At 69.3% G+C, this 56383-nt stretch carries 52 protein-coding genes and 3 tRNA genes (1 of these 55 cut by a window edge); 27 read left to right on the top strand and 28 right to left on the bottom strand.

The window, feature by feature from the left end; all coding sequences use genetic code 11:
- The 6 genes in view from GA707_RS16075 to GA707_RS16050 are tightly spaced (at most 54 nt apart) and all read left to right on the top strand, a layout consistent with a single transcriptional unit that may run on beyond the window.
- Positions 1 to 18, top strand: partial view of an inositol monophosphatase family protein gene (locus GA707_RS16075; protein WP_152179470.1) — the 3' end only. It extends 858 nt beyond the left edge of the window; 18 of the gene's 876 nt are visible here — the last part of the coding sequence; its start codon lies beyond the left edge, outside the window; its stop codon occupies positions 16 to 18.
- Between the two features lie 54 nt (positions 19 to 72).
- On the top strand, positions 73 to 372 hold the full coding sequence (locus GA707_RS16070; protein ID WP_152179469.1) for a DUF4193 domain-containing protein: 300 nt from the start codon (positions 73 to 75) through the stop codon (positions 370 to 372).
- 13 nt (positions 373 to 385) lie between these two features.
- The gene (gene dut / locus GA707_RS16065) at positions 386 to 916 is read left to right on the top strand and encodes a dUTP diphosphatase (RefSeq protein WP_152179468.1); all 531 of its coding nucleotides are present in this window, start codon (positions 386 to 388) and stop codon (positions 914 to 916) included.
- Positions 917 to 920: 4 nt separating this feature from the next.
- Positions 921 to 1652: a DUF3710 domain-containing protein gene (locus GA707_RS16060; RefSeq protein ID WP_152179467.1), complete on the top strand. Its 732-nt coding sequence runs from the start codon at positions 921 to 923 to the stop codon at positions 1650 to 1652.
- Between the two features lie 17 nt (positions 1653 to 1669).
- Positions 1670 to 2044, top strand: a complete 375-nt coding sequence (locus GA707_RS16055; protein WP_152179466.1) for an OB-fold nucleic acid binding domain-containing protein — start codon at positions 1670 to 1672, stop codon at positions 2042 to 2044.
- The gene (locus GA707_RS16050; protein WP_152179465.1) at positions 2016 to 2762 is read left to right on the top strand and encodes a DUF3159 domain-containing protein; all 747 of its coding nucleotides are present in this window, start codon (positions 2016 to 2018) and stop codon (positions 2760 to 2762) included. The genes GA707_RS16055 and GA707_RS16050 overlap by 29 nt, the downstream gene beginning before the upstream one ends.
- 41 nt (positions 2763 to 2803) lie before the next feature.
- On the opposite strand, the gene GA707_RS16045 is transcribed toward GA707_RS16050, so the two are convergent.
- Together GA707_RS16045 and GA707_RS16040 are read right to left on the bottom strand one after the other, a co-directional pair.
- Positions 2804 to 3496 (bottom strand): TrkA family potassium uptake protein, encoded by a 693-nt coding sequence (locus GA707_RS16045; protein WP_152179464.1) that lies wholly within the window; start codon positions 3494 to 3496, stop codon positions 2804 to 2806.
- Complete coding sequence (locus tag GA707_RS16040; RefSeq protein ID WP_152179463.1) at positions 3493 to 4167, bottom strand: TrkA family potassium uptake protein; 675 nt, start codon at positions 4165 to 4167, stop codon at positions 3493 to 3495. Before GA707_RS16040 ends, GA707_RS16045 begins: the two co-directional genes overlap by 4 nt.
- Before the next feature lie 139 nt (positions 4168 to 4306).
- On the opposite strand from GA707_RS16040, the gene GA707_RS16035 reads away from it, so the two are divergent.
- The 3 genes from GA707_RS16035 (at position 4307) to GA707_RS16025 (ending at position 10464) form a co-directional block, all read left to right on the top strand.
- Complete coding sequence (locus tag GA707_RS16035) at positions 4307 to 6268, top strand: APC family permease (RefSeq protein ID WP_226963882.1); 1962 nt, start codon at positions 4307 to 4309, stop codon at positions 6266 to 6268.
- Positions 6265 to 7554, top strand: a complete 1290-nt coding sequence (locus tag GA707_RS16030; RefSeq protein WP_152179461.1) for a class I SAM-dependent RNA methyltransferase — start codon at positions 6265 to 6267, stop codon at positions 7552 to 7554. Before GA707_RS16035 ends, GA707_RS16030 begins: the two co-directional genes overlap by 4 nt.
- A gap of 102 nt (positions 7555 to 7656) precedes the next feature.
- Positions 7657 to 10464, top strand: coding sequence for an aconitate hydratase (locus tag GA707_RS16025; RefSeq protein WP_152179460.1), 2808 nt, complete (start codon positions 7657 to 7659; stop codon positions 10462 to 10464).
- 125 nt (positions 10465 to 10589) lie between these two features.
- On the opposite strand, the gene GA707_RS16020 is transcribed toward GA707_RS16025, so the two are convergent.
- A complete protein-coding gene (locus tag GA707_RS16020; RefSeq protein WP_152179459.1) occupies positions 10590 to 11432 on the bottom strand; it encodes a DUF4097 family beta strand repeat-containing protein in 843 nt (280 codons plus the stop codon).
- A 40-nt stretch (positions 11433 to 11472) separates the two neighbouring features.
- On the bottom strand, positions 11473 to 11952 hold the full coding sequence (locus tag GA707_RS16015; protein ID WP_152179458.1) for a toxin-antitoxin system HicB family antitoxin: 480 nt from the start codon (positions 11950 to 11952) through the stop codon (positions 11473 to 11475).
- 105 nt (positions 11953 to 12057) lie between these two features.
- On the opposite strand from GA707_RS16015, the gene GA707_RS16010 reads away from it, so the two are divergent.
- Positions 12058 to 13404 carry a NupC/NupG family nucleoside CNT transporter gene (locus tag GA707_RS16010; protein WP_152179457.1) on the top strand — a complete coding sequence of 449 codons (1347 nt, stop codon included), beginning with the start codon at positions 12058 to 12060 and terminating at the stop codon, positions 13402 to 13404.
- A 114-nt stretch (positions 13405 to 13518) separates the two neighbouring features.
- Here GA707_RS16010 and GA707_RS16005 read toward each other — a convergent pair whose 3' ends face one another.
- From GA707_RS16005 to GA707_RS15990, 4 genes are all read right to left on the bottom strand, one after another.
- Complete coding sequence (locus GA707_RS16005; protein ID WP_152179456.1) at positions 13519 to 14430, bottom strand: carbohydrate ABC transporter permease; 912 nt, start codon at positions 14428 to 14430, stop codon at positions 13519 to 13521.
- Positions 14427 to 15575, bottom strand: coding sequence for a carbohydrate ABC transporter permease (locus GA707_RS16000; protein WP_226963866.1), 1149 nt, complete (start codon positions 15573 to 15575; stop codon positions 14427 to 14429). Before GA707_RS16000 ends, GA707_RS16005 begins: the two co-directional genes overlap by 4 nt.
- Before the next feature lie 38 nt (positions 15576 to 15613).
- A complete protein-coding gene (locus GA707_RS15995; RefSeq protein ID WP_152179455.1) occupies positions 15614 to 16870 on the bottom strand; it encodes an extracellular solute-binding protein in 1257 nt (418 codons plus the stop codon).
- A gap of 73 nt (positions 16871 to 16943) precedes the next feature.
- Positions 16944 to 18002 carry a LacI family DNA-binding transcriptional regulator gene (locus GA707_RS15990; protein WP_152179454.1) on the bottom strand — a complete coding sequence of 353 codons (1059 nt, stop codon included), beginning with the start codon at positions 18000 to 18002 and terminating at the stop codon, positions 16944 to 16946.
- Between the two features lie 240 nt (positions 18003 to 18242).
- On the opposite strand from GA707_RS15990, the gene GA707_RS15985 reads away from it, so the two are divergent.
- From GA707_RS15985 to dxs, 3 genes are all read left to right on the top strand, one after another.
- Positions 18243 to 20357 carry a glycogen debranching N-terminal domain-containing protein gene (locus tag GA707_RS15985; protein WP_152179453.1) on the top strand — a complete coding sequence of 705 codons (2115 nt, stop codon included), beginning with the start codon at positions 18243 to 18245 and terminating at the stop codon, positions 20355 to 20357.
- 30 nt (positions 20358 to 20387) lie between these two features.
- Positions 20388 to 20780: a hypothetical protein gene (locus GA707_RS15980; protein WP_152179452.1), complete on the top strand. Its 393-nt coding sequence runs from the start codon at positions 20388 to 20390 to the stop codon at positions 20778 to 20780.
- 82 nt (positions 20781 to 20862) lie between these two features.
- Entirely contained in the window at positions 20863 to 22728 is a 1866-nt protein-coding gene (dxs, locus tag GA707_RS15975; RefSeq protein ID WP_152179451.1) for a 1-deoxy-D-xylulose-5-phosphate synthase, read from the top strand.
- 93 nt (positions 22729 to 22821) lie between these two features.
- On the opposite strand, the gene GA707_RS15970 is transcribed toward dxs, so the two are convergent.
- The 5 genes from GA707_RS15970 to GA707_RS15950 form a co-directional block, all read right to left on the bottom strand.
- Positions 22822 to 24360, bottom strand: coding sequence for a UDP-N-acetylglucosamine 1-carboxyvinyltransferase (locus tag GA707_RS15970; protein WP_152179450.1), 1539 nt, complete (start codon positions 24358 to 24360; stop codon positions 22822 to 22824).
- A 50-nt stretch (positions 24361 to 24410) separates the two neighbouring features.
- A complete protein-coding gene (locus GA707_RS15965) occupies positions 24411 to 26570 on the bottom strand; it encodes a 3-hydroxyacyl-CoA dehydrogenase NAD-binding domain-containing protein (protein WP_152179449.1) in 2160 nt (719 codons plus the stop codon).
- Between the two features lie 3 nt (positions 26571 to 26573).
- On the bottom strand, positions 26574 to 27833 hold the full coding sequence (locus GA707_RS15960) for a thiolase family protein (protein WP_152179448.1): 1260 nt from the start codon (positions 27831 to 27833) through the stop codon (positions 26574 to 26576).
- Between the two features lie 149 nt (positions 27834 to 27982).
- Positions 27983 to 29218 carry an HRDC domain-containing protein gene (locus GA707_RS15955; protein ID WP_226963865.1) on the bottom strand — a complete coding sequence of 412 codons (1236 nt, stop codon included), beginning with the start codon at positions 29216 to 29218 and terminating at the stop codon, positions 27983 to 27985.
- The gene (locus tag GA707_RS15950; RefSeq protein ID WP_152179446.1) at positions 29215 to 29802 is read right to left on the bottom strand and encodes a DUF3000 domain-containing protein; all 588 of its coding nucleotides are present in this window, start codon (positions 29800 to 29802) and stop codon (positions 29215 to 29217) included. Before GA707_RS15950 ends, GA707_RS15955 begins: the two co-directional genes overlap by 4 nt.
- Before the next feature lie 107 nt (positions 29803 to 29909).
- Here GA707_RS15950 and hemE point away from each other — a divergent pair, with 107 nt between their 5' ends.
- Complete coding sequence (gene hemE / locus GA707_RS15945) at positions 29910 to 30971, top strand: uroporphyrinogen decarboxylase (protein ID WP_152179445.1); 1062 nt, start codon at positions 29910 to 29912, stop codon at positions 30969 to 30971.
- A gap of 83 nt (positions 30972 to 31054) precedes the next feature.
- Here the strand turns inward: hemE and GA707_RS15940 are convergent, their stop codons facing one another.
- Positions 31055 to 32053 carry a DUF4349 domain-containing protein gene (locus GA707_RS15940; protein WP_152179444.1) on the bottom strand — a complete coding sequence of 333 codons (999 nt, stop codon included), beginning with the start codon at positions 32051 to 32053 and terminating at the stop codon, positions 31055 to 31057.
- Between the two features lie 138 nt (positions 32054 to 32191).
- Here GA707_RS15940 and hemG point away from each other — a divergent pair, with 138 nt between their 5' ends.
- The 3 genes from hemG to GA707_RS15925 all read left to right on the top strand — a co-directional run bounded on the left by hemG (position 32192) and on the right by GA707_RS15925 (position 35508).
- Complete coding sequence (gene hemG, locus GA707_RS15935; RefSeq protein ID WP_152179443.1) at positions 32192 to 33601, top strand: protoporphyrinogen oxidase; 1410 nt, start codon at positions 32192 to 32194, stop codon at positions 33599 to 33601.
- Entirely contained in the window at positions 33598 to 34317 is a 720-nt protein-coding gene (gene hemQ, locus GA707_RS15930; RefSeq protein ID WP_152179442.1) for a hydrogen peroxide-dependent heme synthase, read from the top strand. Before hemG ends, hemQ begins: the two co-directional genes overlap by 4 nt.
- Before the next feature lie 210 nt (positions 34318 to 34527).
- Positions 34528 to 35508 carry a type IV toxin-antitoxin system AbiEi family antitoxin domain-containing protein gene (locus GA707_RS15925; RefSeq protein WP_193315375.1) on the top strand — a complete coding sequence of 327 codons (981 nt, stop codon included), beginning with the start codon at positions 34528 to 34530 and terminating at the stop codon, positions 35506 to 35508.
- 151 nt (positions 35509 to 35659) lie between these two features.
- Here GA707_RS15925 and msrB read toward each other — a convergent pair whose 3' ends face one another.
- Together msrB and GA707_RS15915 are read right to left on the bottom strand one after the other, a co-directional pair.
- Positions 35660 to 36085: a peptide-methionine (R)-S-oxide reductase MsrB gene (msrB, locus tag GA707_RS15920; protein WP_370460055.1), complete on the bottom strand. Its 426-nt coding sequence runs from the start codon at positions 36083 to 36085 to the stop codon at positions 35660 to 35662.
- A gap of 64 nt (positions 36086 to 36149) precedes the next feature.
- On the bottom strand, positions 36150 to 36680 hold the full coding sequence (locus GA707_RS15915) for a YbhB/YbcL family Raf kinase inhibitor-like protein (RefSeq protein WP_152179439.1): 531 nt from the start codon (positions 36678 to 36680) through the stop codon (positions 36150 to 36152).
- A 34-nt stretch (positions 36681 to 36714) separates the two neighbouring features.
- Here GA707_RS15915 and GA707_RS15910 point away from each other — a divergent pair, with 34 nt between their 5' ends.
- Both GA707_RS15910 and GA707_RS15905 read left to right on the top strand, forming a co-directional pair.
- Complete coding sequence (locus GA707_RS15910; RefSeq protein ID WP_152179438.1) at positions 36715 to 38910, top strand: ATP-dependent DNA ligase; 2196 nt, start codon at positions 36715 to 36717, stop codon at positions 38908 to 38910.
- 7 nt (positions 38911 to 38917) lie between these two features.
- Positions 38918 to 40072, top strand: a complete 1155-nt coding sequence (locus GA707_RS15905) for an alpha/beta hydrolase (RefSeq protein WP_152179437.1) — start codon at positions 38918 to 38920, stop codon at positions 40070 to 40072.
- Here the strand turns inward: GA707_RS15905 and GA707_RS15900 are convergent.
- Complete coding sequence (locus GA707_RS15900; protein ID WP_193315374.1) at positions 40056 to 40760, bottom strand: dihydrofolate reductase family protein; 705 nt, start codon at positions 40758 to 40760, stop codon at positions 40056 to 40058. The two genes, GA707_RS15905 and GA707_RS15900, sit on opposite strands and share 17 nt — an antisense overlap.
- Positions 40761 to 40824: 64 nt before the next feature.
- Here GA707_RS15900 and GA707_RS15895 point away from each other — a divergent pair, with 64 nt between their 5' ends.
- From GA707_RS15895 to GA707_RS15875, 5 genes are all read left to right on the top strand, one after another.
- On the top strand, positions 40825 to 41685 hold the full coding sequence (locus GA707_RS15895) for a polyphosphate kinase 2 family protein (protein ID WP_152179435.1): 861 nt from the start codon (positions 40825 to 40827) through the stop codon (positions 41683 to 41685).
- A 56-nt stretch (positions 41686 to 41741) separates the two neighbouring features.
- Positions 41742 to 42854 carry a YihY/virulence factor BrkB family protein gene (locus tag GA707_RS15890; RefSeq protein ID WP_226963864.1) on the top strand — a complete coding sequence of 371 codons (1113 nt, stop codon included), beginning with the start codon at positions 41742 to 41744 and terminating at the stop codon, positions 42852 to 42854.
- A gap of 69 nt (positions 42855 to 42923) precedes the next feature.
- Positions 42924 to 42996, top strand: a tRNA-Gly gene (locus GA707_RS15885).
- Between the two features lie 23 nt (positions 42997 to 43019).
- Positions 43020 to 43090: transfer RNA gene (locus tag GA707_RS15880), tRNA-Cys, on the top strand.
- 43 nt (positions 43091 to 43133) lie between these two features.
- A tRNA-Val gene (locus GA707_RS15875) sits at positions 43134 to 43208 on the top strand.
- Positions 43209 to 43299: 91 nt separating this feature from the next.
- On the opposite strand, the gene GA707_RS15870 is transcribed toward GA707_RS15875, so the two are convergent.
- Complete coding sequence (locus GA707_RS15870; protein ID WP_152179434.1) at positions 43300 to 43818, bottom strand: hypothetical protein; 519 nt, start codon at positions 43816 to 43818, stop codon at positions 43300 to 43302.
- Positions 43819 to 43931: 113 nt separating this feature from the next.
- Positions 43932 to 44738 (bottom strand): hypothetical protein, encoded by an 807-nt coding sequence (locus GA707_RS15865; RefSeq protein WP_152179433.1) that lies wholly within the window; start codon positions 44736 to 44738, stop codon positions 43932 to 43934.
- Positions 44739 to 44949: 211 nt separating this feature from the next.
- Between GA707_RS15865 and GA707_RS15860 the strand changes: the two genes are divergently transcribed.
- Positions 44950 to 45303, top strand: a complete 354-nt coding sequence (locus GA707_RS15860) for a hypothetical protein (RefSeq protein ID WP_152179432.1) — start codon at positions 44950 to 44952, stop codon at positions 45301 to 45303.
- Complete coding sequence (locus GA707_RS15855) at positions 45296 to 46747, top strand: hypothetical protein (protein ID WP_152179431.1); 1452 nt, start codon at positions 45296 to 45298, stop codon at positions 46745 to 46747. Before GA707_RS15860 ends, GA707_RS15855 begins: the two co-directional genes overlap by 8 nt.
- Before the next feature lie 240 nt (positions 46748 to 46987).
- Here the strand turns inward: GA707_RS15855 and GA707_RS15850 are convergent, their stop codons facing one another.
- The 6 genes from GA707_RS15850 to GA707_RS15830 form a co-directional block, all read right to left on the bottom strand.
- Positions 46988 to 48346, bottom strand: coding sequence for a dipeptidase (locus GA707_RS15850; RefSeq protein ID WP_152179430.1), 1359 nt, complete (start codon positions 48344 to 48346; stop codon positions 46988 to 46990).
- A 2-nt stretch (positions 48347 to 48348) separates the two neighbouring features.
- Entirely contained in the window at positions 48349 to 48798 is a 450-nt protein-coding gene (locus GA707_RS15845; RefSeq protein ID WP_152179429.1) for a hypothetical protein, read from the bottom strand.
- Positions 48795 to 50252 carry an APC family permease gene (locus tag GA707_RS15840; protein WP_152179428.1) on the bottom strand — a complete coding sequence of 486 codons (1458 nt, stop codon included), beginning with the start codon at positions 50250 to 50252 and terminating at the stop codon, positions 48795 to 48797. Before GA707_RS15840 ends, GA707_RS15845 begins: the two co-directional genes overlap by 4 nt.
- Before the next feature lie 194 nt (positions 50253 to 50446).
- Complete coding sequence (locus tag GA707_RS21375) at positions 50447 to 50821, bottom strand: hypothetical protein (RefSeq protein ID WP_226963863.1); 375 nt, start codon at positions 50819 to 50821, stop codon at positions 50447 to 50449.
- 125 nt (positions 50822 to 50946) lie between these two features.
- Positions 50947 to 51759 carry an APC family permease gene (locus GA707_RS21370; protein ID WP_226963862.1) on the bottom strand — a complete coding sequence of 271 codons (813 nt, stop codon included), beginning with the start codon at positions 51757 to 51759 and terminating at the stop codon, positions 50947 to 50949.
- A gap of 10 nt (positions 51760 to 51769) precedes the next feature.
- The gene (locus GA707_RS15830; protein ID WP_152179427.1) at positions 51770 to 52903 is read right to left on the bottom strand and encodes a Xaa-Pro peptidase family protein; all 1134 of its coding nucleotides are present in this window, start codon (positions 52901 to 52903) and stop codon (positions 51770 to 51772) included.
- A 779-nt stretch (positions 52904 to 53682) separates the two neighbouring features.
- Here GA707_RS15830 and GA707_RS15825 point away from each other — a divergent pair.
- Positions 53683 to 54924 (top strand): threonine/serine exporter ThrE family protein, encoded by a 1242-nt coding sequence (locus tag GA707_RS15825; RefSeq protein ID WP_152179426.1) that lies wholly within the window; start codon positions 53683 to 53685, stop codon positions 54922 to 54924.
- A 181-nt stretch (positions 54925 to 55105) separates the two neighbouring features.
- Here the strand turns inward: GA707_RS15825 and GA707_RS21850 are convergent, their stop codons facing one another.
- The 3 genes from GA707_RS21850 to GA707_RS20930 form a co-directional block, all read right to left on the bottom strand.
- Complete coding sequence (locus GA707_RS21850) at positions 55106 to 55537, bottom strand: GNAT family N-acetyltransferase (RefSeq protein WP_226963861.1); 432 nt, start codon at positions 55535 to 55537, stop codon at positions 55106 to 55108.
- Positions 55538 to 55735: 198 nt separating this feature from the next.
- The gene (locus GA707_RS15815) at positions 55736 to 56188 is read right to left on the bottom strand and encodes a transposase (protein ID WP_193315373.1); all 453 of its coding nucleotides are present in this window, start codon (positions 56186 to 56188) and stop codon (positions 55736 to 55738) included.
- A partial coding sequence (locus GA707_RS20930; RefSeq protein WP_193315372.1) for a transposase occupies positions 56133 to 56383 on the bottom strand: 251 nt, incomplete at its 5' end. The genes GA707_RS15815 and GA707_RS20930, both read right to left, overlap by 56 nt.

The following is a 56383-nucleotide window of genomic DNA, read 5'->3' as shown; positions in this document are numbered from 1 at the left end:
GATGTGACATCGGCCTGATAATGCGGCACAATCCGCCTCGCTGCTCAACGTTCCGGGTGAAGGAGACCTACCGTGGCCACTGACTATGACGCCCCACGCAAGACCGACGACGAGATCTCCGAGGACTCCATCGAGGAGCTGAAGTCCCGGCGGGTGGACACCCGGTCCTCGAGCGTGGACGTGGACGAGGCCGAACAGGCCGAAGGGTTCGAGCTTCCGGGGGCGGACCTCTCGGGGGAGGAGCTGTCCGTCCGGGTCCTGCCGAGGCAGGCCGACGAGTTCACGTGCAGCCAGTGCTTCCTCGTCCACCACCGCTCGCAGCTCGCTTCTGAGAAGAACGGCCTCATGGTCTGCCGCGAGTGTGCTGCCTGAACCGAGCCTCCGGATGAGCGGCCCGTCCCCGACCGTCGTCGTCCCCCTTCACCTGCGCGACGGCGGGGTCCGGCCGGAGTACGCCAAGCCGGGCGATGCCGGGGCTGACCTCGCGTCCATCGAGGATCTCGTGCTCCGGCCCGGTGAGAGGGCCCTGGCTCGCACCGGGGTGGCCGTGGCGGTTCCCCCGGGTCATGTCGGCCTGGTCAACCCCCGTTCAGGGCTGGCGGCCCGACACGGGGTCGGGATCGTCAACGCTCCAGGCACCATCGACAGTGGGTATCGCGGAGAGATCCTCGTCAACCTCGTCAACCTCGGGTCCGAGGACGTGGCCATCCGGCGCGGCGACCGGATCGCGCAACTGCTCATCGTGCCGGTCGTGCAGGCGGAGTTCCTCCCGGTGGATTCGCTTCCGGACAGTGATCGGGGGGAGACTGGTCACGGGTCGAGCGGCGGTTTCGCAGCGGCGTCCAACGCCGCCCCATCAGCGGGCTCGACCGGAACCGACCACCTGAGGACTCGAGACCGCAGAGAGGCTGACTGACGCCGTGGGACTTTTCGGCCGCAAGAAGAACGCCCCCGTCGAGGACGAGGTCGACAGCACCCCGGCCATCGCCGAGGACGAGCCGGTGACCCGGGGACCCCGGGACCGCTCGCAGGTCCCCGACCAGGAGGGCCGGGTCGATCTCGGGTCGATCTGGCTGCGCGGTGTCCAAGGCATGGAGCTGCGTCTCGAGGTCGACGATGAGCGTCAGAAGGTCGTCGGCGCCCAGTTGGTCATCGGAGACTCGCAGATGCAGGTGCAGGCGTATGCGGCGCCCAAGTCATCGGGGATCTGGGACGAGATCCGGGACGAGATCGCCCAGAACGTCGCCACCAACGGAGGTACCGCCGAGGAGGTCGAGGGCCCGCTCGGCACCGAGCTGCACGCACGGATGCCCAGTCGGGCGGCGAACGGCCGGACGGTGTTCTCACCCGCGCGTTTCGTCGGTGTCGACGGTCCCCGCTGGTTCTTCCGCGCTGTGCTCTCCGGGCGGGCCGCGATCGACGAGGCTGCGGCAGCGCCTTTCTACGGTCTGCTCGACCATGTCGTCGTCGTTCGAGGAGACGCGCCGATGGCCCCGCGGGAGGTCCTCGCCCTGACGCTTCCGAAGAATGCCGCGCGCACCCCGAGCGACGAGGGCTCCGCGGATGACGAGGGGGGCCCGTCCGAGTCCCACGAGTCCGGTGAGCCTTTGAGTCCCTTCGAGCGCGGTCCCGAGATCACCGAGACCCGCTGAGAAGGCAGGGGCGACGCATGGGCCTGCTCAGCAAGGTCGTGGACCGGATCAAGTCGGTGGCCGCCGACGACGACCTCGTCGTCGAGGACGGACGCGTCGACCACCACGACGACGGCACGATCAGGATCGTCGAAGCCGTCGACCGGCACCGGGCCACCGTGCAAGGGCGGGTCCGCGCCCTGACGCTCCCGACGACGACGGCCGTGACCGCTCTCGTCGTCGAGGTCGCCGACGCGACCGGCGCCATCCAACTCGTGTTCGTCGGTCGCAAGGCCATCCCCGGGATCGAGTGTGGGGTCACCCTCCGCGCCCACGGCCGGGTCAGCATCCGAAGGGGACACCGAATCATGTACAACCCCGCCTATGAGATCGTTCCGCACCGTGAGTCCTGAGCCGCACACCCACCCGCACCCTGATCCACACCGCGGCGACCCGCCGACCGAGGCACCCGAGACCGTGGAGGCGGTGATCCGGCACCGCCTCGCGACGGCCGTGGGTGGCTGGCGGGGCAGTCTCGAGACGGCCGTGCCGATGGTCGTGTTCGTCATCGTCTGGACCATCACGAACGACATCCGGCTCTCCGCCGGCTCGGCACTCGTGACGGCCGCCTTGGCCGCGGCGATGCGCGCGGCCCATGGCGGCTCCATGCAGTACGTGCTGAGCGGCTTCCTCGCCACGGGCATCGCCGCCTTCTTCGCCCTCCGTTCCGGACGAGCCGAGGACGCGTTCCTGCCCGGCATCCTGCTCTCGACCGCGTACGGCTTCGGCGCCGTCCTGTCGATCGTCACACGCTGGCCGCTCGTCGGCTTCATCGTCGGAGCCGGCGATCCCCGCGCCAAGGAGGATCCGTTCGCCTGGCGCCGTGACCCGGGCGTGGTTCGGGTGGCGACCCGGTTGACCTATGTCATCGTCGGCCTGTACGCCGTGCGGCTCGGCGTGATGGTTCCGCTCTACCTCAGCGGCAACGTCGCCGCTCTCGGAGTCGCGCGGGTCGTCCTGGGCTGGCCGGCGTGGGTTGCCGCCCTCGCCCTGATGGGTTGGCTGCTGGCCCGCGGCCGCACACCCGTGGCCCTCAGTGCCTCGGCCGAGCGCCAGGTTCACGACGAGTAGCGGAGACGGGGAGCGGGCGGGGCGTCCGCGCCGCCCGGCGACTACATGTCGTCGACGATCTCGCGCTTGTGACGGTGTCCCGGGCTCAGCATGTTCTCGAGGTCCAGCTCGACGTCGGGGGCCGTGATGAAGAGCAGCTCGTCGTGCGGCTCCAGGGTGTCGTCCGGGCTCGGTGCGATCGGATGCTGCTCCCGGATGATGCCGACGAGGACCGTGTCCCCGGGGAAGGGCACGTCGCCGACGCGGGACCCCGCGTAGGGACTGTCGTCGGGCAGGGTGAGCTCGACCATGGTCGCCAGGCCCTGCTGAAAGGTGAAGATCCGGACCAGGTCGCCGATCGAGACGGCCTCCTCGATGAGCGCGGTCATCAGCCGGGGCGTCGAGACGGCCACGTCGACCCCCCACGTCTCGTCGAAGAGCCACTCGTTGCGGGGGTTGTTCACGCGCGCGACGGTGCGTGGCACGGCGAACTCGGTCTTGGCCAGCAGGGACAGGACGAGGTTGACCTTGTCGTCACCGGTCGCCCCGACGACCACGTCGCAGGTGGCCAGGCCGGCCTCCTCCAGGGCGCTGATCTCGCAGGCGTCGGCCTGCAGCCAGCTCGCGCTCGGGACCCGCGCGACGCGGCTCGGGTCGGTGTCCTTGTCGATGAGGAGCACTTCGTGGTCGTTGCGGATGAGCTCCCGGGCGATCGACCGGCCGACACTGCCGGCTCCCGCGATGACGACTCTCATGGCTGCTCGCCCTCCGTCGGAGGATGCCCGTCGAGCACGCGCTCGACGTGCCCCAGCTCGTCCCGGGGGACTGCGACGTGTAGCAGGTCCCCTGACTGGTACACGGTGTCCCGTTCGGGGAGCATGCCTTCGCCGAGACGGGTGAGATAGGCCACCCGCGCCCGGGTCGCACTCTCGATGCGGGTGAGGCGTTGACCCACCCAGGACACGTCGACCGGGACCTCCGCGATGACGATGCGTCCGGAAGGATCGGTGAACTCGGGCACGTGGCCCTGGGGAAGCAGCCGGCGCAGGATCTGGTCGGACGTCCACTTCACGGTGGCCACCGTGGGAATGCCGAGACGCTGGTAGATCTCAGCGCGTCCGGGGTCGTAGATACGCGCGACCACGTGCTCGATGCCGTAGGTCTCGCGGGCCACCCGAGCAGCGAGGATGTTGGAGTTGTCGCCGCTGGAGACGGCCGCGAAGGCATAGGCGCCGCGGATGTCGGCAGCCTCGAGGGTCTCGCGGTCGAAGCCCACCCCGGTGACCCTGCGGCCCGTGAACTCGGCCCCGAGGCGCCGGAAGGACGTCTCGTCCTGGTCGATCACCGCTACGTCGTGGCCGGCCCGCTGCAGGGCCCGGGCGAGCGAGGCACCCACCCGGCCGCAGCCCATGATGACGAAGTGCACGGTACTGAACGGTACACGGGGAACCTCGGCCGACACGGCGTCGCAGGGGATGCGCGCGCAGACCCTGGACGGACGGCGTACCCTTGCGGTCGTGCCTTCCCGGCGACGAGTTCTCAAACGCATCCTGGTCGGCCGGGCGATGAGCAGCGATCGGCTCGGCGAGACGCTCCTCCCGAAGAAGATCGCCCTCCCGGTCTTCGCCAGCGACCCGCTGTCCTCGGTCGCCTACGCCCCGGACGAGATCCTCCTGACGCTCGGCCTCGCGGGAGGTGCCCTCGCGTTGACGAACAGCTGGAAGGTCGCGCTCGCGGTCGTCGTCGTGATGGTCGTCGTCGTCGCGAGCTACCGTCAGAACGTCTACGCCTACCCGAGCGGGGGCGGCGACTACGAGGTCGCCACGGTCAACCTGGGACCTCGCGCGGGGGTCGGGGTGGCGAGCGCGCTCCTCGTGGACTACGTGCTCACCGTCGCCGTCTCGATCAGCTCCGGTGTGCAGAACGCGGCTGCGGCGTTCGAGTTCGTGCGTGGGCACGAGGTGGAGGTGGCCGTCGGGCTCATCGTCCTCCTCACCGCGGTCAACCTGCGTGGCGTTCGGGAGTCCGGCTCGCTGTTCGCGCTGCCGACCTACCTCTTCATGGCGAGCATCATCACGATGGCGGTCGTGGGAGCGGTCCGGCACGAGCGCGGCACCCTCCCGCTGGCCGAGAGCGCGGGCCTCGAACTCCTGCCCGAGCCGGGCTACGAGGCCCTGGGCACCCTGGCCATGGCGTTCCTGTTCCTTCGGGCCTTCTCTTCGGGCTGTGCGGCCTTGACCGGGGTCGAGGCCATCTCGAACGGCGTCCCGGCCTTCCGGCGGCCCAAGAGCCGCAACGCGGCGACGACGTTGCTCCTCATGGGCATCATCGCGATCACGCTGCTCGTCTCGATGGTGACGCTCGCGCGGTGGACCGGCGTCCAGTTCGCCGAGGATCCCGCGACCCAGCTGGCCATCGACGGCCGACTCGTCGGGGACGACTACGTGCAGGACACGGTCATGGGCCAGGTGTCCAAGGCGGTGTTCGAGGGGTTCCCCATGGGTGTCGTCGTCGTCTCCCTCGTCACCGGTCTCATCCTCGTCCTCGCCGCCAACACCGCGTTCAACGGATTCCCGGTCCTCGGCTCCATCCTCGCCCGCGACGGCTACATGCCCCGCCAGCTGCACACGCGCGGCGACCGACTGGCCTTCTCCAACGGCATCATCATCCTGGCGGGGGCGGCCATCTCCCTGGTGGTCGTCTTCGACGCGGAGGTCACCCGGCTCATCCAGCTCTACATCGTCGGGGTGTTCGTCTCGTTCACGCTGAGCCAGCTCGGCATGGTGCGCCACTGGAACCGACACCTGCGTCTCGAGACACGCCCCGCGGCCAGGCGTGACATGGTGCGGCGCAGGGCCATCAGCACGGTGGGGGCGGTTGTCTGCGGTGTCGTGCTCATCGTCGTGGTCGTCACGAAGTTCGTGCACGGCGCCGGATTCGCCATCGCCGCAATGGCCGTGCTGTTCGTCATCATGACCCGGATCTCCCGGCACTACGCACGGGTCTCGAAGGAGCTGCAGGTCGACCCCGGTGAGACCGACCACACCCGGCTGCCGTCGCGGGTGCACGCGATCGTCCTCGTGTCCCGGATCCACAAACCCGCCCTGCGCGCCTTGGCGTATGCGCGGGCCACCCGCCCCTCGCGCCTCGAGGCGGTCACGGTGTCCGTCGACCCCGCCGAGACGGCAGCTCTTCAGGACGAGTGGGAGCGACTGCGCATCCCGGTCCAGCTCAAGGCCCTCGACAGTCCGTATCGCGAGGTGACCCGGCCCGTCGTCGAGTACGTCAAGTCCCTGCGCTCGGACAACCCGCGAGACCTCGTCGTGGTGTACGTGCCCGAGTACGTCCTGGGTCGCTGGTGGGAGCAGGTCCTGCACAACCAGAGCGCGCTCCGTCTGAAGACCAGGCTGCGTTTCATGCCCGGCGTCATGGTCTCCTCTGTTCCGTGGCAGCTGAGCTCCTCGGCCGGCCAGGAGCCGGCTCTCGACGCGCCCGCGCCCGGTGACGTCCGTCGGGGCGACGAGTGATCGGCGAGGTGGTCGAGCTCGACGTCGGTGCTGTCGCCCACGGCGGACACTGTGTGGCGCGCCTCGACGGTCAGGTCGTCTTCGTGCGTCACGCGCTCCCGGGCGAGCGGGTGCTGGCCCGGGTGACCGAAGGCGAGCCGGGCCGGTCGTTCCTGCGGGCCCACGTCGTCGAGGTGCTGCGCGCATCACCGCAGCGTGTCGAGCCGCCGTGCCGTTATGCGGGTGTATGCGGTGGCTGCGACTTCCAGCACGTCGCCCTCCCCGAGCAGCGCCGGCTCAAGCAGACCGTCGTGCTCGAGCAGCTACGCCGGCTGGGCGGACTCGAACGCGAGGACCTGCCGAACGAGGTCGTCGTCGAGCCGGTCCCCGGCGACCGCGACGGCCTGGGGTGGCGGACCCGGGTGGAGTTCGCGGTCGATGGGGACGGCCGGCCCGGACTGCGGCGCCACCGGTCCCATGAGGTCGTCCCCCTCGACCGCTGTCTCATCGCCTCCCGAGGGGTGACGGAAGCCGACGTCACGGGCCGGAGCTGGCCCGACGCCGACAGCATCGACGTCACCGAGACCTCGCACGGCGAGGTCGTGGTGACCGTGCTCCCGGCGCAGGCCGAGCGGGAGCGGCGGATCGTCGAGCACGTCAGTGCCGAGGAGCTCGAGCTCGACCTGGCCCTGGACGCCCGTGGCTTCTGGCAGGTCCATCCGGGTGCGGCGGCGACGTTCGTCGAGGCGGTTCTGCAGATGCTCGAACCGAGGCCGGGGGAGCGGGCGGTCGACCTGTACTCCGGGGTCGGGCTGTTCGCGTGCGCGCTCGCCGAACGGGTCGGTCCGCTCGGTCAGGTGGTCGCCGTGGAGAGTGACCGAGCAGCGGTCGGTCATGCCCGGTCGAACCTCGCGGAACACCGCCAAGCCCTCGTCGTCGAGGGCCGGGTCGACGACCTGCTGGGTGTCCCGCGGCACGAGCGGGCGCGTCGGCGGCCGCGCCGAGCCCCGGGACGCCGCCGGCGACCGGCCCGGTCGCCCCTGCTGCCGCATACCTGCGACCTCGTCGTCCTCGACCCGCCCCGGATCGGTGCGGGTGCGGAGGTCGTGCGGGAGGTCGCCCGCCTCGGCGCGCGGGCCGTGGCCTACGTGGCGTGCGACCCCGCAGCTCTCGCCAGGGACGTGGCGACCTTCCGTGAGTTCGGGTATGCGCTGGCAGGCCTGCGGTGTTTCGACGCCTTCCCGATGACCCACCATGTCGAGACGGTCGCGCTCCTCGCGCCGGTCAGCCGGCCGACGGCCGACTAGGCTGCTTGGGCAGCCGGTCGTGTGGTTAGATATATCTTGACGTCAAGATAAATCACCCGGATCCGTCACGACATCCAGACCCTGGACGCAAAGGAGCACACAGTGGCCAGCACCAACAGCTTCAACGCCCGCGACACGCTCGAGGTGGGCGACTCCAGCTACGAGATCTACCGAATCGACGCGGTCGAGGGGAGCTCCACGCTCCCGTACAGCCTCAAGGTGCTCCTCGAGAACCTCCTGCGCACCGAGGACGGCGCCAATATCACGGCGGAGCACATCAGGGCGCTCGGCTCGTGGGACGAGACCGCCGACCCGGACACCGAGATCCAGTTCACCCCCGCCCGGGTCGTGATGCAGGACTTCACGGGTGTGCCCTGCATCGTCGACCTCGCGACGATGCGCGAGGCGATGGTCGACCTCGGCGGCGACCCCACGAAGATCAACCCGCTCGCGCCCGCCGAGCTGGTCATCGACCACTCCGTCATCATCGACTTCTTCGGCTCCCACGAGGCCTTCGAGAAGAACGTCGCGATCGAGTACGAACGCAACGAGGAGCGTTACCAGTTCCTGCGGTGGGGACAGACCGCCTTCGACGACTTCAAGGTCGTCCCGCCCGGCACCGGGATCGTCCACCAGGTCAACATCGAGCACCTCGCCCGCGTGACGATGGTGCGTGACGGCGTCGCCTACCCGGATACGTGCGTCGGCACCGACTCGCACACGACCATGGTCAACGGTCTGGGAGTCCTTGGCTGGGGTGTAGGCGGGATCGAGGCCGAGGCCGCCATGCTCGGACAGCCGGTCTCGATGCTCATCCCGCGGGTGGTCGGGTTCAAGCTGAGTGGCTCGATCCCGTCCGGCGCGACGGCGACCGACGTCGTGCTGACCATCACCGAGATGCTCCGCGAGCATGGAGTCGTCGGCAAGTTCGTCGAGTTCTACGGCGAGGGCGTGGGGGAGGTCCCGCTGGCGAACCGCGCCACCATCGGCAACATGAGCCCGGAGTTCGGCTCGACGTGCGCGATCTTCCCGATCGACGACGTCACGCTCGAGTACCTCCGCCTCACGGGCCGCTCGGACGAGCAGGTCGCGCTCGTCGAGGCGTACGCCAAGGCCCAGGGCATGTGGCTGGACCTCGGCGCCGGGCCGGCCCGCTACTCCGAGTTCCTCGAGCTCGACCTGTCCACCGTCGTGCCCTCCATCGCCGGCCCGAAGCGGCCGCAGGACCGGATCGCGGTGACACAGGCCAAGGAGCAGTTCCGCAACGACCTGAAGAACTACGTGGTCAACGGCCACGGCATCGAGAAGAGCAGCGTCGACCAGGAGCTCATGGGGACCTTCCCGGCCTCCGACTCGCCCTCGCACGACGCCCGTGAGCAGTCCGAGAGCGCGGGCCGACCGGTCCACTCGCCTGCCGCGGCAGCCGACGTGGAGCGGGCGAGCGAGCCCACTCCGGTCTCGCTCGACGGGGCGGAGCATGTGGTCGACCACGGTCACGTCGCGATCGCCTCCATCACGAGCTGCACGAACACCTCCAACCCGTCGGTGATGATGGCGGCCGCCATGCTCGCCAAGAACGCGGTCGAGAAGGGCCTGACGGTCGCCCCCTGGGTGAAGACCTCGATGGCCCCTGGGTCGAAGGTCGTCACGGGGTACTACGAGAAGGCCGGCATGTGGCCCTACCTGGAGAAGCTCGGCTTCCACCTCGTGGGCTACGGCTGCACGACGTGCATCGGCAACTCGGGGCCGATCATCGAGGAGGTGTCGCGGGCGGTCAACGAAGCCGATCTCGCCGTGGTCTCGGTGCTCTCCGGCAACCGCAACTTCGAGGGTCGGATCAACCCGGACGTCAAGATGAACTACCTCGCGAGCCCGCCTCTCGTCATCGCCTACGCACTGGCGGGAACGATGGACTTCGACTTCGAGTCCGAGCCGCTGGGTCAGGACCACGCCGGTCAGGACGTCTTCCTGCGCGACATCTGGCCGGCACCGGCGGATGTGGAGCGCACCATCGTCGAGAGCATCAGCAAGGAGATGTTCACGGAGGACTACTCCGACGTCTTCGCCGGTGACGAGCGGTGGCGCTCGCTCCCCACGCCCGAGGGCGACACCTTCGCCTGGGCGGAGGACTCGACGTACGTGCGCAAGCCCCCGTACTTCGACGGCATGGAGAAGGACCCCGAGCCGGTCTCCGACATCTCCGGCGCGCGTGTGCTGGCGCTCCTCGGGGACTCGGTGACGACCGACCACATCAGCCCGGCGGGGTCGATCAAGTCCGACTCGCCCGCCGGCCGCTACCTGGCCGAGCACGGAGTCGAGCGCAAGGACTTCAACTCCTACGGCTCCCGCCGAGGCAACCACGAGGTCATGATCCGCGGCACCTTCGCCAACATCCGCCTCAAGAACCTGCTCCTCGACGGCGTGGAGGGTGGCTTCACCCGCGACTTCACCAAGGACGGGGACCAGAGCACGATCTACGACGCGTCTGCCTCCTACCAGGAGGCAGGGATTCCCCTCGTGGTCCTCGCCGGCAAGGAGTACGGTTCCGGCTCGTCGCGCGACTGGGCGGCCAAGGGGACGGCACTGCTCGGTGTGCGGGCCGTCATCGCCCAGTCCTACGAACGCATCCACCGCTCGAACCTCATCGGGATGGGCGTGCTGCCCCTCCAGTTCCCCGATGGGGAAAGCGCCGAGTCACTCGGACTCGACGGCACCGAGACCTTCGACATCACCGGCGTCACCGGGCTCAACGACGGCACGATCCCGAGGACCGTCGCGGTCGTCGCGACCAAGGGTGACGGGTCGACCGTCGAGTTCGACGGCAGGGTGCGGATCGACACCCCCGGCGAGGCCGACTACTACCGCAACGGCGGCATCCTGCAGTACGTCCTTCGCTCACTGGTCGCCTGAGCCCAGCGCCCTCCGCAAGCGTGGCCGCACCCGATCGGGTGCGGCCACGTTGCGTTAGGGCCGTGGGCATCCGGCGTCCGGGAAGGGCGTCCCGGATGGGGACGCTCCGCTCCGGCCGGAGGGACTCAGTTGCGGACCAGGACGCTCCCCACCCCGGTGCGCACCCGAACGGTGAGGTGCTCCTGACCCTCCTCGGGGGCGCCCACCGACTCGAGGTCCTTCGAGACCCTGCCCAGGCCGCTCGTGAGGTCGAGCCACACGGGGATCCCTCGCGGCACGACGGTCTCGATGTCACCGGTGCCTGAGCGGCCCTCGAAGGTGCCCTGACCGAGGTGCACCGTCACGTCGCCCGATCCGGTCGTCACGGTGACCTTCTGGGTCCGGCTATTCGGCAGGCGCACCGAGCCGCTGCCCGCCCGGCAGTTCAGCTCGGGACCGTCGACGTCCTCGACGGTGATGTCGCCCGCACCCGTCGTGATGTCACCACCACGGCATGACCGGACGGAGACCCGCCCGGACCCACACCCGATTCGAACCCTGCCGGCTCTCTCGACGGTCACGTCGCCCGCGCCGGTGCGGGTGGAGACGTCGCCGGCCTCTCCCGAGACGACGACGTCGCCGAGCTTGGTGCGGGCGCGGATGTCCGAGCCGGCGGGCAGCTCGATCTCGACGTCGACGGCGGCAGCGCTGGAGCCGGTCGTGTCGACCGAGAGGGGGCCGAGCCGGAACCTCACTCCCGCCGGCCCCTCGGGATCGGTCAGCACCGGGATGTCGACGATGAGAGTGCCGTCCTCGGAGCGGACGTCGGCGGCGTCCAGATCGATGTCGGCCCGGGCAGAGAGGCGCACACGCGCCACACCGTCCGGCGACGTGCAGCCCACCCGCACGTCGCCGCGTTCGTTGGTCAGTCGGAGCGCGCCGATGTCGGTGAACTCGTGCGTGCGGGCAGTCGATGTCGCGGTGTTCATGGTGGGTCCCTTCTGTGGTGCGAGTAGGTGTCCGCGCACGTCAGGCCCAGCCGGTGGTCCGGCGACCGCCGGGCATCGGAGGGCGCATGAAGGGCGGCGCGAAGCCCGCGTCGTGCGAGGCCCGCCGGATCGCCTGGACGACCCAGGAGTTCAGCGACTGCTCCGCCTGGGTGGCGCGCGACTCCGCGCGCTGCTTCAGACCCTCGGGCAGTCGGACGGTCACCCGGACGTAGTCATCTCCTTCGTCTGCCGTCGGAGCCGCGGCGGGCTGCGACTCGCCGGTCCGGTCGACGGAGATCACGGGGTCCCGGCCGTCCATGCGAACCACCGCGACAACGTCATCGAGGTCGGCGGTGACGATCGCTGCGGTGTCGGAGATCGCCCGGACCAGAGCCATCCGGAGGCTGGGCTCGAGCGCGTTGAGCAGGCGGCCGGTGATCTCGCGCGTGTGGTCGTCCGCCAACGCGGTGACCTTCTCCAGATCCTCCGCGATGCCCTGTAGATACGGTGACAGTTCCATGACGTCATAGTGACATCAAACTGACGCCAGGACAAGGGACCAGATCAGGAGGCCTCGACGCGTGGTCCAGCCATTACGGTGGTCCCACTCGACGAGGAGGGTGACATGCTCGATGTGCTCTGGGGTCTGGCGGGGATGGTCTTCATCCTCGCCCTCGCGGTACTGCTCTCGACCAACCGGCGGGCGATCCGGCTACGCACCGTCGGAGCCGCGCTGGCGCTCCAGGTGGGATTCGGCGTCCTGGTGCTGTTCGTCCCCGCGGGCCAGACGGCTCTGAACGCCGCCTCGCGGGCGGTGCAGGCGGTGATCGACTCATCCCGGGCCGGGATCGAGTTCCTCTTCGGTCCGTTGCTTCAGGAGGACGCGCTGATCTTCGCGTTCCAGGTGCTTCCGGTGATTGTGTTCTTCGCCGCTCTCACCGCCGTTCTCTATCACTGGGGTGTCCTGCAGAAGGTCGTCGAGATCCTGGGGGGTGGCTTGGCCAGACTCCTCGGCACCCGGCAGGCGGAGTCGGTGAACGCCGCCGCGAACATCTTCGTGGGACAGACGGAGGCGCCGCTGGTCATCCGGCCCTACATTCCGCGACTGACCCATTCCGGTCTCTTCGCAGTGATGGTCGGCGGGCTCTCGACGGTGGCCGGCAGCGTTCTCGTCGGCTACTCCCTCCTCGGTGCTCGGCTGGACTACCTCATCGCCGCCAGTTTCATGGCGGCACCCGGAGCACTGCTCATGGCCAAGATCGTCATGCCGGAGACCGAGACGGACGCTCCCGATGACGTGGCGGCGGTCACGTCAGCGTCCGGGGCCCGCCCCGCTCAGGCCACGTCGAGGTCGGGAGGCGCCGACTCATCGGCCGCGACCGTCGCGACCGTGGACGGGAGGGAGGGGGACGACGCGGACGACGCGGACGACGACGACCTCACGTCGGATCTGGGCTATCGCAACGTCATCGACGCGGCGGCGGGTGGTGCAGCGGACGGCCTCCGGCTGGCCGCGACCATCGGTGCGATGCTCCTCGCCTTCATCTCCCTCATCGCGCTGATCAACCTCATTCTCGGCAGCGTGGGTGGTCTGGTGGGCATACCGGATCTCACGTTCGAGCTGATCCTGGGCTATGTCTTCGCGCCGGTCATGTTCATCATCGGCGTTCCGTGGTCCGAGGCTCTCGACGCCGGGAGCTATGTCGGGCAGAAGATCGTCGTCAACGAGTTCGTCGCGTTCTCGAACTTCGCACCCGTCATCGAGAGCTACACGGCCAAGACCCAGGCGATCGTCACCTTCGCACTCACCGGCTTCGCCAACCTCGGGTCGCTGGGCATCCTGCTCGGCGGCCTGGGCGGGTTGGCGCCCGAGCGGCGAGGTGAGATCGCCCAGCTGGGCATCCGGGCGATCCTCGCCGCGACGCTGGCCAACCTCATGAGCGCCGCCATCGCGGGCATCCTCATCGGCTGATCAGCCACTGACAGCGGGACGGGGCGGGCAGTCCCCCGGCGGTTCCCAGCGCCGGGGGACTCCGTGACCGTGGTCTGAGGCGTCGAACGCACGGTCGATCAGCGTCAGGGCCTCTCAGCCCTTCTCGGCGCCGACGTTGGCACCCTGGGTGAAGAACCGCTGGAAGACGATGAAGACCATCGCCGTGGGGATCGTCATGAGCAGGGCCGCCGCCATCGAGATCGGGAACTGGCTGCCCGACCCGAGCCCACCGGAGGTGAGCTGCCCGACTCCCCGGGTCAGCGTGAACAACGCCGGGTCGTTCGCGGCGATGATGAAGTGACCCAGCTCGTTCCACGACCCCTGGAACGACAGGATGGTGATGGTGATCAGTGCGGGCTTGGCCATCGGCAGGACAACCGACCAGAAGATCCGGAACGTGCCGGCGCCGTCGATGCGCGCCGCCTCCTCCACCGACGGCGGAATGGTCTCGAAGAACTGCTTCATGATGAACACGCCGGCCGCGTCGACCAGGAGCGGTACGAAGAGTGCCGGGAAGGTGTTGTAGATCCCCAGGTAGTTCAGGATGAGGAACTTCGGGATGAGCAGCACGATCCCGGGCACGGCCAGGACGGCGAGGACCGCCGTGAACAGCGCCTCTCGTCCCCTGAACTTCAGCCGCGCCAACGCGTAGCCCGCGAGGGAGACGAAGAAGACCCGCCCCGCGGTGACGAGGAGCGTGACGACGACCGAGTTGCGGAACCACGTCGGGTAGTCGGTCTCCGCGAGACGTTCGAAGGCGGCGGTGGTGAAGGGGTCCGGTATGAGGCTCAGCGGGTTGTTCACCGCGTCCGCGTTGGTCTTGAAGGACGTGGCGACCTGGATGAAGAACGGGAAGACGTAGAGCAGCGCGAAGAAGACCAGCACGAGGTAGACGGCGGACTTCTTCCCACGTCCGGCCCGGGTGAGCCGGTTGCCGTCGTCCACGGTGCGGCTCAGCTGTCGCGTCGCCTCCGGTTGTCGCGTCTCCGGCTGGGTCGTGCTCATGAGCTTGCCTCCGCTCTCTGCGCCTTCCGCGCGGCTCGCCGCTGTGCGCGGATTCCCTTCTTCCTCGCCGCCTCGTCCTTGTCACGCAGGACCCACCGCTGCAGGGAGGTCAGGACGAAGATCAGCGCGAACAGGATGAACGCCATCGCGGCTCCCTGTCCCCACTGCTGCTGGCGGAAGGCCGCGACATAGGACAGGTATGCGGGGGTCAAGGTCGTCTTGGCCGGACCGCCCTGGGTCATGACGTACATCTGGTCGAACACCTGCCAGGTGCCGATGATCCCGAGCGTGATGACGAGCAGGATGGTCGGCCGGAGATGGGGAACGGTCACGTTCCTGAACCGCTGCCAACGGTTCGCGCCGTCGACCATGGCCGCCTCCTCGACCTCGGACGGCAGGTCCTGGAGGGCGGCCAGGAACAGGAGCATGAACGTCCCGGCGGTGGTCCAGATGACCTGGATCATGATGGCCGAGAGGGCGATGCTCGGTCCCCGGAACCACTCCCAGATGGACAGGCTCATCACCGATGTCTCCACGAGCGCGGCAGGAGGGGAGTCGATGCTCCAGATCCCGACGGCGTCTCCGATGATGTGGATGACCCCGCGCGGGTCCTGGAGCCAGTTGGGGCCGACGATGCCGACGCTGGCGAGCACCCGGTTGATCGCTCCGGTTCCGGTGAAGAGGTACAGGAAGACGAGCGAGATGGCCACCGAGGAGACCACCGACGGGAAGTAGAAGGCCGTGCGGAAGAAGGTGCGCCCCTTGAGGAACTTCTGGTTGACGACGACCGCCAGGAACAGCGCGAGCATCGTCTGGACGGGGACGACTCCAAGGACGTAGTAGAAGGTGTTGCGCAGCGAGATCATGAAGTCCTGGCGGGACAGTCCCTCCTCGGTGAGCAGGGCTGCGTAGTTCTCGGCGCCCACGAAGCCCACGTCAGAGCTGAAGGGGCTGCCGCGTCCGGTCCAGTCGCTGACCGACACCCAGATGGCCATGAGGATCGGGATGAAGAGGAACAGCCCGAGACCGAGGATCATCGGTGTGGTGAAGAGCCACCCGGAGAGGTTGTGCGAGTTCCCCTTGCCCTTGGGGCTACGGCTCCGGGGAGCGGGAGGCTCCGAGGTGGGGACCTCCCGCTCCGCCACCGATGTCCCTCGCTGCGACGAGGGCTCGGATTCGCTGGTCACTGCCCGAGCGCCGCGGCGGCGTTCGTGTCGAACTCGGAGAGGACGGTCGGCAGGTTGGCCTGCTCGAAGTTCTCGAGTTTGGAGTTGAGGTCGGCGACGACCTGCTCCATGCCGGGGGCGTTGATCGGTCCGTGGCCGTACTCACCGCCGGCGATGAAAGCGGCGTCCTCGGGGAACTGCTCCCGGTACGGGTCCGCCGCTGACGTCCTGCTCGGCATGACTCCGAAGGCCTCGGCGAAGGCCATCTGCTGGTCCACTGTCGTCAGGGCCCGGACGAGCTCGACCGCCTGGGCCTGCGCGTCCGAGTCGGCGGCGATGCCCCAACATTGCGTGAACGTGAGCGTGCCCTTGCCGGCCGGGCCCTCGGGCAGCTCGGCCACGATGTACTCGACGTTCGGGTAGTCGTTCGACATGGCGCCCTTGATCCAGTTGCCCTCGATGGTCATCGCTGCGCGTTCCGTGCCGAACGCCTCGCCGCCCCAACCTGCGTCCAGCTGGTTGGACATCTGGAAGGATCCTGCCTGGACCTGCTCCTGGACGTAGCCGAGCGCCTCTTCGACCTCCGGGATGGCGGCGGTCGGCTCGGTGGCTTCCTCGTTGAGCCACCAGCCACCGTTCTGGACCACGAAGGCCCCCAGCCGGTCGATACCGATACCGATACCGAGACCTGCCTGGTCGTCTGTCGTCAGTGTCTGGGCCACCTCGGTCAGCTCGTCCCACGTCGTGGGAACGTCCGCCTCCGTCAGCCCGGCGGCCTCCCAGGACGCGGTGTTGATGACGAGCGCCAGAGATGAGAAGTCCTTGGGTGCGCAGTACTGGGTCCCGTCGTAGGTGAAAGCCTGTCGAAGGGACTCGTAGAAGTCGTCGTTGTCCTCGAGCTGGTCCGCGTAGGCGTACAGGCTGCCGTTCTGCGCGTAGTCGGCGAAACGGCCCGCGTCCATGTAGAACACGTCCGCCGGGTTGCCGCTCGCGAAGCCCTGCGCCAGCTGCTGGTTCATGTCGCTGGCCACCGTGACGGTGACCGAGTTCCCGGTCTCCTCGGACCAGGCGTCCACCGCCTCCTGGACGGCGGCCGTCTCGGCGTCGCCGGAGGATGCGATGAGCATCTGGAGCTCGACCGGCCCTTCGGCGGAGGCCGGAGCCGTGGAGCCGTCGCCCGTGTCCTCCTCGAATCCCCCTCCTCCGCAGGCGGCGAGAACGAGCGAGCCGGCGAGGACGAGGCCGAGTCGGGTGCGGCGGGACTTCTGTGGCATTTCCTACTCCTTGTGTGGTGGTGACGAGGTTGAGCGATGGAGGATCTGGAGGGGGTGGGGTCGGGGGGTGGGGTCAGGACAGAGTGGGTGGTTCGAGTCGGGACGAGCTCGACCGGTCGATCAGCGAGGGGATGACGAGTCGACCCTCGACGGGCGGCGACTCGCCGCCAAGCGCATTCCGGACGAGGTGCAGCAGCTTGTCGGCGATGAGGGCGAACGGCTGCTCGACGGTGGACAGGTGGTGCATCTCGGCGAGGAAGGAGCCGTCGAAGCCGACGATGCCGAGGTCGGGACCGATACGTCGGCGCTCCTCGACGGCAACATGGTGCACCGCCAGGGCGAGCAGGTCGGACGCGCAGAGGACGGCACTGCCGGGGTCGAGCGCTGTCACCACGCCGCGAGCCGCCCGCATCGCGTCGTCGAGCACCTGCCGCGAGCTGCCCTCAGGGCCGCGCCGGACCCCGGCGTCCTCACATGCCCGCGCCCATCCGCGCCGACGGTCATCGCCCGTGACCGAGCCCTCGGGCCACCCGAGGAAGGCCACCGTGTGGTAGCCGGCGCCGGCGAGATGGTGCACGGCCTCGGCGGTGCCGGCGGCACCGTCCACGTCCACCCATCGGGTGAAGGTGGGGTCGTCCCACACCCGGCCGAACGAGACGAAGGGGATGCCGTGTCGGGTCAGCCACTCGGGACGAGGGTCGCCATGGTGGGTGTCGGCGATGATGAACGCGTCGACGAGGCGGGACCGCCACATCGCGCGGTAACCGTCGATCATCGGCGTCGGCGTGTTCGACCCGAACGGCACGATGTGGCACTGGTTCTCCACCGCCGCGATGGCCAATGAGCTCAGGACGGGGGAGAGGGTCTCGTTCGCTCGACGGGGACCGCGAGTGCCGATCTCGAACCCGATGGCCCCGGTGCGCTGGTGACGCAGGGACTGGGCGGCGGCCTGCGGACGGTAGCCCAGCTCGTCGATGGCGCGCTGGACGCGGTCGAGGGTCTCGAGGCTGAGCCGCTGAGGATTGTGGACCGCGTTGCTGACCGTCTGGCGGGAAACGCGAGCCCGGCGGGCGACATCGCTGATCGTCGCCCGCTCTGTGGCGGTGGGCGGGTCCTCGGGCACCTGTCCCATGGCCTCTCCTTCGAGGTCAGACGCGTGGTGATTCCAGTCACGGCGAGTGTTGAACGATCCAAGTGCGCTCCGCGTCCTACCCGCACTGGGAGCGGCTGATGCACGCGAACGGCGGAGGGGTCTGTCTTTTGAACGTTCAAATCGCTAGAGTACGACTGTGCTGTACCCCACACGGATTGTCAAGAGGAGGGCGTGGCGACCGCGCTCGGGACCTCTCCGCACGAACCACCAAGGAGTGTCATGACGGACGGGCCCACACTGCGGCAGCCATGGATCTCCGATCTCACGATCGGAGTCCACGGCAACGTCACGACCATGACCGACCGCTCGGGCGACATCGGATGCGGTGCTGAAGGGGTCTACATCGACGACCGTCGGCTGGTGTCGCGATCCCGACTCAGCGTCGATGGAGGCGATCTGGTGCCGATCGTGGCAGCCGCCCAGGGCGGTGTGATGTCCGGACTCGGTGTGGCTCGTCACCTCGGGGACAGCGGACCCGACCCGACGGTCCTGGTGCGCCGCCATCGGAGGCTGGCCGAGGACGCGGTCGTCGAGGAGATCGTCGTGGAGTCGCGGGCCGGCCAGGTGGTCGAGGCCTTCCTCGAGCTCGAGCTCGGGAGTGACGCCGCCGAGCTGCACGACGTCAAGGGCGGCCGCGTGTCCGCTCCGGCCCGCCCGCCTCTGCACCTCGACGCGACCCAGGTCGTCTGGGCCGACGCGCGGCACGAGCTCGCGGTCGGACTGAGTCCACAGGCCCTCCGGATCGGCGAGGTCCACGGCGTGGTCACCGCCTCGTGGCGACTTCAGGTCGAGCCCGGTGCCAGCGCGTCGGTCACAGTGCGCTATCGCGCGAACCGGATGGCCGCAAGCGACTTCGACGTCGGTCCTGGGGCGTCCCGAATGAACTTCGACCACGTCCGGGTGTGGACCGCCGACGACCGACTGCAGCGGCTCACCGAGGTCTCTGCCGCAGATCTCACGGGGTTGCTGCTGACGGACCCGCTCCAGCGCAGCGACTGCTTCGCCGCGGCCGGCACCCCCTGGTACCTCACGCTGTTCGGTCGGGACAGCATCTGGGCCGCTCGCCTGACGTTGCCGTTCGGGACGACGCTGGCCGGGGGGACCTTGCGCTCATTGGCCCGACGGCAGGGCCGGCACAGGGACCCGGCCTCGGCGGAGGAGCCCGGCAAGATCCTCCATGAGGTCCGCAGGACGATCTTCGCCGACCCCTCGAGCACCTTGAGCCTTCCGCCGCTGTACTACGGGACCGTGGACGCCACAGCCTTGTGGGTCTGCCTTCTGCACGACGCATGGCGCTGGGGTCTGCCCGAGGGGGAGGTCCGACAGCTCCTGCCCTCGCTCGTCGCCGCCATGTCGTGGGTGGCGGCGAGCGAACGCGCCGGTGACGGTCTGCTGCGCTACGAGGATGCCACCGGCGTCGGTCTGAGCAACCAGGGCTGGAAGGACTCCGGTGACGCGATGCGTCGACGCGACGGGTCGATCGCCCCGGCGCCGATCGCCCTCGTCGAGACGATGGCGTATGCAGCGGAGGCCGCACGGAAGGCGGCTCTGCTAGTCGCGGAGCTGGAACCGGACCTCGATGACGGGCTCGTCGAGCAGTGGACCGAGCTGTCCGACCGCCTCGCCGGAACCATCAGAGAGCGCTTCTGGACCTCCGACGACGCCGGCCCTTATCTCGCGATGGCCCTGGATGGCCAGGGACGTCACGTCGACGGGATCGGCAGCAACATGGGCCACGTGCTCGGCACAGGTGTGCTGACGACCGAGGAGGCCGCACGAGTCGTCGACCGCTTGACCGCCCCGACGATGCTGCGACCCTTCGGAATCGGGACGCTGTCGACGGACAACCCTGGGTACAACCCGATCGGTTACCACACGGGCTCGGTATGGGTCCATGACACTGCCATCGCCGCCATGGGGATGGCGGCTGAAGGGCATGCCGCCGCCGCGGCCGACGTCCTCCGGAGACTCGTGGACCTCGGCGCCAGGGTGGGCTACCGGCTTCCGGAGCTGCTGTCGGGCGAGACCGTCATGGGTGACCCGGTGCCGTATCCCGCTTCGTGCCGCCCGCAGGCCTGGGCCGCCGCGTCCGGGATGGCCGTGGCACCACTGTTCCTCGGGCTGCGTGGAGAGGCCCGGTCCGGGCGTCTGCGCGTCGCCCCGCTCGACGAAGGACTCGGCCGAGTCCGCGTGAGTGGGGTGCGCGTGGGGGAGCGAGAGGTAGTCGTCACGACGGATGGTGCGGGGGTGGCGTACCTGGACGGCGCGCCAGGCATCCTCCTCACGACCGACATCGAACCTACTGAGCCCGCCCCTGTGAACGATCCCTTCTGATCGGACCCGCCCACCGGTATCATCGAACATATGTTCGACGAACCATCTCCGTCGGCGCCACGGTCCGGGCCCCCCGGATGGCCCAACGCCGTCCCGCCGGCTGGTTCGCCGGGCTGGCAGGTCGCCGCAGCCTCATGGCTGCTCGACCTGTGCCCGTCGGAGTTCCGCGGGTATCCCAGCCTTCGACGTCACCTCGTTCTGCTGGTCTGGCTAGCAGGCCACCACGTCGATGCCCAGCTGGTCGCGCTGCGCCAGGCGTACCGCACGATCCGTGTCGACCTGGCCGACCGACTGCCGGAGGGGTCGGTGGAGCAGGCCATGACCGACATCGAGCTCGAGGGTGTGCGGTTGCGCGCTGCCAGGCGGGCTACACAGCTGATCGCCGAGGCCCTGGAGAACCGGACACACGCCGAACAGGGCTGATCCATGTCGGCGGGGAACCCCGCGACCGGGCACACACGTAGAATCGGGAGGTTCCTGCCTCGACGAAAGGACGTGCCGCACCGTGGCAACCCCCATCCGGGTCTCCTCGCCCACCGAACTCAAGGCGCTCCCCGAGGCCGAACTGCCGGCTCTCGCGGGCGAGATCCGATCCTTCCTCGTCGAGTCGGTCTCCCGCACCGGGGGACACTTGGGCCCCAACCTCGGCGTCGTCGAGCTGACGATCGCACTCCACCGGGTCTTCGACAGTCCGCGCGACAGCATCGTCTTCGACACCGGGCACCAGTCATACGTCCACAAGATCCTGACCGGACGTCAGGACTTCTCCGGACTTCGCGCGAGGGGTGGGGTCAGCGGCTACCCGAGCCGCAGTGAGTCCGATCACGACGTCGTCGAGAACTCCCACGCCTCCACGTCGCTCTCGTGGGCGGACGGAATCGCCAAGGCCCGCCGGCTGCGCGGCGAGACCGACCGTCACACGGTGGCCGTCATCGGCGACGGAGCTCTCACCGGCGGGATGGCCTGGGAGGCGATCAACAACATCGCCGCGGACAAGGACCTGCCGCTCGTCATCGTCGTCAACGACAACGAGCGCTCCTACGCCCCGACGATCGGGGGTCTGGCCGACCACCTCGCCACCCTGAGGACCACGCAGGGCTACGAGCACTTCCTCGACTGGGGCAAGTCCCGACTGCGGCGCACTCCGGTCCTCGGGGGTCCTGTCGAGCGCGCGCTCCACGGGATGAAGAAGGGTCTGAAGGACGTCGTCGCCCCCCAAGGCATGTTCGAGGACCTCGGTCTGAAGTACATCGGGCCGGTCGATGGTCACGACCTGCACGCCCTCGAGTCCGCCTTCCGTAAGGCGCGTTCTTTCGGCGGTCCGGTGCTCGTACACGTCATCACGCAGAAAGGCCGTGGCTACCATCACGCCGTCAACGACGAGGCGGACCAGTTCCACGGGATCGGCGTGATCAACCCCGAGACCGGTCTGCCGATCGAGATCGCGGGCCGCAGCTGGACCGATGAGTTCAGCGACGCCCTGGTCGACATCGGTCGCAAGCGGACCGACGTCGTCGCCCTGACCGCGGCGATGATGATCCCGGTCGGGCTCAAGGACTTCGCCGACGCCTACCCTGAGCGGACCTTCGACGTCGGCATCGCCGAGCAGCACGCCGTCACGATGGCGGCCGGCCTGGCGTACGCCGGTCTGCACCCCGTCGTGGCGATCTATGCGACCTTCCTCAACCGGGCCTTCGACCAGATGCTCATGGACTGCGCGCTGCACCACGCGGGGGTGACGTTCGTGCTCGACCGGTCCGGGGTCACCGGTCCCGACGGTGCGAGCCACCACGGGATGTGGGACATGGCGCTGGCCTCGATCGTCCCCGGGCTTCATCTGGCGGCGCCTCGGGACGGCGATCACGTCGCCTCGGCCCTGCGCGAGGCGGTCGACATCGCCGACGCGCCATCGATCATCCGCTTCCCGAAGGGCAGCGCCCCGGCCGCGATTCCCGCTGTGCGCACCGTGGGAGGCGTCGACATCCTCGTCGAGAGCTCAGTCGAGCCGGTCGTCGACGAGCTCGTCATCGGCCTCGGCGCGATGGTGCCCACCGCTCTCACGGTCGCCGAGAAGCTCGCGGCGGAAGGGCGTTCGGTTCGCGCCGTCGACCCCGTGTGGGCGCTGCCGGTCAGCTCCGCACTGGTCGATCTGGCCCGCACCGCCGAGCGGGTCACGGTGATCGAGGACAACCTCGTCAGCAGCGGTGTCGGAACTCAGGTCGCGCTGGCCCTCGCCGACGCCGGGGTCGGCGTGCCGATCCGGTTGTTCGGAATCCCGAAGCGCTTCCTCGACCACGCCTCACGGGGTCAGGTGCTCGAGGAGATCGGGCTCACGGCGGACCCGATCGCCTCGTCCCTGCTCGAAAACTGATCTGACTCCGGCCGGGGATCTCACAGATCCCGGCCCGGCCGGAGGTCTCTCGCAGCCTCCGCGTGGCCTGAGCCAGGCGAAGGCCCTGGGCGCTCAGATGTCGCGGAAGGTCTCGATCGTCGCGCCCAGCTTGTTCAGCCGCTCGGCGAGGTCCTCGTAGCCGCGGTTGATGACGTAGATGTTGCGCAGCACCGACGTGCCGGGAGCGGCGAGCATCGCCAGGAGGATGACGACGGCCGGCCGCAGTGCCGGAGGGCAGACCACCTCGGCGGCCCGCCACTTGGGGGTCGGGCCCTCGATCTGCACCCGGTGTGGGTCGAGCAGCTGCACCCTGGCGCCCACCTTGTTCAGCTCGGTCAGGTAGATCGCGCGGTTCTCGTAGACCCAGTCGTGGATCATCGTCGTGCCCTCGGCGCATGCCGCGATGAGGGCGAAGAACGGCAGGTTGTCGATATTGAGACCGGGGAACGGCATCGGGTGGATCTTGTCGATCGGGGCGTGCAGGGGACCCGGGACCGTCGTGAGGTCCACGAGTCGGGTGCGACCGTTGAGAGCGGTGTACTCCTCACTGAGGTCGTACTTCATGCCCATGCCATCGAGCGTGGCCAGCTCGATCTCGAGGAACTCGATGGGGACCCGCTGGATCGTGATGGCCGAGCCCGTGACGACGGCTGCGGACAGCAGGCTCATCGCCTCGATCGGGTCCTCACTGGGGGAGTACTCGACGTCGACGTCGATCTGGTCCACGCCGTCGACGACCAGCGTCGTGGTGCCGATGCCCTCGATGCGCACGCCGAGCCGCTCCAGGAAGAAGCACAGATCCTGGACCATGTAGTTGGGGGATGCGTTGCGGATGGTCGTCCGCCCGGGGTGCCGGGCCGCGGCGAGCAGGACGTTCTCGGTGACCGTGTCGCCGCGCTCGGTGAGGATGATGGCTCGCTCCGGTCGCGTTTCGCCGTCGACCTCCGCCTCGTAGAACCCGTGCGTCGCGTGCACGTCGAGACCGAAGTACCGCAGAGCGGTCAGGTGGGGTTCGACGGTCCGGGTGCCGAGGTCGCAGCCTCCGGCGTAGGGGAGCCGGAAGGAGCTCAGCTCGTGCAGCAGCGGGCCGAGGAACATGATGACGGTGCGGGTGCGGCGGGCCGCCTCGATGTCGATGTTCTCGAGCTGCAGCCGCGGCGGGGGCACGATCTCGAGGTCGCTGCTGTCCGGGAGCCAGCGGGTGCGAACTCCGATGGAGGTCAGCACTTCGATGATCCGGTTGACCTCCTCGATCCTGGCCAGGTTGCGCAGGGTCGTGCGGCCCTTGTTGAGCATGGCCGCGCACAGCAGCGCGACCGCTGCGTTCTTGCTCGTCTTGACCGGAATCGACCCCGAGAGCTTGGTGCCGCCGACGATCCGCAGGTGCTGCGGCCCGGCCGACCCGAGCGCGACGAACTCGCTGTCGAGGCTCTCACCGATGCGGGCGAGCATCTCGAGCGAGAGGTTCTGCTTGCCCTCCTCGATCCGCGCAACCGCGCTCGGCTGCGTGTCCAGAAGGTCCGCCAGCTCGGCCTGACTCATGCCTTTGTGCCGTCGTGCGTCACGGATGAGCGCCCCGATCCGGATGAGGTAGGTGTCGGTAGGTGTCACCGCGCCAGTCTAGGTCCAACCGGCCTCGGGGGCCGCATGCCCACCGCACCTCAGGCGGGAACGCTCGCGACCCCGGGGGGCAGGATGCGTCGACCGAGGACCTTCGCCGTGACGCCTTCGCGATCCAGGAGAGGGATGATCCCGCCGTTCCAGAACTGGAAACCGGCTCCGGTGATCATGGCCAGGTCGATGTCCATCGGCGCCTGGGCGACGCCCTCCTGGAGCATCAGGCCGATCTCCTCGGCGAGGACGGAAAGGATCCGTTCCCTGGCCTCGGGGACCGTCAGGGTGACCGGGTCGGCAGGCTTCTCGAGCAGGGCTTCGACGTCGGGGTCCAGGGTGCCGTCGGGGAGGTAGTAGCCGGGCTTGCGCGCCGCCACGATCCGCTCGAGCGTCGGGGAGACGTAGAAACGGTTGCCGAAGGCCCGGTGCAGTGTCTGGCTGTTGTGCAGCGCGATCGGCGGACCGACCAGGCCCAGGAGCACGAACGGCGGCATCGGCGCTAACCCGGCGATCGCCTCGTCGGCCACCGCGACGTCGGTTCCGCCGTCGACGATGCGGGAGAACTCTCCCATGAAGCGCCCGAGCAGCCGGTTGGTGATGAAGGACGGGGAGTCCTTGACCAGCACGGTGGTCTTCTTGAGTGTCTTGCCGACCGCGAATGCGGTGGCCAGGGCCGACTCGTCGGTCCGCTCGCCGGGGATGACCTCGAGCAGCGGCATGACGGCCACCGGGTTGAAGAAGTGGAAGCCGACGACCCGCTCCGGGTGCCGGAGTCCTCCCGCCATGTCGGTGATGGACAGGGACGAGGTGTTCGTGGCGAGGATGCACTCGGGAGCGACGATGGCCTCGACCTCGGCGAAGACCTGCTGCTTGACCGACATCTCCTCGAAGACGGCCTCGATGACGAAGTCCGCGTCGGCGAAGCCGTCCTTGCTCGTCGAGCCGGTGACCAGGGACCGCAGCCGGTTGGCCCGATCGGGCGAGATGCGTCCCTTGCCGAGCAGCTGCTCGACCTCCTGGTGGACGTATCCCACGCCCTTGGCCACCCGGTCCTCGTCGAGGTCGGTCATGACGACCGGCACCTCGAGCCGCTGGGCGAACAGCGACGCGAGCTGGCCCGCCATCAGGCCCGCGCCGACGATACCGACCTTGGTCACGGGCCGGGCGAGGGAGCGGTCGGGGGCGCCGGCCGGGCGCTTGGCCCGGCGCTGCACGAGGTCGAAGGCGTAGAGACCCGCACGCAGCTCGTCACCCATCAGCAGGTCGGCGAGCGCCTCGTCCTCCGCGGCGAAGCCCTCGTCGCGGGTGCGGGTGCGCGCCGCCTCGACGAGGTCGATGGCGCGGTACGGGGCCGGGGAGCGCCCTGCCGTCTTGGCGTCGGCGAGGGCCCGCGCCTTCGTCGCAGCACTGCTCCAGGCAGACTCGTCGACGGTGTGGTCGGCACGCTCGACGGACACGGCACCGGTCAGAATCCGCCCTGCCCAGCGCAGCGACTCCTCGAGGAAGTCACCGGGGCCGAACATCACGTCCGCGATGCCGAGGGCAGCCGCCTGCGGTCCCTTGAGCATCCGGTTGGTCGCCAGGGGGTTCTCGACGATGACGGTCAGAGCCTTCTCGGGACCGATCAGCCGCGGGAGGAGGTATGCGCCGCCCCAGCCCGGGACGAGGCCCAGGAAGACCTCGGGCAGGGCGACAGCGGGAACCCCGGCGGACATGGTCCGGTAGTCGCAGGCGAGCGCGATCTCGAGGCCGCCGCCCATGACGGCCCCGTTGACGAACGCGAAGGTCGGGACCGGCAGGTCCATGATCGCCGCGTAGGCGGCGTGTCCGGCGCGCGCGATCCCGAGTGCCTGGTCGCGCTCGGTGACCGAGGGGACGCCGGTGAGGTCGGCGCCCACCGCGAAGATGAACGGCTTGCCGGTGATGCCGACCGCCTGGATCTCGCCCGCCTCGGCCCGCACGCGCAATGTCTCGACGACGCCGTGCAGCTCGGCGATGCCGGCCGGGCCGAACGTGTTCGGCTTGGTGTGGTCGTGTCCGTTGTCGAGCGTGATGAGCGCCAAGGTGCTGGCCTCGTCGCCGTAGCCGGTCCCCGGCACGGTGACGTCCTGCACGAAGGCGTGGGTCACGACCTCCTGGTGCGTCGGCGTCGTGGTGGTCTGGGGTGCGGCCGTCTCGGACGCGGCGGTGTCTGTCGTGGTCGTCATGGCTCAGGCGTCCTTCGTGGTCGAGTCACCAGCAGGCGTGGCCTCCGGGGGGTCCACGGAGGGCGAAGCCCCCTGTGCGTGCGGGTTCTCCCAGATCACGGCGCCGCCCATGCCGATGCCGATGCACATTGCGGTCATGCCGTAGCGGACCGAGGGGTCCTCCTCGAACTGGCGGGCCAGCTGGTTCATCAGCCGGATACCGGAGGAGGCGAGCGGGTGTCCGACGGCGATGGCGCCGCCGTAGCGGTTCACCCGCGGGTCGTCGTCGGCGAGGCCGAAGTGGTCGAGGAACGCGAGAACCTGCACGGCGAAGGCCTCGTTGAGCTCGAAGAGGCCGATGTCCTCGATCGAGAGGCCGGCCTTGGCCAGGGCCTTCTCCGCCGCCGGAACGGGACCGATTCCCATGACCTCGGGCTCGACACCGACGAAGGCATAGGAGACCAGGCGCATCCTGATCGGCAGTCCGAGCTCTCGGGCCGCCTCCTCACTGGCCAGGATGCACGCCGTCGCACCGTCGTTCAGGCCCGCGCTGTTGCCGGCGGTGACCCGTCCGTGCGGTCGGAACGGCGTCTTCAGGTCGGCCAGGCTCTCCATGGTGGTGCCGGGACGCGGCGGCTCGTCGGTCGTGGCGAGGCCGTAGCCGCGCTCGGCGTGCCGGGTCGCGACCGGGACGAGATCAGGCTGGATCCGCCCTTCCTCGTATGCGCGGGCCACCTTGGTCTGCGAGCCCACCGCGTAGGCGTCGCTGCGCTCCTTGGTCAGCTGGGGGAAGCGGTCGTGGAGGTTCTCGGCGGTCGACCCCATGACGAGCGCAGACGGGTCGACGATCTTCTCGGCGATGATCCGGGGGTTCGGGTCCACGCCTTCTCCCATCGGGTGTCGACCCATGTGCTCGACGCCGCCGGCGATGGCGATGTCGTAGGCGCCGAACCCGATGGCCGAGGCGGTCGTCGTCACGGCGGTCATGGCGCCGGCGCACATCCGGTCCACCGAGTAGCCGGGGGTGGTCGCGGGGAGCCCGGCGACGAGGGCCGCGGTGCGCCCCAGGGTCAGACCCTGGTCCCCGATCTGGGTGGTCGCGGCGATGGCGACCTCCTCGACCCGCTCCTTCGGGAGGTTCGGGTTGCGCCGAAGCAGTTCGGTGATGCACTTGATGACGAGGTCGTCCGCGCGGGTCTGGGCGTAGATGCCCTTGTCCCCGGCCTTCCCGAACGGGGTCCGCACCCCGTCGACGAACACGACCTCACTGACCGTTCGCGGCATACCGCTCTTTCCCTTCGATCGGAGCATTGCTGAGACTCAGCGTGGGCGCCACTAAGCAAGCGCTTAGCCGCCCGAGCACATGCTAACGACCACCCCGGATGCGGGTCAGCACCTCCCGGGTGAGGCGCTGGTCACGTTGGCCGGCCCGGCTACTCGGTCGAGGACGCGGCGAATGCCCGCGCGAGCATCGGGGCGACGATCTCGCGCTGCCACGAGCGCACCCCGTGCTCCGCGAGCGCTGCGGCGAAGGCTTCAGTGGTGCGTTGTCGAGGCGGCGTCCAGACCACGCGGCGTAGCGGCTCGGGGGAGCAGACGTTCTCGACCGGGATGGTGTGCTCCTCGGCGAAGGCCGTGAGCTGCGCCCGCGTGGCCGCGAGACGTGCCGCGGCGACGGGGTTCTTCTCGGGCCAGGTCTTCGCCGGTGGAGGTCCCTCGCTGGGGAGAGTCCGGTCGGGGAGGCGCGCCTCGGGGAGGTCGTTGCCGCGACGGACGGCCGCCAGCCACTGGCGCTGGTACCTCGCGACGGCCCGGTTGCGCGGCAGGTCGGCGGGGGTATGCGGCTCGGAGAGGGCGATCTCGATCAGCACCGGGTCCGGAATGAGGCGGCCGGGGCTGATGTCGCGCTCGGCGGCGATCCCGTCACGGGTCTCCCACAGCTCGCGCACCACGGCGAGGCCTCGTCGGGTCCGGACCTTGTTGATGCCCGAGGTGCGCCGCCAGGGCTCGGGGCGCACCTGTGGTGTCCAGTTCAGGAGGGCCTCGAACTCCTCGCGGGCCCACTCCGACTTGCCCTGCTCCCAGAGATCGGCGCCCATGAGGTTGCGCAGCTCGCCGAGGACCTCCACATCGAGCGCGGCATAGCGCAGCCAGGGCTCGGGGAGCGGTCGGGTCGACCAGTCGACGGCCGAGTGCTCCTTGGCCAGGCTGATGCCGAGGTAGTGCTCGAGGACCGCGGCCAAACCGACCCGGGGGAGGCCGAGGAGCCGTCCGGCCAGCTCCGTGTCGAAGAGCTGGCGAGGCCGCAGCCCCACCTCGGCGAGGCAGGCGAGGTCCTGAGTCGCGGCGTGCAGGATCCACTCGGCGTCGCCGATCGCCTCCGCCACCGGGGTCAGGTCGGGCAGCGCGATCGGGTCGATGAGCCACAGGCCCGAACCCTCCCGCTTGAGCTGGACGAGGTAGGCCCGCTGCCCGTAGCGATAGCCCGACGCACGCTCGGCGTCGATGGCGACCGGTCCTTCGCCTGCGGCGATCGCGTCGGCCACCTCGTCGAGCTCGTGCTCGTCGGTCACGACGTGCGGGACGCCGTCTTCGGGAACGTGCAGCACCGGGAGCGGCGCCGGTGCCTCGGTCGTATCGTCGTCGACGCGTCCGGTCCTCTCGCTCACCGACGACGCCCCGGCAGCGCGACAACCCCCTCGGGCAGCGGCGGCAGCCCACCGATGGCGCACAGCACGTCGCACCATGCCTGCAGGTGGACCCCGATCCGGATGGGGTCGAGCGGCGTCCACGAGGCGCGGATCTCCATCTCGACGCTCGGCGGTCGGTCGGCCAGGCCCGCGTAGCTCTCGGAGACCACGCGAGTCACCGTGCCCGCCTCCGCCGCATAGGCCACGTGATGCTGCTCCAGCGCGTCCATCAGCCAGGACCACCCGACCTCGCCGAGCACGGGGTCGGTCGCCATCTCGGGCTCGAGCTCGGCCCGTGCGTAGGTGACCGCGCGCCAGGCCCCGCCCCAGGGCTCCGGTTCGCTGGGGTCGTGCAGGAGCACGAACCGTCCGGTGGCGAGCGCGTCGTCGGAGTCCGCGGTGGGGAGGACGTCCGCGGTCAGGGCCACCGCATACGGAGCGATGCGGACCGGTGCCGGGACCTCGGTGAGCTTGACCTCGGGCCGCAATGCGGCGGCGCGCAGGTCGGCGAGCGCGGCGGAGAACTCCGCCGAGCCCGCGCCTGTCACAGTGCGGGAGGCCACACGTCGAGGGTATGCGGTGCGCCCCACTTCTCGTGGGAGGCCGGGCCCGTGGTGTCGCCTCGTGGTGTCGACAGTAGGGGGGGCGAGCGCGCGCATACGATCGACGGGTGACCGCCGCCCCCGCCACCGACCCGACCGCCGACCCGGCCGACTCGGCGCTCGTGCGCGCCGCGCGACGCCTGCCGGTGGAACGCACCCCGGTGTGGTTCATGCGCCAGGCCGGGCGCTCGTTGCCCGAGTACCGGGAGGTGCGCCAGGGGGTCGCCATGCTCGACTCGTGCATGCGGCCCGACCTGGTCGCGGAGATCACGATGCAGCCGGTTCGGCGGCACGGGGTCGACGCGGCGATCTTCTTCTCCGACATCGTCGTGCCGCTCAAGGCGGTCGGTGTCGACCTCGACATCGTGCCCGGGGTCGGGCCGGTCGTGGCCGAGCCGGTGCGCAGGTGGGCAGACCTGGACCGCATCCCCGAGCTGACGCCCGAGCACGTGCCCTACATCACCGAGGCGGTACGACTGCTCGTGGCCGAGCTGGGACCCACGCCGCTCATCGGGTTCGCCGGAGCGCCCTTCACGCTGGCGTCCTATCTCGTCGAGGGCGGTCCATCGAAGAACCACGAGCACACCAAGGCCCTCATGCACGGCGACCCGGCGCTCTGGGAGGCGCTCTGCGGCCGGCTCGCCCAGATCTCCGGCGCGTTCCTGCGGGTCCAGGCGTTGGCGGGGGCCTCCGTCGTCCAGCTCTTCGACTCCTGGGTGGGGGCGCTGCAGCGCTCCGATTACAGCCGCTTCGTGCTGCCGCACTCACGGACGGCCCTGGCGGCGGTCGCGGACCTCGACGTGCCGCGGATCCACTTCGGCGTCGGGACCGGCGAACTGCTCGCCCTGATGGGCTCTGCGGGTGCGGACGTCGTCGGCGTGGACTACCGGGTCGAGCTCACCGACGCGGTGGAGCGGCTGGGGCCCGGCTTCGCGGTGCAGGGCAACCTCGACCCCGCGCTGCTCTTCGCGCCCTGGGAGCCGCTCGCCGCCCGCGTCGAGGAGATCGTCCGGGCCGGCCGGTCGGCCCCGGGCCACATCTTCAACCTCGGCCACGGCGTGCTGCCCTCGACCGACCCCGATGTGCTGACCCGGGTCGTCGAGCACGTCCACGCCATTTCCTCCCAATAGGACCGAAACGGCGAACGGTATTCCGGGAGTCGGCCGCCGCACCGCTCGCCATTTCCTCGCAATAGGACCGAAACGGCGAACGGTCAGGCTTTCGTCTCTTGATCGGTCGTCTCTTGATCGGTCGTCTCTTGATCGGTCGTCGCGGGATCCTTGGAGGCGGGGTCGGGCGTCCTTGTCGGAGCAGCGGTCGAGCGGTGCCGCCTGCGGTTGCGGACCCTGCGGACCACGACGAGGAGGAGCCAGCCCGCGAGGCCGACGACGAGCAGCCACGGCAGCAGGGCCCCGACCGTCGTGATGAGCAGCGCGGCCGACCGGGTGAAGGCGTCCCACGCGTCCTTGAGCGCGCCCACGATCCCGTCGTCCGGTTCGCCGAGGTCGTCGGTCGTCGTGAGGGTGACGAATACCGGGGACATCGCGATCCGGTTCTGCAGAGAGTTCAGGCGTGCCTGGAGGGAGTCGAGGTCCGCCTGCCGTTCGCTCAACGAGGTCTCGAGGGAGACGATCTGCTCGACGTCCTCGGTCTGCTCCATCAGGTCGCGCATCCGGGCGATGCTCGCCTCCAGGGTCGCGATCCGGGCCTCGACGTCGACGTACTCGTCCTCGACGTCGTAGGCATTGCTCGAGCGGGTCCGCACCTCGCCCAAGCCGCTCAACTGGTCCAGCGTGGCGTCGAGCTCCTCGCTCGGGACGCTGATGGTCATCGTGCCGTACCGCTCGATCGAGGAGTCGGCAGGACCGTAGAGCACATCGCCGAACTGCTCACTGGTCACCGATCCACCTGCGTCCGAGGCGATCTGACGCACCCGGGCGGCCGCATCGCCGATTGAGTCGACCTTGATGCCGAGGCTGGCCTCCCGGACCTGGTACTGCGTGTCGCCCGCCACCCCCGGAGATGGGAACGGGTCGGTACTGCTCCGAGCAGCGTCCTCGGCTGCCGCGCCGCCCTCGGCTGCCTCGCCGGAGAACACCGGCACGCCCGGCTCGGCCGAGTCGCCTCCGCTGTCGGTCATCGTCGAGCCGGAACAACCCGTCAGCAGGGCCGCTGCGGCGGCGGTCACGGCGACGATCCTGGCGATCCTCATGGCGGGTCCCTTCTCGCGGTGTTACTCGGCTCGCGACCGACGATTCACGTCCGGTCGATGTCGGTGGGACGCACGGTCGGGGTCAGGAGGCTCCCGAGGATTTGGTCACGGTTCGGTGACAGGGCGAGAGTGGTCCGCATGGCCACCGTGATCGTCGGCGCCGGCATCGCCGGGCTCACCGCCGCCTGGCAGCTCATCGGCGCGGGCACCGACCCGGCGGACGTGGTCGTCCTGGAGGGCTCGGACCGCGTCGGTGGGAAGCTCGCGCGCGCCGAGGTCGGGGGTCACCTCATCGACGTCGGCGCCGAGTCCATGCTCGCCGTCCGCCCGGAGGCGTCGGAGCTGGTCCGCGAGGTCGGGCTCGGTGACGCTCTCACCGCTCCGGCGACGACGAGCGCGTCGATCTGGTCCCGGGGCCGGTTGTGGCCGCTGCCCGCGGGGACGCTCATGGGAGTGCCGTCCGACCCGGAGTCCGTCGGCGGTCTGCTCAGCGACGGCGAGGTCGACCGGCTGCGGCACGAGCAGCCGTGGCCGGGTGGCCTCGACACGGACGTCGCCGTCGGGGAGTACCTCGCGGCCCGGCTCGGCGATGCCGTCGTCGACCGGCTCGTCGAGCCGCTGCTGGGTGGGGTCTACGCGGCCCAGGCCCGCAGTCTGTCGATGGCCGCCGTGGTCCCGGCGCTCTTCGCGGCGGCTCAGCGCGGCGACAGCATGCTCGGCGCGGCTGCTGCCGCGGCCGTCGCGCGGGCCGGTACGCGACAGACGAGAAGCGCGTTCTGCGGGGTCGTCGGAGGAGTCGGGCGACTCGCCGAGCACGTGCGCGACGTCCTCGTCGAGCGCGGGGTCCGCGTCGAGACCGGAGCCATGGTGCGTGAGCTGACCCGCACCGCGACCGGCTGGCGGCTCACGTGCGGTCCGGTGCCCGCCGCATACAGCATCGACGCGGGCGCGGTCCTGCTCGCCGTGCCCGCCCCCGCCGCCGCCCGTCTCCTCTCCGGCGCGGCACCGGTCTCAGCCAGCCTGCTCGGCAGAGTGGAGATGGCGTCGGTCGCGCTCGTGACCCTGGCCCTGGACCGTCGCGAGCTGCAGCAGCGGGGGTATGCGCTGCCCGGCTCCGGCTTCCTCGTCCCCTCGACCGAGGGGCGCGCGATCAAGGCGAGCACGTTCAGCTCGGGCAAGTGGGCGTGGGTGGACGCGCTCAGCGATGAGGTGGTGTTCCTGCGGGCCTCCTTCGGGCGAGCCGGCGAGGTGGCCGTCCTCCAGCGGTCCGACGACGAGCTCGTCAGGACCGCCGTGCGCGAGGTGGGGGAGGCCGTGCGGTTTCCGATGCCGCACGTCGTCGACCACCACGTGCAGCGCTGGGGAGGGGGGCTGCCGCAGTACGCCGTCGGTCACCTGGACCGGATGTCGCGGGTCGCCGAGGACGTCGCGGGGGTGGCCGGTCTCGAGGTCTGTGGAGCCACATACGGTGGTGTCGGAATTCCCGCGGTCATCGCGTCGGCGCGGGCCGCCGCGGACCGGTTGATGTCGTCGAAAGGTCTCCGATGAGCGAGCGCCCCGTCCCCGCCAAGCCCAGCCCGTCGCGGATGCGTGAGATCAACGACACGATCCGCTACGCGATGTGGTCGGTGTTCGAAGTGAGCGCGCCCCTCGGGTCGGAGGACCGGGCGGATATGGTCGCCGAGGTCGAGGCGCTTTGCTCCGAACTGGCGGACGCGGGGGTCGTCATCAGGGGCTGGTACGACGTCGCCGGTCTGCGCGCCGACGCCGATCTCATGGTCTGGTGGCACGCCGAGGCGATCGAGGCTCTCCAGGACGCCTACCACCGGCTGCTGCGCACGTCGTTCGGGACGCACCTGGTGCCGGTGTGGTCCAACGCGGCCCTGCACCGTCCGGCCGAGTTCAACAAGAGCCACATTCCGGCGTTCATGGCCGACGAGGAGGCGCGCGCCTACGTCTGCGTCTATCCGTTCGTCCGCTCCTACGACTGGTATGTGCTGGACGACGCCGAGCGGCGCGACATGCTCCGCGAGCACGGGCAGATGGCCCGGGACTACCCGGATGTGCGGGCCAACACGATCGCGTCCTTCGCGCTCGGGGACTACGAGTGGATCCTCGCCTTCGAGGCCGACGAGCTGCACCGCATCGTCGACCTGATGCGCGAGCTGCGCGCCTCTCGGGCGCGGCTGCACGTCCGCGAGGAGATCCCGTTCTACACCGGCCCGCGCGTCGAGGTCGGTGAGCTCATCGCCCGCCAGCGGTGACCGCGGGGCTCGCCACTCGCGCCTCACGTTTCTCTCCCCAACCGGGAAACGCATCGTTCACCACGGTGAGTTCGGGGCTGGAACGATGCGTTTGCCTGGTCAGGAGCGGGGGATGGTTACCCCACAGCGACCGGCCGACGCGGGCGTGTCGTCCCCAACGACCCCGCATGTGGATGCGGATTGTGTCCCATCGTCGTGATGCTCGCTCACATGGCGCAGCTGCAGACGGAGTCCCTCGACGAACGGCCTGACGCTTCGGGGTGGGCGGGCCTCGACCAGACGGTCGTCGATGCCGCTCAGGCCGACCGGGGACTGTTGACGACGGCCACGGCGCATCGGCTGGGCCTCGACCGGCTTGCCCTCACCCGATTGGTCAAGTCCGGCAGTCTGATCCGCGTCTGTCGCGGTCTGTATGCGATCCCTGCGCTCGTGGACAGGTCGCCCTCCGCTTGGCACCTGCACGTCGCCTACGGCGCGTCGCTGCTCTACGACGACGCCACGATGACGGGGGCCACAGCGCTGCTCGCGCACGGCGTCACGGTGTGGAACACCCGCCTGGATCGGCCGGCTCTGCTACGTCCGCCTGACCGGAGCGCCTCCGCCTCGGCATTCTGGGTTCGCCCACGACAGTGCGAGCACGTCGCTACCGCGTGGGGGCGCGCAGAGCCGGTCGCGGACGCGCTGGTGCAACACACGATCGACAACGGGATCGCACAGGGAGTGGTCAGCACAGATTGTGCATTGAGCAGGAGGCTGATCGACGAGGACCGCCTGCTGGCTGCTGCTGAGAAGGTCCGCAGCTGGCCGCGGTCCGGGCGGGTCCGGTCGATGCTCACGTTCGTCGACCAGGCTCATGAGAGTCCTGGAGAGTCCCTGACCGCGGTCGTGGCGGGCAGTGCGGGCATCCGCCTCGTCCCACAGGTCACAATCGTCGACGACGCCGGAGCGTTCGTCGCGCGAGTGGACTTCGTGGTCGAGGGCACCTCGGTCATCGTCGAGTTCGACGGCCGGCTCAAGTACGACGAGGCACCAGGAGCGGTGCTCTTCGACGAGAAGAAGCGCGAGGACCGGTTGAGGTCACTCGGCTACGTCGTCGTGCGCATCATCTGGGCCGACCTCCACCGAAACGGTGCAGTGGTCGCCAAGATCCGGGCTGGTCTGGAGCTCGCCGCAGCGCTGCAGACGGCGTAGGTCTCTCCCCGCGGACGGCTGCACGGCCGCATCCAGCGCCCAGGGTGAAAGCCGCTCTCTTCACCACACAAACGCATCGTTCACCACCGCAATCAACCGTGGTGGACGATGCGTTTCCCGGTTGGGGAGAGAAAGGGAGACCCGGACCGACTCAGCCGTCGGCGGGGCGCAGGGTCAGGCTGATCGAGTTGATGCAGTAGCGCTGGTCCGTCGGGGTGTCATACCCCTCGCCCTCGAACACGTGCCCGAGGTGGCTGCCGCACGAGGCGCACCGCACCTCGGTCCGTGGACGCCCGGGCAGCGAGCGGTCCTCGATGTACTCGACCGTGTCGCCGGCGAGCGGCGCGTAGAACGACGGCCAGCCGCAGTGGCTGTCGAACTTGGTCTCCGACCGGAACAGCTCGGCGCCGCACGCGCGGCACGCGTACACCCCGACGCGCTTCTCGTCGGTGTACTCACCGGTGTAGGGCCGCTCGGTGCCGGCCTGACGGAGCACCTGGTACTCCTGTGGCGAGAGCTGGACGCGCCACTCGTCCTCGGACTTGTCCACCGCATACTTGCGGCCGCTGGTCTCCATGCTCATAGCAACGCCTCTCGCTGTTCGTTGTTCCGTGCCCTGCGGATTCGGGTCGAGGCGGGGCTCAGTGCTGGTAGGTGCCGTGGATGATCGCCCGGCCGACGGTCTTGAAGGCGAGGTTGAAGCACATCACGGCGTTGGAGGCGTTCTCGTCGATGCCGAGGCTCTCCTCGCCGACCGCGTGCACGACGAAGTAGTAGCGGTGCACCTGGTCGCCCTGCGGTGGGGCAGCGCCCATGAAGCAGGAGCTGCCGCCGTCGTTCTTCAGCATGTATGCGCCGGTTGGCAGCTGTGCACCGCCCTCGGCTCCCGCGCCGGTCGGCAGAGAGGTGACATCGGCCGGGATGTCGACGATGGCCCAGTGCCAGAACCCGCTCGGGGTCGGCGCGTCGGGGTCGAAGCAGGTCACGCAGTACGACTTCGTGCCCTCGGGGGCTCCGGACCAGGACAGCTGGGGCGAGGTATTGCCGAGGGCGGCCACCTGGTCGTCCTTCAGCGGGGCGCTGTCGGTGACGTCGTCGCTGGTCACGGTGAACGACGGAACGCTGGGCAGCAGGTCGTACGGGTTCGGGGCGACAGGTCGATCGAGGCTCATACGGCGACCATACCGAGCCGATAAGGTGCCTCGCATGGCATCGCGCGCGCAGGAGCGGATCGTCGAGGTCGCCGGTCCGGAGGGTCGTCGCTCGGTGCGCATCAGCTCGCCCGATCGCGTCATGTGGCCTGCTCACGAGGGTCGTCCGGCCCTGACGAAGGGCGACCTGGCCGACTACACCATGGCCGTCGGGGAACACCTGCTTCGGCACATCGGCGGGCGTCCGGTCACGCTGCAGCGCTTCCCGGACGGCGTCGACGGCGAGGAGTTCTACCAGAAGAACCCGCCGAAGGGCATGCCGGACTGGGTGCGCGTCGTCCGCTGCCGCTACCCGAGTGGACGCAGGCACGACCAGATCGTCGTCGACGAGGTCGCGACTGCCGTCTGGACGGTGCAGATGAACACGGTCACGTGGCACCCGTGGCCGGTCGGACGCGCGGACGAGACGACGGCGGCTGACAATCCCGACGAGCTCCGCATCGATCTCGACCCGCAGCCCGGGCGCGACTTCTCGGATGCGGTGCGCGCCGCATACCTCCTCAAGGACGTCCTTGCGGAGGTCGGCCTGACCGGGTGGGCCAAGACCTCCGGCAACCGGGGCGTGCACGTCTACGCCCGGATCGAGCCGACCCACGAGTTCCTCGACGTCCGGCATGCCGTCATCGGCATCGCCCGCGAGCTCGAGCGGCGCGACCCCGACCTCGTCACGACGTCGTGGTGGAAGGAGGAGCGCGGCGAGCGCGTCTTCGTCGACTTCAACCAGGCGTGCCGCGACCGCACCATCGCGAGCGCCTACAGCCCTCGCCCGATCCACGGCGCACCGGTCAGCATGCCGGTCGACTGGGCCGACCTCGGCGAGGTGAACCCGCTCGACTTCACGGTCCGCTCCGTTCCCGCGCATCTGGAGGGGAGGGGCGACGCCTGGGCCGATCTCGACGCGCACCCGGGCCGCGTCGATGCCGCCCTCGGCCTGTGGGAGGCCGACCTCGAGCGCGGCCTCGGAGAGCTGAACTTCCCGCCGGACTACCCGAAGATGCCGGGAGAGCCGCCGCGGGTCCAGCCGAGCAAGCGCCGCACCGACAAGGACGACTCGGAGTACCTCGCGCCCAAGGCCGACCGCGACGATGAGCACCGCGAGCGCTGGGCGATGCCCGTCGTGCCGCCGGTGCCGCCCATGCTCGCCAAGCCGGTCTCCGGCCTAGATGCCAAGCCGCTCGCGGGGCTCGACCTGTTCTACGAGCCGAAGTGGGACGGCTTCCGCTCGATCATCTTCCGCTCCGGTGACCTCGTCGAGATCGGCAGCCGCAACGAGAAACCGCTGACCCGCTACTTCCCCGAGGTCGTCGAGGCCGTGCTCGCGAACTTCCCCGACCGGGCCGTCATCGACGGCGAGATCATCGTCGAGCGGCCTGGGGAGGACCGGCTCGACTTCGAGGTCCTCAGCCAGCGGATCCACCCTGCCGCCAGCCGAATCAAGCGCCTCGCGGCCGAGACCCCCGCGCGGTTCGTCGCCTTCGACCTGCTCGCCCTCGGCGACGACGACCTCACGGACCGGCCGTTCGCCGAGCGTCGCGCCGCCCTCGAGAGGGCGCTCGCCGACGCCCGGCCACCCGTCCATCTCACCCCGGCGACACGGGACCAAGCGGTCGCCGCCGACTGGTTCACGCACTTCGAGGGCGCCGGCCTCGACGGCGTCATCGCCAAGCCCGCCGACGGCGCCTACGAGCCGAACAAGCGGACGATGTTCAAGATCAAGCACGAGCGGACGGCGGACTGTGTCGTCGCCGGCTATCGCGAGCACAAGAGCGGCCCGGACGCCGTCGGCTCCCTCCTGCTCGGCCTCTACGACGAGAACGGCGAGCTGGCCAGCGTCGGCGTCATCGGCGCCTTCCCGATGGCCACGCGCAGGGCGCTCGTCGACGAGCTCGCGCCGCTCGTCGCCGACTGGGACGAGCACCCGTGGGCCTGGGCCAAGCAGGAGGAGGGGACCCGTACGCCTCGGTCCTCCGAGTACAGCCGCTGGGCCGCTGGAAAGGACCTGTCCTTCATCCCGCTGCGGCCCGAGCGGGTAGTCGAGGTGAGGTACGACCACATGGAGGGGACCCGATTCCGGCACACCGCGCAGTTCGCCCGGTGGCGCCCGGACAAGGAGCCGCACGACTGCACCTTCGACCAGCTCGAGGAGCCGGTGTCCTACGACCTGCAGGACGTGTTGCGGGGTCGGGTGTGAACGTGCGATGAGGTGGGGGACGGCCGGCCGCGCGGCCGCCGGGGGAGTGCTGGGTTCGGCCGTCCTGGGCGGGCTGGCGTCCCTCGGGGCGGCGTCGTACTTTGCCCGAGCCGTTCTCACTCCCGACGGCGAAGGGCCGACCGACCACGTCGTGCATGACCTCGACGCCGAGTCGGTGACGCTCTCGCGCACCGCTGAGAGCGAGGTTCCCGGCCGCTACGGACTGTGGGACGAGGAGCGGACCGCGCACCTTCGGATGGGCCAGATCCTCGAGACGACCGACTCCGACGTCACGCGCGAGGTGCTCGGATTGGACTTCGGCGACTTCCGACCGGGGCCCGCCCGCTTCAACCAGTACTTCTACGCCCAGCCGCCGGACGAAGCGCTGGGCCTGTCCACGGAGCACGTGACGGTCGAGGCCGAGATCGGGGACCTGCCGGCATGGTTCGTGCCGGCGGGCGACGGGGGCGACCGCTGGGCCGTCCTCGTGCACGGGCGCGGAGCCCTGCGCTTCGAGTGCGTCCGGGCGGTTCGCGCTCTGCACGACGCCGGCCTGAACGTCCTCGTCCCCGCCTACCGCAATGACGCCGACGCACCACACGGCCTGGACGGCCGCTACACCCTGGGCCTGTCGGAGTGGCGTGACGTCGAGGACGCCGTCCGGTATGCGCTGGACCGGGGCGCCGGGACCGTCACCCTCGGCGGATGGTCGATGGGCGGAGCGATCTGTATGCAGGTGCTGGCCCAGTCGGACCTCGCACCTCTCGTGGACGGTGTGTTCCTCGACTGCCCCGTCCTGGACTGGGGCCACGTGCTGCGGCACCATGCGCACGTCAACAACCTGCCCACCCCCGTGGCGCTGCTCGCGCGCACGGTCATGGGCAGCGACTCACTGCGGTGGCTGGCGGGGGTGTCGGAGACGGTGGACGTCGCCCAGACCGACTGGGTCACCCGAGCCGAGGAACTGACCCACCCGTTGCTCGTCATGCACTCCACAGCCGACGACTTCGTCCCGATCGGGCCGTCCCGGGCGGTGGCCGTGGCGCGCCCGGACCTCGTGACCTACGAGGAGTGGGACGTCGCGCGCCACTGCAAGCTGTGGAACACCGACAGCGAGCGGTGGGAGCGAGCGGTGACGGAGTTCGTCAGCCGTCCGGGTTGACTCCCCAGAGGGCGAAGACCGTTCCGTCGATGACGGCGCCGCCCCGCCACCGCATCGGCACATCGAGGGGAGCCGTCGTCAGCGACGCGTCACCGACGTCACCGACGATCATCGGAGCCGTGGTCAGCGCGAGCTCGTCGACGAGTCCCGCGTCGAGGAGGGTGGTGAGCAGGCTCGGGCCGCCCTCGCAGAGAACCGATCGCGCGCCCCGGTCCCGCAGTGCCCGCAGCAGGCGCACGGCGTCGACCTCGTCGTCACCGCACACGAGCCGTTCGACCCCGTCCTGCGGCGGCGCCGCCGCACGGGTTGCGAGCACGGCCCGACCGCGAGGAACGCCGCCGTCGTGGGTGGGGGACTCGAGCACCGAGTCGGGCATCCGTCCCGAGTTGGAGACGACGACCAGCTCGGGCGCCCGCCCCGCCGGTGGGGCCTCGAGCCGACCGTAGCCCTCACCGCGGACGGTGCCGGCACCGACGAGAACCGTGTCGGCGAGAGACCGGAGCAGGTCGAACACGCGCTTGTCGGCCGGGTTGTTGATCGAGGAGCTCGTACCGTCGGGGCCGGCGATCCGACCGTCGACCGTCATGATGAAGTTGGCCCGCACGAACGGCCGCTCGGCGTCCTCGCTCGAGGTGGGCACCGCATACAGGGTGTGTAGGTCGTCATCCGTGGGGTCGGTCAGGAACACGCGGCAAGTCTCGCACCACGGCAGCCCGCCGCAGGAGTGCGGACGCGTGCCAGACTCGGTCGCTATGGCGACCACGGATGAGATCTTGTCGAGGACGACCTTCCGGGAGGCACTGCGGGCCGGTCCCTCCTTCGACCTCAGTGCCCTCGACCCACGCTCCACTCCGGCGTTCGACGGCGACAAGGAGGCGGCCGAGGAGCTCATGACGCCCCTCGCGGACCGGGCCAGTGATCTCCAGGAAATGCTCTATGCCGAGTCCAAAGCCGGCGGGAACCGCAAGATCCTGCTCGTCATCCAGGGCATGGACACCTCCGGCAAGGGCGGCGTGATGCGCCATGTCGTCGGCGCCATGGACCCTCAAGGCTCCGAGATCACCGCGTTCAAGGCGCCCACCGACGAGGAGAGGAAGCACCACTTCCTCTGGCGGATCCGCAGGGCCCTGCCCTCTCCCGGCATCGTGGGCGTCTTCGACCGATCGCACTACGAGGACGTCCTCATCGTGCGCGTGCACGACCTCGTCCCCGAGAAGGAGTGGAGCCGCCGGTACGACGAGATCAACGAGTTCGAGGCCGAGGTCGCCGCCGACGGTGCCACGATCATCAAGGTCATGTTGCACATCAGCAACGAGGAGCAGCGCGAGCGCCTCGCCGAGCGGCTCGACCGGCCGGACAAGCACTGGAAGTTCAATCCCGGCGACATCGACGAGCGAGCGCACTGGGGCGAGTACATGGAGGCGTACCAGGCCGCCATCACCCAGTGCTCCACCGAGATCGCTCCGTGGTTCGTCGTGCCCGCGGACCGCAAGTGGTACGCGCGTCTGGCTGTGTTGAACCTCCTCGACGAGCACCTGGCCGCGATGGGGCTGGAATGGCCGGTCGCCGACTTCGACGTCGAGGAGCAGAAGGCGCGGCTGGCAGCCACGTAGCCCACCGTGGCCAGCCTCCGCGGCCCCGGTCGCACGGTCGCCTACGGTTGGGTTCCGTGAGCACGATCGGTATGGCCGCGCGCCAGTCGCGGGAGGCGTTCGGTCGTCTCCCGGGGCTGACGGCTGCGTGGAACCTGCTCGTGGAGACGATCCGGGTCTGCCTGCGATACCGCGTCACCGGGCTGGCGTCAGAGGCGGGGTTCTTCGCACTGCTGTCGCTGCCGCCGCTCATTCTGGGACTCTTCGCCGGGCTCGGGTACCTCGGTCAGTGGCTGGGCGAGGACGCCGTCGGCACGGTCAGGACGAGCATCCAGACGTATGCCGAGCGCTTCCTCACCGACGACCTGGTGGCTTCGACCATCATCCCCACCGTCGACGACGTCCTACAGGGCGGGCGTGCCGACCTGATCTCGCTCGGATTCCTCATCTCGTTGTGGTCAGGGTCCAGGGCGCTCAATGTCTTCGTCGACACGATCGCGATCATGTACGGGCAGTCGGGGGTGCGGGGGATCGTCCCCACGCGAGCGCTGTCGTTCTCCCTCTACGTCTTGGCTCTGATCGTCGGCATCGTGACGATTCCCCTCGTGCTCATCGGCCCGAACCTCGTGGCCCAGATCCTTCCAGAGCAGTGGCAGGTGCTGCAGTGGCTGTACTGGCCGGTGGTCACGCTGCTCACGGTCGCCAGTCTGACGAGCCTGTACCACGTCTCGACGCCCCGCCGGAGTCCGTGGAGCCGTGACCTGCCCGGTGCCCTGTTCACCCTGGCGCTGTGGGTCCTCGCCTCCTTCGTCGTGCGGGGTGTCATCGCGGCATCGCTCGGCGGCTCCTCGATCTACGGCCCACTCTCGGCGCCGATCGTCCTGCTCATCTGGCTGTACTTCCTCGCGATCTCGGTCCTCATCGGTGCCGGGCTGAATGCGGCGGTCCGGCACCTGTATCCCTCGCCCGACGAGCGAGGCCTCCGCGAGCGCATCCTCAGCTGGCTCCGACGGCCATCGCCGGACGAGCCGGGAGAGGAGTCGCTCGAGGACTGGCTCGACGTCCCGACCGAGCCCGCCAACGGCGACTCGACGGGGGAGCAGGTGGCGCTCAAACAGCAGGTCCTCTCCCGAAGAGCGAGGGTGACGAACGGGATCCGGAGCCGGGTTCGGCGGCGCGCCGACGAGTGACTGGGCCGGTTTGGATTCGGGGGGAGCATGGGCTAATGTCTCCATGCGCGCCCCGGAAGCGGGGAGCAGGCGGATGTAGCTCAGTTGGTAGAGCGCAACCTTGCCAAGGTTGAGGTCGCCGGTTCGAGGCCGGTCATCCGCTCGGAAGGGAAAGACCGCCTTCACGGTGGAGTGGCCGAGAGGCGAGGCAGCGGCCTGCAAAGCCGTTTACACGGGTTCAAATCCCGTCTCCACCTCGACTCCAGCGCCGCCCACACTCGGCGTTCGGACCCCCCACTCGGGCGATTGGCGCAGCGGTAGCGCGCTTCCTTGACACGGAAGAGGTCACTGGTTCAAACCCAGTATCGCCCACCATCGGAAAACGGCCCCTGACCTGCGGAAACGCGAGTCAGGGGCCGATTCGATTCCGGAGTTGCATCGGATATGCATCGAATCGTCGGTGCGTCTAGGCCTCTCGCTCCGCCTGGCTGCGTCGTTGCAGGGTCAGTCGGCGGGTCGCTGTGGACGCGCAAGAGCGTGAGCAGAAGCGGCGGCGGGCGGCGCCTCGGAGTGGGCAGAACGCGACGGCGCATTCCTCGCAGACGATGACGGTGCCTTTGCGGGTCGAGCGGCCAAGCTGCCTCACTCTGCGGTCGCGATCGGCAGCGGCTTCGGCGGAGACCGGCCGGTTCTGGGCGAGTCGAGCCGCTCGGGCGCGTTGAGGGTCGCGGGCTCGCACCAGCGCCGCTGGAAGCCGTTCGGCCGCACCAGCTGACATCCTCTCGTGAAGGTCCGCGGCGACGAGGCCTTTGGTGCGGCGCAGGCCGTGGCGTTCACGGTAGGCGGCGGCTGTGATGCCGTGGGCCTTCCAGGAGTGCAAGCCGAGGTGCGTGCCGCGCCAGCCGCAGTCGTGACAGAGAAGGCCGGTGGCGTCCTCGTCCAGCACGCCGTAATGGCCGAAGCCGTCGATGTCGCCATATCTCATGTCTGCTGCCTCTCCCTGCTCGCCGGTTCTGCGCGAGGACCCTAGTCGACCGCGAGGTCGCTGGCAGCAACTCGTCTGACGCGGGTCGGAGATGAGGCGGCCGGGGCGTGCGGCTATCGCAGCGGGGTTACGTCGCTTGACGTCTGTGGGCGCAGGTGCGTGATCGAGTGCGCTCGGCCACTGGTGTAGGAGGCGGCCAGGGCGTGGTGTCCATAAGCGGTTTTGATGCGTTCCCAGCGGCGGATCCAGGCGGGGGCGGTGTAGCTGAGGGTGCCGATGATGGTGATGAAGGCGGCGAGGGGGTAGTAGCCGTCGTGGGCGGCCTGGATGACGGCGATACCGATGGTGATGAACCGGGCTCGCCAGAAGAAGCGGGTGAGGGGGTAGCCGCGGAAGGTGTTGGCGAGGCCGTCGGCGAGGCCGGCGAGGAGCTGCCAGGGGATGGTCCATAGGGCCAGGAACGCGTCGGAGCGGGTGAGGCCTCCGTGGGCGATGTGGGCGGCGCGGAGTAGCTGTTCGGCGGCCTGGGCGGGGGTGGTGTGCCGGTGGCGGAGGTTGTGGATGAAGCCGGTGGTGATGACGATGGTGCGTCGTCCGAAGGCGTCGACGCGGGACCAGGTGGGCTGGTTCTGCACGCGCAGGACGCTCACGGGTGGCCCCAGGCCGTGGCTGGACAGGATCGTCAAGGCCGGGGTGAGGATGTCGAGCTCGGCGGGGGTGGGGCGACGGGCCAGGAGCAGGGTCCGCGCGGTCAGTCCTTCGCCGACACCGGTGAGCAGGAGCAGGGCGAGGGCGAGCCCGGTCAGCGAGAGGGGGTTCGCGACGTGGACGGGCATGAGCAGCAGCGCCATCCAGGTGATGACGGTGCTGACGAACATGGGGGTGGCGAAGGCCAGGGCCTTGTTCAGGGTGCGTGCCATTGCGGGGCTCCTTCCCGCGAGTCAACCGCTCCGGTGAACATCAGGGGCGGGGTGGGTGCATTAGGTCGTGTGGGCATTGTTCGCCCGGAGCGCAACAGCCCGCCCGAGTTATCCACACCCCTGACTCGGGGCTGGTGACCAAGGTCGGTGACGTGGCTGGATGAGCCCAGCAAGTGCATCCAAGAAGAGCAAGGGACGTGAGGAGGACGTGATGGCGATCGTGACCGGCCGAGGCGTAGTCGAGGTATGGATGGAGGTGATCGCGCTGTTGACGGAGGCGGCCGATCTGGGCGTGGCCCAGGTCGGCCGCCGCCCGCAGCACCATTCCCTGGCCCTGGGCGCGGAGCTGGTGGTCGGCAAGGCCGTTGCTCTCCTCGAGGAGCGCGACCGGGCACGGCTGGATGAGGTGGCGCTGCCGGCGGCGGCGGCGGAGTGGAGCGTGCCGGAGCTGATCGTGCAGGCAGAGAAGCTGCTGGCCACGATCTCTTTCGACCGGCTGCCGGCGCGGGCCTCTGGCGTGGTCATCGACCTGGGTGACCTGGTGGGGGAGACCCGCCATGGCTGACCACCCAGGCAACGCCATGTCCTTTCCAGGGCCGGCGTCGCTGAGTGTGGGGGAACTGTTGCGGGAGGCGGACCTGCAGGCACGCAGGATGCTCGCCGACATCGACCCGGCCACCGCCCCCGCCCGGCTCCGTGCCTGGGCCGAGGTGGTCGAGGCCGGCGCCGACGCGTGGCGCGCGATCCCCGCCTCCGGCCCGGGACGCAGCCACATCGATGCCGACATCGACACCCTGCACGAGGTCGCCACCGGCGTGCACCAGCTCATCGTCACCCGCGGCTGGCCCTCCCCCGGGGCGGCGGACCCGGACGCCGAGCAGATCGTGGCGTCCCTGTCCGCCGTCGGGGACCTGGTGCGGGCTCGACACCGGCCCCACGACCCGATCCGTGCCGACGCGGCCGGTGATTTGGAGGCGGCGCGGACGTGGATCATGCACTCGGTGCTGGCCGCCACCCACGCGGTGCGTCGCTCGCTGGAGCAGTATGAGAGGGCCCTGGCCAGCACGCGGGACCGGGCCCGGCTGCCCGCGCCGACCGGGGAGGTCGCGCATGTGCGGGAGCTGATCCGCCGCATCGACACCGCTGAAGGCTTGGCCAGCGGCTACCTCGATATGCGCTGGCCCGCGACCGCCAGGGGTGAACGCCTTGAACCTGTCCATCCGACACGCCTGGAGAGGGCGGTGGCGCAGTGGCAGCTGCAGGCTGCGCGGGCGTTGACGTCCTCACCGTCGGTGGCGGACCTGGCGTTGGTGGTGCGCACCCAGCTCGACGGCGCTGTCTTCGCCTCCGCGATGGCCGGGGCGGCCACCCATGCCGGGCTGCTCACCCCCACCGAGGGTCCCCGGATGCAGCACGCGTTGACCGCGTTCGAGGGCACCGCGGCGCCACTGTTGGAGTCACTGGGCCTGCTCACCGGCAGAGACCGCATCTTCCAGGCCCGCCTGGCCGACGCCTCAAGCCAGCTGCGCCTGGCGTACCGGGAGATCGCCCACGACGGCACCGCGATGGCCGGCAGCGACATCCTTCGCGAACGGGTCGACATCGCTCACGCCCTGGCCGCGGTCCAGCACAGCCTGGTCGCCGGGGTCGACTTGGCCTGGCGGATCCTGGACGCCGCCCGCGACCCGCACCTGCAGGTCCGCGCCCAAGGCGCGCACCGGATCGCGTCCCGCTCCCACCAGCCCCGACCCTCGGCCGGGTGGGTCCAGGCCGTCGACCTGGTCAACAACCGGCTCATCACCGTCCCGGTCCCGGTCCGATACACCCTGCGCCACCAAGCCCAAGACATGACCGACCGTGCCATCGACGCCGCCGCCGCCAGCTACCCCTCCCAACCACGACCCGCGACGACCACCCCGCCCACCCCCAGGCTCACCGGCCGAGCCCACCAAGACCGACAACCCCCCACCCGAGGACCCGAGACACCAGGACCCAGCCTCGGCAGGTAAGGAGCGCCCCGACGGCGACCTGAAGGAGCGACCTTCCGCCCAGAAGGGGTCACCAGCGCGAGCGCATCTAGGCACGCCCTTCTTGGCTCAGCCGCTTCGTTACGATGCGCCCGCGTTCATGGGAGAGGTGGGCGGCTATGGCCTTGCGCACCTCGTGACCGCACCAAGAGCCGCTGACGCCGAGGGCATGATCGTCTGCGTCAGGGCTGGTGGCCTGGGTCTTTTCGTCTGCCCGGGGGATTAACCGGCGTTCCTGGAGTACCGCTGGAGGAAGAGGGCTTCGCTGAGAGCCATCCGCGCGATCTCTTCGGGGTCGACGCTCTCGTTGGGCGCGTGGATCAGGGCCATGGGCTCTTCGACGCCCATGAGGATGATCTCGGCCTCGGGATAGGTCTCGGCGAAGACGTTGCACAACGGGATCGAGCCACCCTGACCAAGGCTGCCCATGGGGGTTGCGTATGCCGCTTCCATGGCAGCCGCCATGGCGCGGTAGGCCGGGCCGTCGACCTCGGCTCGGAAGGGCGAACCCGCCGCCTCGACCGTCACCTCGACCTTGACGCCCCAGGGCGCGACCCCGTGCAGGTGGTCCACAAGAGCGGCCTGCGCCGCCTGAGGAGTCATGCCGGGAGGGATGCGCAGGTTGAGGCGGGCCGCGGTGCGCGGGACGATGGCGGAGGCGGAGCCGACCACGGGTGGGCAGTCGATGCCCAGGATGGTCACCGCTGGGCGGGCCCACAGCATGTCCGAGACGGTTCCGTCGCCGAGCAGGGACACGCCGTCGAGGACGGTGGCGTCAGTGCGGAACTGCTCGGGTTCGTACCGCTCGCCCGGCCAGGTCTGGTCGCTCTGAAGCCCCCTGATGGTCGTGTTGCCGCGGTCGTCGCGGAGGGTGGCGAGCATGGCCACCAGTGCCGCGAGGGCGTCCGGAGCCGCACCGCCGAACATGCCGGAGTGCAGCTCGGAACCCAGCGCCTCCACCGTGACGACGACGTTGATCATGCCGCGCAGGCTGATCGTCGCGGCCGGCCGTCCGACGGCGGCGTTGCCGGTGTCGCAGACGAGGATCGTGTCGGCGCGTAGGAGGTCGGCGTTCTCGGGGACGAAGGCCTCGAGCCCGCCGGTCCCCTGCTCCTCGGACCCCTCGACGACGAGCTTGAGGTTCACCGGCACGTCGGCGCCGAGCGCCCGCAGGGCTGCCAAATGCATGACGATGTTGCCTTTGCAGTCCGCGGTTCCGCGGCCGTACCAGCGCCCTGCCACTTCGGTGAGCTCGAAGGGTGGGGTCTTCCACGCGGCGTCATCGAGGGGAGGCTGCACGTCGTAGTGGGCGTACAGCAGGACCGTGGGTGCGCCCGGGTCCGGACACGGGCGTGACCCGACCACGGCCTTGCTGCCGTCGACCGTGTCCTCCAGGTGTGCGTCCTCGAAGCCGAGCTCGGCGAACTTGTCGAGCACCCACCGAGCGGCTCGTTCACACTCCTCGGGTGGGAACTGTCGTGGGTCCGCCACCGACCGAATCGATACGAGCTCGGTCAGCTCGGTCCGCACCTGCGGCATGAGCCCGTCGATACGGTTCTTGAGCTCCTCCGATCGGCCCATGACTAGCCTCCCGCGACGTCAGCGGTCTTGAGGTCGTCGATGAACGCCTGGAACTCCTCGAGCTCGTCCGGGCAGTAGACCTCCATGATGAGCCGTTGTCCCTCGAACACGCGGCTGTCGGCGATGACCGGCCGCTCGCCGGGCCCGGTTGCCCCGTTCGACAGCCGGGACAGGAGGATGGACCGGCGCAGGGCGCTGTTCGGGTCCTCACAGGTGGGGCCGCCGTCGTCCCCGAGGACGCGCACGATGCGTTCCTGTGACGGCGCGGTGACCCCGGTCGCCTCGATCGCCGCGATCAGCTCGTCGGCCTTCTCCTGTGCCTGCACCGTCTGCCGGCCGGCGCTGAAGGCGAGCAGGCCGGTGACGATGAAGATGCCGAGGACCACGCACGTCGTGATGTAGATCCACCGACGCTCCCGTGCGCTCTGGGTCTCCATCTCTGTGGTGCTCATGGCTGCGCCACCTCCTCAGGGTTGCGCCAGGACGGCTTGCGGAGCTTGTAGAACAGGAACGGCACGAGGAGCCCGAGGCCTAGTGCCCCACCGGCGACGATCGCGAAGTAGAGGCCGGCGTTCCCGCTCCCGAACTGCGAGGGCGGGATGAAGCCGACCAGGAGGGCGGCCAACGAGGCCGCGAAGCCGACCCCGCACAGCCCCACGAGCAGCGGAGCCCGGTACCCCCGCGGGCGGTCCGGGAACTTGCGGCGCAGCTGGACAGCGGCCACGAACATCAGCAGGTACATGATCAGGTAGACCTGCGTCGTGATGACGGAGAAGATCCAGTATGCGCTGGAGACGTCCGGGATCAAGGCGTAGGCGAGGCCGATGATGGTTGTGATGATGCCCTGGACGACGAGGATGTTCTGCTGGACACCGTTGGCGTTGAGCCGCTGCAGGAACGGAGGGAGGTAGCCCTCCTGCCGCGAGATCAGCAGCAGGCCCTTGGAGGGCCCGGCCAGCCAGGTCAACATGCCGCCGAGTGACGCGGTGACGAGCATGATGCCGACGATCGGGGTCAGCCATTGCCACCCGAAGTTGGCGAACACCGCGTCGAATGCCTGCATCACACCGGCGGTGAGGGACAGCTCCTCGGCCGGCACGATCCAGCTGATCGCGAGCGCCGGAAGGATGAAGATCATCAGCACCAGGCCCATGGCCAGGAACATCGACTTCGGGAACTCCTTGGAGGGGTTCCTCAGCGACCCAACGTGGACCGCGTTCATCTCCATGCCCGAGTAGGAGAGGAAGTTGTTGACGATGAGTACGAGGCTGGACAGTCCTGCCCAGACCGGGAAGAAGTTCTCCGCCGTCATGGGCGCCGCCGACTCGTTGCCCTGTCCCAGGAATACCATGCCGAGCAGCACCAGCACGGTACCGGGGATGAGCGTCCCGATGATCAGACCGCCACTGGCCAGTCCGGCCACTCCCTTGGTGCCGCGCGAGGAGATCCATACGCCCGACCAGTACACGACGATGATCACCGCCGCCGTCCACACACCACTGCTGGCCAGCGCCGGATTGAACACATAGGCGAGAGTGCTCGCGACGAATCCCAGCAGGCTCGGGTAGTAGAAGATCGTCATGGCGAACTGGCACCAGACGGCCAGGAAGCCCATCGGCTTGGAGATCCCCTCCGAGACCCACTTGTAGATGCCGCCCTCCCAGCCGGACGCAAGCTCTGCCGAGACCAGAGACGTGGGCAGGAGGAACACGACGGCCGGTAGGAGGTAGAGGAAGACGCACGCGAGGCCGTACACCGCCATGGTCGGCGCGGCGCGCAGGCTCGCCACCGAGCTCGTCGTCATCATCGCGAGAGCGATCCACGAGATCCACTGCGTCGCGGGGGCCTTGACCCGTGCCACGGCCTCGGACGCTGGCCGGTCGGCAGGAACGTCCATGGCGCTCATCCCGGGACCCCCGGACGCGAGCGGCTCGTGCAACAGGTTGGCTTGCGACTGAACCGTCTGGCACATGCGTGCCTGTGTGTAACCATGTGATCGCCCTTTCTGCTGCGGCGTGCCTGACGAAAGTGCACTTCAGCCTAAGGACGACCGTTGCGACGCCACCTCACCCATTGAGGATGACCAGGGACCCTCGGGCTTCAGGGCGCCTCAGCACGGCGAGCGCGGAGCCGGCTCCAGACGAGGTCCAGCACCGTCGCGAGAACGAGGATCCCAATCATCGCCACGAAGGTCTGCGGCTCCGTCCGGAACGTTTCGACCAGGAACATCACGATGACAAGGAGTGTCATCGCGATCGCTGCGACCAGAACCGATGGTCGCGAATGGGTCATCGCTCTGAGCTTGAACGCGGCGATGGAGACGACCAGGAAGATCGCGAGAGCGACGACGCTGCCCAAGGATGCGATGGCGGTGAGGTCGACGAAGATGGCTAGGAGCAGCACGAGGAGGACCGAGACGGTCAGGCCGCGTGTTCCTCCGACGTAAGCGCGCTGCCCGAAGACAGGCGGGAACATCCCGGACTCAGCCAGCTTCTTGGTCGAGCCGGTCGCAGCGTAGATGTTGGCGTTGACCGATGACGAGGTCGGCTAGCAGCGCGGCGATGGCCATCATGGCGAAGCCCGCCTGACCCAGCGCCGGCTTAGCCGCCTCCGCGAGTGCGGTCTCGCCGTTCGCTATCACCTCCTCGACGGTTAGCGTGCCGAAGACTCCCAGGGCGATCAGGACGTACAGCGTGGTCGTGATTGCCGAGGGCGAGGTACATCGCCCTCGGCAGGTCCTTGGCTGGGTTCACGAGATCACCGCCGGTGAAGCTGATGACGGTGAAACCCAGGTAGGCGAAGAACGTCAGGGCAACGCTCGACATGATCGCGCCGTTCCTGGGATAGGTCGACGGCGCCAGCAGGTCCGGGTTCATCTGGGCGAGGGTGACCACCACGAAGACCGCGAAGACCATGAGCAGGATGACGACGATCACGCTCTGCAGCCGGTCGATGGACGCGGTCCCGGCGATGTTGACTACCGCGACCGCGACGATCACGACCGTGGTGAGCACCTTGGCCCATGCCTCGGACCCGTTGAAGAACAGCGCGGACCCGTAGCTCCCGAACGAGACGGAGACCATCGCGGTGACGATGAGCGCGGCGAAGTAGAGCAGCCACGAGGTGATCGCCGTGATGTGCCCGCCTCCGAACCCTTTGAGGAGGAAGGTCACTATCCCGCCCGACGACGGATAGGTGGCGCCCAGCTTGGCAATGGCGTAGCCCTGCAGAGACGCGACGAACCCGGCCACCAGGAAGGACAGCCATACAGCGGAGCCGGCCACGGCCCCGGCCTCTCCGAGCAGCGCGAATATACCTGCCCCGACCATCGAGCCCACACCCAGGAAAGCCGCGCCCCGAACGGTCATCACACCGTGCGCGCTTCGGCGACTGTCTTCCGACTGCGTGGTCATCGTGGACTCTCTAACGGACGATCGCCAAGCCGTGGTCGGTGTTGTTCAGACGCTCGCCACCGCTCTCGGTGACGGTGACGATGTCCTCGATCCGAACGCCGAACCGACCGGCGAGGTAGATGCCGGGCTCGATGGAGAAGCACATACCCGGTTGCAGCGGTTGCTCCTCGCCCTCGACCATGTACGGCGGTTCATGCGTGGTCACCCCGATGCCATGACCGGTGCGATGGATGAACTGCTGCCCATACCCCGCCTCCTCGATTACAGCGCGCGCGACCCGGTCGATCTCCTGGCACGCCACCCCTGGCCGCACCGCCTCGAACGCCGCCTGCTGCGCCTGCCGCACGATGTCGTGCACCTTGCGGACCTCCTCGCTGGGCTCGCCGACACAGACCGTCCGAGTGGTGTCGGAGCCGTAGCCGTGCATGAGACCGCCGAAGTCCAGTACTACCGCGTCACCGTGTTGGATCACCCTCAAATCGGCTTCGTGGTGGGGATTGGCCCCGTTCGGCCCAGACCCGACCACGGTGAAGTCGACCTGCTCGTGCCCGAACTCCCGCAACAGTCGGGCAAGATCGGCCGCAACCTCCGTCTCGCGCCGTCCCTCGAACCGAAGTTGGATGATCTCCCGGTAGGTCGCGTCGGCGGCGGTGCCGGCCAGGGCAAGCCGCGCCAGCTCGTTCTCGTCCTTAATGGCTCGCATCATGGGAAGGGCCTGCGTAATGGCCCGGTAACTGGTCCGTGGCAGCACGTGCTGAAGCCCGAGCAGGTGCATCGCCCACGCCGAGTCCGACACACCGAAACGTCCCTCGCGGTTCAACAGGTCGCGGGCGACCTGGTACGGATCCGAGCCGTCCGCCCAGTCTCTGACCTCAAGACTCGCCGCCCCCTCAGCCCCCTCAGCGTCCGGTCTTTCGAGCGCCGGAACCAGGAGAGTAGGCCGCTGCTGTGGCCTGAGCACCAGCATGGTCAGACGCTCAGTGATCGCCGTGGGACTGTAGCCGGTCAGCCACACCAGGTCAGGACCAGGTGTAACGATGATGCCGTCCAGGCCCGCCCGCCGTGCCTCTTCGGTGACACTGGCCATCCTGGCGCCGTAGTCCTCGCGGGTGAAGGGCACGGGGGGCTGGGTGGTTGCGGTCATCGGTACTCCTTTCGCGGTCCACGCTAAGCAGAGCGCACCGTCGCACAGATCACCCCGCGCGGATGAATCGGTGCACCGTCGACTGGACTGACCTTCGCGTCACAGGCGCACACCGCGTGGCTCAACCATGTTGCGCCAGGACTTCGAAGGGCGCTGGGTCCTGATCCGTCGGCGCCGAGCTGACCAGCCCGCCAGGACGCCCACCGGAGGGATGCGTTGAAAGTGGGAAGCGCTCGGCATGCTCGCCCGCCGAAAGCAGCAGGCAGGCCCTGGATGTCATTGAACGGGGAAGACCAGGCGCTCCGCGCCAGCGATGGCCCCGGCAGGCCTTCACCCCCCGGGGGTGAGGCGGCGCCAGGACCGCCGCGTCTACGGTCGGGATGCGAGCAGTCGGACGCATCGTCGTGAAGGGAGCCGCTCGCATGTCTCCATCCTCACTCGCCGCTTCACCTGTCTCAGACCCGACCGGTGGACCTTCTGGCTCCGCGTCTGCATCCGCTGTGAGCCTGCTGGAGTCCCCTCGCGCGTACAGAGCGTTCGTTGTTCCGGCCGACGCCGTCGGCGCGGGGCTCATCGTGGCGCCAGCGTCGCCACCGGCGGTGCCCACCCCCGCGGAGCACTCGCGTCATCGCCAACGTCTGCAGCTGCAAGGGTGAAATGCAGGTGCCGTGCCCCACTCGCCGCACACGTCGCCGGGTGCGAGGCGAGACGGATGCTGACCCAGATGCGAGACGTGTCCCGACTTCCGAGCCCGGGAGCACGCGCCTGCTCACGAAGCCATGAGTGAGCGTCGCGAAGTCCGCAAGTCCTTCGATCTGGCTCTGCGGATCGGCGAGATGCTCTTGGTCTCGGGCAGCGCGGCAAGCGACGTCACCGAGGCGATGCTCGCCGTGACCCGAGCCTGTGGATTGCACAACGTATCCGCAGACGTCACGTTCATCGACCTGACGCTGCGCCACCAGCTGAACGTCGAGGAGCCCCTCGCCATCCAGGTCCGCAGAGTGGCCCGACGGCCCGTGAACTATGCAGAGCTCATGGACGCCGACCAGATCATGCGCGAGCTGGTCAGTGGCGACCTAACCCGAGACCAGGCACGCGACCGGGTGGCGCGAGTCGTGTCCGCAGGGCGCCGCAGACGGCCATGGGCTCGCACACTCGGCTGGGGGGTGATGGGCACCGGCGTCGCCCTGACCCTCGGGGGTGACGCCCTCGTGTGCCTCCTGGCTTTCGCAGCAGCCGTCGCGATCGACCGGACTCAGTTCCTCCTGCCCCTCGGGCGCATTCCGACCTTCTACCAGCAGGCAGCGGGCGGTTTCCTGGCCACCCTCATCGCCGTAACCGCGTCCGCGACTCAACTCGAGGCGAACCCCTCGCGTGTCGTCACGGCAGGAATCGTCATGTTGCTCGCAGGGGTCGGCATCACCGGCGCCACCCAGGATGCCCTCACTGGCTTCCCCGTCACGGCGACGGCCCGGCTGTTGGATGCCCTCCTGAACACCGCTGGCATTATCGCCGGGGTGGGTGCCGGCCTCACCTTCGGCGGTCTATTCACGGTCGAGCTCGGCACGTTCACCTATGGGGCCGCAGGACTAGCGGCGGCGGGGGTCACAGTCGTAGGGGCGGCCCTTGCCGCGGTCGGGTTCGCCGTTGCAGCGTCCGCGCCCCTACGGGCCCTGGTGGTCGTCGCCCTCGTCGCCGGGCTCGGACAGGCCGTCCTGCTCGGAATCGATGCCGTGACCCTCGGCCGAACCTGGGGAGCAGCCACCGCGGCGGTGGCCATCGGCGCCATCTCCTTCGTCGTATCGGCCCGCTTCCGGGTACCGCCCCTGGTGGTGATCGTCCCCGCGATTGTGCCTCTGCTCCCCGGACTGGATATCTATCGTGGGTTGGCCCTGTTCGCGGCCGGCGAGGACGGTGTGCTCCAACTCGCGTCCGCGTTCGCCACCGCACTCGCCGTGGCCGCCGGAGTTACCCTTGGTCAGTACCTCGCTCAGCCCTCAAGCGCCAGGCGCGCCGCCTGAGTGCCCGGTCATCCGACTTCCACGTGAGGTCTTTCTACCGCCAGCGTTGACGCTGTGATGAGGGCGGTCTCGGCGATGAAGATCGCACACACTCGGCCGAACACGACCAGTGCGAAGACGACGTACGCCCAGGCACCGGTCCTGCCCACAATCATCACGCAGCGGGCTATCGACCTTCGATCTAGAGCTCCCTGGCGAAGTGGTGAGAGCTGATTCGGAAGCCGGCGTTGAGGTAGCGACGGTGTGCGGCTGTCCGGTCGGGTCCGACGCCGGAGTCGAGGTGGATCTGCTGGCACTGGAGGCGGCCGGCTTCGTCGTGCAGCCATTCCAGCAGGAGCCGTGCATTCCCTTGCTTCCTCGCGCTGGGGAGAGTTGAAAGGTCGTCGATGTACAGGTGGCGACCCAGGCGAGGTTCTCGCCGAAACGGAACCCGGCGACAGCCACGGCCGAGTCCCCGTGGTCGAGCAGCGACGCGATGAGGCGGTAGCCGGAGGGGCGCTGTCGCTGATCCACCCGTCGTACGAAGTCGTCTCGGTCGACCAATGCTGGGTGGAGCGCACGCATCGCATCGAAGGCCTGGCCCCGTGTTCGGCGGTACCAGCTCGATGATCATGGTGAGGATCCTGTCAGTGGGCGCTCAACTCCTGGAGTCAGCCGACACCGGCGGCACGTCGCCGGGGTACCGGGCGCGCTCGAGGGCGGTCGCAGCGCCAAGGGTTGGGCATGGCGGCTCATCAACGGTTGGGCGTGTGTACCCGGCGGGCGGGCGACTCCCCCCGGCCCCGGCTACGGCCTGAGCGCATTGAGTTAACTAGGCCGTGTTGATCAAGGTGCTGCGTAGCCAGATCAGGGTGGCGGCCAGGGCGATCGCGGCTCGGTAGTTGCGGGCGAGTTTGTCGGTGCGCATCGCGATCCCGCGCCACTGCTTGAGCTTGTTGAAGCAGCGTTCGACGACGTTACGGGCGCGGTAGCGCTGCTGCTGCTNCGCCTTGGACGGGTAGCCCTTGTCGGCCAGCACCCGATCCGGGCGGGTCCTCGGCCGGCCCGGACCCAGGCGCGGGACGCGGATGCCGTCCAGGACGGTGCTCAACATGGTGGTGTCGTTGATGTTGCCGGCCGTCACCGCCCACGACAACGGCCGGCCCTTGCCGTCCGAGACCAGGTGAACCTTGCAGGTCAGGCCGCCCCGGGAGCGGCCGATCGCATGGTCAGGCGGCTCCCACCACGGCGGATTCTTGTGATTCGACTCGGCCCCCTGTGTCACGGGTCAGGGTCGCGCCATGCTGATGCACCCGGGCGATCGTGGAGTCGATGGCGACCACCCACTCGACCTCACCGGAGGCGTCGGCGAGCTTGTGCACCTCGGCCAGCAGTGCCTCCCAGGTGCCGTCGCCGGCCCACCGGTTGAACCTCTTGTAGATCGAGTTCCACTTCCCGAACCGCTCCGGCACATCCCGCC

This window comes from Nostocoides sp. F2B08 (assembly GCF_009184895.1).
In the GTDB taxonomy this organism is placed as follows: Bacteria; Actinomycetota; Actinomycetes; order Actinomycetales; family Dermatophilaceae; genus F2B08.
This window is presented reverse-complemented; position numbering and strand designations above follow the sequence as displayed.

Excerpts from the sequence above, each read along its gene's own strand:
- GA707_RS21850 (WP_226963861.1), bottom strand. The coding sequence starts at position 55,537 with ATGATCATCGAGCTGGTACCGCCGAACACGGGGCCAGGCCTTCGATGC.
- GA707_RS15850 (WP_152179430.1), bottom strand. The coding sequence starts at position 48,346 with ATGGGCCGATCGGAGGAGCTCAAGAACCGTATCGACGGGCTCATGCCG.
- GA707_RS15990 (WP_152179454.1), bottom strand. The coding sequence starts at position 18,002 with ATGGGACAGGTGCCCGAGGACCCGCCCACCGCCACAGAGCGGGCGACG.
- GA707_RS16055 (WP_152179466.1), top strand. The coding sequence starts at position 1,670 with ATGGGCCTGCTCAGCAAGGTCGTGGACCGGATCAAGTCGGTGGCCGCC.
- GA707_RS15995 (WP_152179455.1), bottom strand. The coding sequence starts at position 16,870 with ATGCCACAGAAGTCCCGCCGCACCCGACTCGGCCTCGTCCTCGCCGGC.
- GA707_RS15910 (WP_152179438.1), top strand. The coding sequence starts at position 36,715 with ATGGCATCGCGCGCGCAGGAGCGGATCGTCGAGGTCGCCGGTCCGGAG.
- GA707_RS16020 (WP_152179459.1), bottom strand. The coding sequence starts at position 11,432 with ATGAACACCGCGACATCGACTGCCCGCACGCACGAGTTCACCGACATC.
- GA707_RS15855 (WP_152179431.1), top strand. The coding sequence starts at position 45,296 with ATGGCTGACCACCCAGGCAACGCCATGTCCTTTCCAGGGCCGGCGTCG.
- GA707_RS16015 (WP_152179458.1), bottom strand. The coding sequence starts at position 11,952 with ATGGAACTGTCACCGTATCTACAGGGCATCGCGGAGGATCTGGAGAAG.
- dut (WP_152179468.1), top strand. The coding sequence starts at position 386 with ATGAGCGGCCCGTCCCCGACCGTCGTCGTCCCCCTTCACCTGCGCGAC.
- GA707_RS15825 (WP_152179426.1), top strand. The coding sequence starts at position 53,683 with ATGAGTGAGCGTCGCGAAGTCCGCAAGTCCTTCGATCTGGCTCTGCGG.
- GA707_RS16010 (WP_152179457.1), top strand. The coding sequence starts at position 12,058 with ATGCTCGATGTGCTCTGGGGTCTGGCGGGGATGGTCTTCATCCTCGCC.
- GA707_RS16035 (WP_226963882.1), top strand. The coding sequence starts at position 4,307 with ATGAGCAGCGATCGGCTCGGCGAGACGCTCCTCCCGAAGAAGATCGCC.
- GA707_RS15905 (WP_152179437.1), top strand. The coding sequence starts at position 38,918 with ATGAGGTGGGGGACGGCCGGCCGCGCGGCCGCCGGGGGAGTGCTGGGT.
- GA707_RS16045 (WP_152179464.1), bottom strand. The coding sequence starts at position 3,496 with ATGAGAGTCGTCATCGCGGGAGCCGGCAGTGTCGGCCGGTCGATCGCC.
- hemQ (WP_152179442.1), top strand. The coding sequence starts at position 33,598 with ATGAGCGAGCGCCCCGTCCCCGCCAAGCCCAGCCCGTCGCGGATGCGT.
- GA707_RS21370 (WP_226963862.1), bottom strand. The coding sequence starts at position 51,759 with ATGACCACGCAGTCGGAAGACAGTCGCCGAAGCGCGCACGGTGTGATG.
- GA707_RS16050 (WP_152179465.1), top strand. The coding sequence starts at position 2,016 with ATGAGATCGTTCCGCACCGTGAGTCCTGAGCCGCACACCCACCCGCAC.
- GA707_RS15860 (WP_152179432.1), top strand. The coding sequence starts at position 44,950 with ATGGCGATCGTGACCGGCCGAGGCGTAGTCGAGGTATGGATGGAGGTG.
- GA707_RS15840 (WP_152179428.1), bottom strand. The coding sequence starts at position 50,252 with ATGAGCGCCATGGACGTTCCTGCCGACCGGCCAGCGTCCGAGGCCGTG.
- GA707_RS15865 (WP_152179433.1), bottom strand. The coding sequence starts at position 44,738 with ATGGCACGCACCCTGAACAAGGCCCTGGCCTTCGCCACCCCCATGTTC.
- msrB (WP_370460055.1), bottom strand. The coding sequence starts at position 36,085 with ATGGAGACCAGCGGCCGCAAGTATGCGGTGGACAAGTCCGAGGACGAG.
- GA707_RS15925 (WP_193315375.1), top strand. The coding sequence starts at position 34,528 with ATGGCGCAGCTGCAGACGGAGTCCCTCGACGAACGGCCTGACGCTTCG.
- hemG (WP_152179443.1), top strand. The coding sequence starts at position 32,192 with ATGGCCACCGTGATCGTCGGCGCCGGCATCGCCGGGCTCACCGCCGCC.
- GA707_RS15985 (WP_152179453.1), top strand. The coding sequence starts at position 18,243 with ATGACGGACGGGCCCACACTGCGGCAGCCATGGATCTCCGATCTCACG.
- GA707_RS21375 (WP_226963863.1), bottom strand. The coding sequence starts at position 50,821 with ATGTTCCCGCCTGTCTTCGGGCAGCGCGCTTACGTCGGAGGAACACGC.
- GA707_RS15915 (WP_152179439.1), bottom strand. The coding sequence starts at position 36,680 with ATGAGCCTCGATCGACCTGTCGCCCCGAACCCGTACGACCTGCTGCCC.
- GA707_RS15960 (WP_152179448.1), bottom strand. The coding sequence starts at position 27,833 with ATGCCGCGAACGGTCAGTGAGGTCGTGTTCGTCGACGGGGTGCGGACC.
- GA707_RS15895 (WP_152179435.1), top strand. The coding sequence starts at position 40,825 with ATGGCGACCACGGATGAGATCTTGTCGAGGACGACCTTCCGGGAGGCA.
- GA707_RS15870 (WP_152179434.1), bottom strand. The coding sequence starts at position 43,818 with ATGAGATATGGCGACATCGACGGCTTCGGCCATTACGGCGTGCTGGAC.
- GA707_RS16005 (WP_152179456.1), bottom strand. The coding sequence starts at position 14,430 with ATGAGCACGACCCAGCCGGAGACGCGACAACCGGAGGCGACGCGACAG.
- GA707_RS15980 (WP_152179452.1), top strand. The coding sequence starts at position 20,388 with ATGTTCGACGAACCATCTCCGTCGGCGCCACGGTCCGGGCCCCCCGGA.
- GA707_RS15965 (WP_152179449.1), bottom strand. The coding sequence starts at position 26,570 with ATGACGACCACGACAGACACCGCCGCGTCCGAGACGGCCGCACCCCAG.
- GA707_RS15830 (WP_152179427.1), bottom strand. The coding sequence starts at position 52,903 with ATGACCGCAACCACCCAGCCCCCCGTGCCCTTCACCCGCGAGGACTAC.
- GA707_RS15940 (WP_152179444.1), bottom strand. The coding sequence starts at position 32,053 with ATGAGGATCGCCAGGATCGTCGCCGTGACCGCCGCCGCAGCGGCCCTG.
- GA707_RS15845 (WP_152179429.1), bottom strand. The coding sequence starts at position 48,798 with ATGAGCACCACAGAGATGGAGACCCAGAGCGCACGGGAGCGTCGGTGG.